Raw genomic sequence first — 41,912 nt, 5'->3', positions numbered from 1 at the left:
AGCCGGATGATGGGAAACTATCACGTCCGGTTTTGCATGGGAGTTCGGGGTAGCGATACCCCGTTCGACCCTACCAAGTGGAATCGGAAGTGTGCTTACTGTGGTAGCGAAAACTTACCATTGCAAGTTGAGCATATTAGCCCACGCGCCAAGGGTGGCACTCATCGTGTTTCCAACCTTTGCTTGGCTTGCGAAAAGTGCAACATCAAAAAAGGGACTCAAGACCTTAAGGATTTTCTTAAGAAAAAGCCCGAAATTATTAAAATAATAATGAGTCAAGCTAAAGTATCGTTGAAAGATGCCGCAGCAGTTAACGCAACCAAGTCCGCTTTGTTCCAAGCTTTAAAAACTACAGCGATTGAACCTATTTATGTAGGGCGGGGTTCTTTAACTAAGTTCAATCGGACTAATCTGAAGTTTCCAAAAGCTCATTGGATCGATGCTGCTTGCTGTGGAGATGTAAGTCAAGGTTTAACTTTAACTATCAACCAACCGTTGCTAATTAAGGCAATGGGTTGGGGTAGCCGTCAAGTCGTACAGACTGATAAATATGGGTTTCCGCGTCCGGGGTATAAACCCAAGAAAAAGGTCAAAGGTTGGAACAGTGGCGATATTGTTTCAGTGATTGATGGAAAGCATCAGGGAGTTAAATGCAAAAGAATTAAAACCACTAGGTTTAAAGGTAATTTTGATATTCGGGTGAACGATAGTGTGATTAGCGTTTCTCGAAATCAACTTAAACCTGTTCATCGCAACGATGGGTACAACTACTCGTTTGCGTGAGATTGTAGGGAAATGTCCGAGAAAACAGTGAGAGTTTTCACAAAAGTCCTAACCCTCTTGGGGGTTGGGATAGGGGTAGGGCGGGGGCGGGTTTGGTCTCATATCATTTCCGGTTACACCGGAATGAGGTTGACGGTTGACGGTTGACTCGATTTTATGATTCTGATGCAACCGGAAACGATATCAAAAGTGTCTGCAGAATGCCACAACAGCCGCTTCAACCCGCCTTTAGCACAAATTTATGATTTTTTTACCAAAGCCCTCTGACAGGCGTCACCGGCTGCGGTGCGGGTGCTGGCAAGGGCGCGGCGCGGCGCGGCGCTGGAGGCGGAGTTGTGGGCTGCACGCTGCGGCGAGGTTCGATCGGACTTTCGGTGGGAGTTGTTTCAGTTGTACGAGTTGTCGATCGCGTCACATCTTCAAGCAGGCTTCGCAGAGTTCCAGCTATACTCTGAACTTTCCCAACAGTGGTGCGAAGGCTGGCAACATCTACGTAAACCTCGTTGAGAGGATACTTTTTCAGGATTTCTAGCAGCGATACCTTACCGTCGTCCCCGGCAGCCAGGATCACCGCTGCCCGCAAAGCTTTCCCGCTTTCTGTGCGGCGCTGAGTCCGAATTGCTTGACCGATGTCGTCAGTGATTTTTTCTCCTGGGGTGCTGTAAACTACCCTCGCCAGATTAGCAGGCTTTAAACCAATTTCTAAACCCATGAACCCCCGCAGCATTTGCGCGTCCATTTTGGAGAACCGGATAATTTGTTGGAGGGTTGGCGTCGTCGTGCCGTTTTTAGCAAAGTCTTCTAAGTCGCTGATATTGATGCCTTGTCTGATCGGGCCAAATGTGAGGACAACTTTTTCGGCCCCTAATGCTCTACTGCTGCTAGATAATATGCTCCCGCTTGCTCCTAAAACTAGGGCAATGCCGATCGATACAAATTTTGTTAATTTCATATTCACCGCTAGATTAAAATTATTTTTTCGAGATTTGTACATTATAGATGGCAGCAGTTATATTCTACAAGGTCGCCCGTCTAATTTGTGCCCGCGTCACACCCACAATCTCGACCGAGACTTTTTCTCGATCGTGACTTTAAAAATAAGTTACCACATCTGCCGAAATCTGTTCGCTTCTATTCCTTCTGCCTTCTACCTTCTACATCTCCAGCCTTCTATATCTGAGTGTCTTCCGCCTTCTACATAAGTGTTTTAGAAAAATTCTAGGAACCGCCCTGACGGGAGGACGTTCTTAATTGCACAAACATAAGGACTCGATTGCTTCTTCTTTGTCTCTTAGGCAACTAAATCCCTCTTCCTTCTTCCCTCCTTCTTCCCTCCTTCTTCCTTCTTCCTTCCATCCGTTACATCCGTTACATCCGTTACATCCGTTACATCCGTTACAAAATCCGTTGCCGAACTTTCTTCCATCCGTTACATCCCGTACATTGCTCGTTGCCGAACTTCCTTCTGCTATATGTTGAAAACCCAGGGCAAATCCAAAAAATCCAAACACAAGCATAGCGAAAAAACAACAGCGCTAAGCAAAAAAGAAGTAGCAGCACAAAAACGCAAAACTTCACAAAAGCGCAATGAATTGGTGCAGGCGATCGCCATAAGCTGCTTAGTCACCGTTGCTCTCAGCATTCCCCTGTTTTTCGTAGCCGGCCCTAAGATTGCTATTGCAGGAGGCGCAGCCGCAGCCATCTTGCTGCTTTCCTACAAATACCCCCGTCAAGCTTTGTGGACTTTTCTAATTTACCTGCCTTTCAGTGGTACAATTACCTACGCAATTGGCGGCGGCAATCCTGCATTTCAAGTAGCCAAAGATGCTTTCTACATACCAGCTCTCATCGCCCTAATTCAAAGCTGCAAAAAGAAACAGTTGCCCCTGTTCATTCCCAAACAAATGCTTTCTACCTTCAGCATCCTGTTGATGATGGCAATGCTGACTTTAATTTTTGTCAACGGGGAGATGCAGCTCAACCCTAGGGGCGGCGACAAACCAATTCTGCAAGGAATTCTCGGCTTAAAAGTATTGATAGGTTACATACCGCTGATTGCTTGTACCTATTATCTGCTCCGCACTAAGAAGGATTTGGTGTTTTTTAGTCGAATGCACATCGTTTTGGCGATCGTTTGCTGCCTTCTAGGTTTGATTCAGTACCTCTTGCTGCAAAGTGGAAAGTGTGCGGGAACCAGAGGCATGATCGGACAAGAATTATATAAAGCAACGCTGGAAGCTAGATGTTTTGTCGGCGGTTCTTTGGTGTTCAGTCCCGAAGTCAAGTTTATCCGCTTGCCCGGAACTTTTGTCGCGCCTTGGCAGTGGGCGTGGTTTTTAATTTCTAATGCTTTTTTAACCTTTGCCTCTGCCTTTTGCGACCCTTCATTCTGGTGGCGAGTGATCGGTTTATTTGGCATGGCATTAGTATTTGCCAATGCAGTTATTTCCGGTCAAAGAGCTGCTTTAGTTATGGTTCCCGTTGCTACGGCAATCCTGCTAGTTCTCACCGGTCAATTAGTTAATTTAAAACGATTTATTCCCATCGGTGCAGGACTGGCGATTCTGCTATTTGTCGGTGCAGCTCTTAACCCGGGAATTATCGAGCAGCAGCGGGAGAGTTTTGTTAACCGCTGGAATGCTGCACCGCCCCAGCAGTTTCTCTTTAATCAGTTCCAGCAGAGCCACAATTTTATCATTGACAGACCTCTCGGTAGAGGTGTGGGACGAGCAACTAATTCAACGCGAATATTTGGTGCTACGCAGCTAATTGAAACTTTCCAACCTAAGTTGATCTACGAACTCGGTTATCCGGGAATGATTGCTTTTCAAATCATGGTTTTACACTTGGCTTTTCTAACTTTTAGAGCTTACCGTTCTGTAAAAGACAAAAGTTTGCGGAGTTACGGAGCTAGTTTTTGGGTGTTTGTTGGATTTATTACGATCAATACTCAATACTATCCGCTGGATGTAGATCCCGTGTCCGTGTATTATTGGGTTTTAGCTGGGGCGATTTTAAAGTTGCCAAAAATTGACAAACAGGTGCAGGATGAAAAACACCAGGAACTTGAGTCAAATGATTTGCCAGTTCACCAGCCATTAAAGGAGAAAAAAATTATTGCATCTTCCCCAATTTGAGAATATTTTTGAGTGTTGAGTTGGGTGGATTCTTTCTTGTTCAGTAACCCGCTTTCGCTCCAAGGCGATCCAAAGATAGCCCGCCCTTCTGGGTTTATCTGTGCTAAAACTCACCCCTACAGCATATTTGGGCTCTTAACTTTACTGCGGTTGCCAAACTGGATGGCTAGCATTCAAATCCTTGTCGTTTGTCAATTTAGTCAATGCCGAACCGTCCCGATTAATTACATACAAGTTGCTTTTGTATCCTTGGATTTCATTAAATATAAAAGCGATTTGCTGGCTGTCAGAAGACCAAGCTAATTCGGAAATTTCCGACGGTTTTAGCCGAGTAGCTAGTTGATTTAGCTGGTTCCCGTCAGCAGTGATTGTGTAGAGTTTTTGATTGTTGAAATCTCCGGCGACGAAAGCAATAAATTTGCCATCCGGGGACCCCGAAATTTCGTCGTAGTTTCGGGGTTTTTGGGTGAGTTTCTTGGCTGTCCCCCGGTTAATGTCGAGCAGGTAAATATCTTGCTGTTCGCCTGATGAATCGCCGGGTTTATTGTAATAGTAAGCAATGCGACTGCTGTCGGGCGACCACAATAGTTTGCCGTTGTAAACCTCATTTTGCGGGTTGTTGGTCAAATTTTTGAGGTTGCTTCCATCGGCATTAATTGTGTAAATTTGCTGTTTGGGATAAGCGCCGAACAGGAAAGCAATTTTTGTGCGATCGGGCGACCAAACAAGTTGACTGCCGCCAGATATATATTCGCCGGGACTTTTAGTTAGTTTGGTCATTTCCGATCCGTCGGCATTCATTTTGTAGATATTTTTATCCTTGACAAATGCTACCTGCTGACCGTCCGGCGAAAGGTAAAATTGTGATGAAATTTCCTTTTTAGGCGGCTCTCCTCCTACTTCCAAATTCCTAACTAATTGAGTTCCTTGGATGCCAGAAGTGTCGCTTGTATAAAGTGATTGACTGCCGGGAGAATCAGAGGTAAAACCGTCGCAAGAACGGGCAAAAACAAGTTTCTGGCTGTTGGAAAACCAAGCTATTTCAAAATGAGCTGCTTTGCAAGCATCCCCAGCAAACTGTTTAGTTAGTCGAGAACCGTCAGCATTGACTGTATAAATGTCGGTATCGCCACTCACGAAAGCCAGTCGCTGACCGTTGGGCGACCAAACTAGGGTATAGCTAACATCTATGTTTGGGGCAAGTTCGCGGCGGGAGGAACCGTCAGCATTGACCCCAAATAAACTTGTTCTAAACTCGCTGCCGCGCATCTGGAGAGCCACAAACGCCAGTCTGCTTGGTTTTTGGGCGGCGGTTGTCGGAGGGCTTTGAAGGCTCAAAAACAAGGCGATTGAGAGTGTTAGGGAGATGAGGCCGATCGCACTTATCGGCCATAATTTATGGAAGCTGAAAAGTTGCAGAATTTGCAACGAGCTTTTCAGGGGCAACCAAGATGCCCAACCCCTACTCCCCGCACTCAACTTAAACTCTTGTGGAACAAGCTTTTGTGGAACGGGCATCTTGCCTGTTCCATATCTCAGGGGGAAATGCAAGTTAAAACGCATTTTATCGATTCCTCTGCTAATTTTCAAAGTGTTTGTCTGTCTATATGCCGCGACAGCCTCAAACTCTGTTTAATTCTGCCAATAATTAGCTCAAACATTTTTTTGCGGGACGGATTCTTGCTGCTGGGCGGCATCCCTAACTCGCAACACATCAAGTTCAAGTCAGTTGCACTCATTGCCAACAACTTTTGCCTCACCTCTTCTTCATTACCCTTCTTAGCTTGTAAACGCAGTTCTTCATAAACTTCTAGAACATTGGCAGCCGATAAATTAGCAGGTTTATTAACATCAGCACCCGTGGGAATATCCGAAGTTTTTGAGCCAGCAGAAATCACTCCCCGCTTGACTTGAGTCTCAAGCCTGGTTAATTTTCGAGCAACGTCCCGCAAGATTTCCTTAAGTTCGCCAATTTCCTCAACTAACCCCCCGCTTGCTTGTTCGGAAGCAGCCAAAATTTCTTTTTTACTCATTTCAGATACTCCTCACACTCGCGCCATAGTTTTTCAAATTCTCTCACTAATTCTCGCGGCAGTTCTCCCTCATTAATCGCCCGTTTTAGCCCGACGCTTTCCCGAATCGTCGATTCTAAAAATCTAACTTCTATGTTATTATCTTTTGATATCTCATCGCAAAGTCTCTTTACTTCTCTCATGTAAAACTGAACTTCATTTGTCAGCAATCCTCCATAGGTTTTAGCTTTATTCATAAAGACTGCTATCTTGGGAAACGGATAAGGCTCAATCCGTTTCTGAAGCGAGTTTAAAACTAAACTCAATCCCCTAGAACCAAAATAATCGGGATTGACGGGAATTAATATTAAGTCGCAGCAAGAGAGTACGCTGTAGGTGAGGAGACTGAAGGAAGGCGAACAGTCAAAAAGCATCAAGTCGTATTTGGGGAGATTGGCAGAGTTGGCGATTTTGCCGATGAATCTGCGGATGAAGTCTTTAACACTTTTCCCCTCAAATCCATCGATATCCAACCAATACAATTCTTCAACTGAAGGGACAAAATGTAACTGTTCGTCAATCTGATAAATGGTGTCGAAACCAACGGGAAATTTAAAATTCTGTCCGGCTTTTTTAAAGACTTCTAGAGCGTCGTAAATTGTAAGTCTATGCTTGAGAGATTGTTCGTACCACTTACCAAACTTATCATCTAAATGACCTGTATTTTCGTTAAGTCCGATCGCCTCTGTGAGCGACATTTGCGGATCTAAGTCTAACATCAAGACTTCTAAGTCGGTTCCTTGGGATATAATATTTCCCAGACTCCAAGTGACGGTGGTCTTTCCGACACCGCCTTTGAAGTTGATTACGGCTATTGATTTAGGACTCATGGCTGGCTTTGTCTAGATTTTGCTCAAATATAAATTAAAACATATTGTGTGACTTAGTTCAGCGTGCGATCGCCCTGATGTTTGATAATTCCCATCCCGCTCCGGGACGGGGATTCTTGAAGAGTCCAAATGCGAACCTTCAAAATAGAATTTCTCATTTTTTGGTAAGATGCGAATTTCTCGGATTTTCTTGTAGTCTAAATTTGACGGCATTGGTAAATAGAATTCACTAACTCCAAACCATAATTCAACCTTGCCATGCCACGATAGTAAAGTTTTGCCATCAGCTCATATAGCAGCAGTTTGGTATAACGATATTATACCAAACCTGGTTTAAATACCCCGTTTACCTCTTAGTCTGCGGAGGCAGACTTCGTTTGTGTAGACGCGGTTTCAACCGCCGAATAATACAGGCTATTTTGATGACATTCGATAGCGCGTCCAAAAACAATACAATACAACCAAAACCAACCATCCCGACACACAGCAAAACCCAGGAAGCGCAACATCAATATTGGGTGAAGACTGGGCGTTAACTTCAATAAATTGATTAACGTAGGGTTGAACAAAATTGTCATAAGCATCTTCTAATGCTTCGCGTTGTTTGATTTTGTCTTTTTGGTCGTTCATAATTCACCTCGTTTTGTGCTTATGAGGTAAATTGTTTTTTTGGGCTTTTGCCCAATCAAGCAAAAACCAAAAATTCTGAAACCTTTGTATAATCGGGGTTAAGCGCTTGGGCAAACCAACTGGTTTGGGCAAACTTGCCCAAGCGACGATGAATTTTATTCAAAAGGTAGCGATGGCACGAAAATACGGGAAAAACGCCACCACAAAAAACAACGTCTTCAAACTGGTTGAGGCGTTACTCGCCCTCGCGGATGGGGAAATTGACGTGCCGGGGGATAAGCTGAAAGCTACCTTCAACGTGGAATGGGTAAAGGAAGATGAGTTGCTGGTATCCGGGAAAATTCAGCAAAAACGCAACAACAAAACCCAAACTGTTGACAAAGGGATCACTAAGGATGATTTATGGACATTGGCGGAATGTTTCGGAAAGGCATTGGAACTTCCTCAACCCAAGGATGAAAAAAATGTCGATAATGCCCAGAGAAGAGGAGATGCAGTACAAGATGTTTTGGACTGTTTGAAAGATTTAGATATACTTGTCCTTAAACCTAGTGTAAGAAATCAAGGGTTTTGGAAATTTCACCTCAAGCTAAAGCATCAAACTGCCGAGAAAAAAGATAATTTAGAAGTAATTGAGGAAAAGTGGAAGGTTAAAATTGGGTCTGTCACAGTAGAGATATCCCATGAAACCCCTAAACCTAAAGAAGAAACCATAAACTGGCAAGAAATCTGCCGCCACAACCTCGCGCTACAAAAAGAACTCACCACCAACCTTTTCACCAACGCCAACGGGATGACACCGCAACTGGATGGTGTTTATGTTCCCTTAGCCCTTGTCGAACGCCAAAAACCCAAACCTCAGCCCAGGAATCAGCAGGAAGAACAGGAAAAAGAAACAGAAAAACTGATGCCCATTGCTGAAGAACGCTTTTTTGAAGATGTGTTGCGACAAGGGAAAAGCGACATCAGTCAAGGGCGAAAAATTGCGATTATTGGCGAACCGGGTGCGGGGAAAACCACGCGGTTGCAGAAGATTGCCGATTGGATTTTAGAGCAAGATTTGGGGTTGCCAGTTTGGATAGATTTAGCTGAATTAGGCGCGCAAAGTATCTGTGAGCATTTGGAAAAAGTGTGGTTGTATGGGTGTCCAGGAGGAGTGACGCGCGGTGATTTAGAAGGGCAAATTAATCGGGTTTGGTTGTTGCTGGATGGTGTGGATGAAATGGCCAACACTCAAGGAATGCAGCAGTTAGCGAAAGATTTGTTAAGGACATGGGTGCAGGCGGCGCGGGTGGTGGTGACTTGTCGGGTGAATGTTTGGGAGGCGGATAAAAATGCTTTTTCGGGGTTTGATGTGTTTCGCAATTTGGAGTTTAATGCGGAACAGGTGACGGAGTATATTCGCCGTTGGTTTGCGGGGATGGGGGATGCTGCGACGGGGGAAAGTTTGGAGGCGGAATTAGCAGAGTCGGAGAATTCCCGTCTGAAGGAGTTGATTCAAAATCCGTTGCGGTTGTGGATGTTGTGTCAAATTTGGAGTTCGAGACAGGGAACTTTACCGGATACTCAGGCTAAATTATATGCAAGTTTTATTAAGTATTTCTATCGCTGGAAAGAGCAGATTATCAAAATCTATGCAAATCTATGTGGCAAAACTGAGAATAAGTGTCAGGAACTTTTATATGAAGGGTTAGGAGAATTAGCAAAAGCTGCAATTGATGGCAAATCGAGTCGTTTTCGCTTGTCCTATCAGTTAGTCAGTCAGTATTTGGGAGATAAAAACGATGAAACGTCTTTATTATCCTTGGCGTTATCTCTGGGATGGTTGAATCGGGTTGGCATCGATTTTGATGAACCGGAAGAATCTGTTTATGGGTTTTATCATGCGACGTTTCAGGAGTATTTTGCGGCGTTGGCGGTGGACGATTGGGATTATTTTTTACCTCGAAATCATGTTAATTTTCCGGTGGTGGGAAAGGAATATCGGATTTTTGAGGCGCAGTGGAAGCAGGTGATTTTGCTGTGGTTGGGGCTGGAGGGTGTGCATCGGAAGCAGAAGGAGGAGTTTATTAACGCGCTAGGATTTGAGGATGGGTGCAATGCTTTTTATGGATATCGAGCATATTTTCTAGCTGCTGCGGGGATAGGTGAGTTTAAAGATTGTTCGCGGGCTGAGGAAATAGTAGCAGCAGTCATTAAGTGGGGTTACGGTTATTTCAATATTGAAAAACAAGAGTGGTGGACATTTGTTAATCCAATAAAAGAGGGAGTAAGAGCAGCACTGTTACAGACAAACTATAGTATAGCTATCAATCAACTAATTGATTTACTAAAAAATACTAAAGATGAGCAAGGTCGTCGGCATCTTGCTGAGGGTTTTGGTGAAATTGCCACAGGAAACCCAGAGGCGATCGCTGCTTTAATCACAATTATCTCAACTACTACTGATGAGCATACCCTTTGGAGAGTCGTTCAGAATTTGGGTAAAATTGCCACAGGAAACCCAGAGGCTATCGCTGCTTTAATCGCACTTATCTCAACTACTAATGATAAGGATATCCGTACCATAGTAGCTGAAAGTTTGGGTGAAATTGCCACAGGAAACCCAGAGGCGATCGCTGCTTTAATCAAAATTCTCTCAACTACTAATGATAAGGATACCCGTACCATAGTAGCTGAAAGTTTGGGTAAAATTGACCCAGGCAACCCAGAGGCTATTGCTGCTTTAACCGCTATTCTCTCAACGACTACTGATGTGTATACTCGTGGGAAAGTCGCTGATATTTTGGGTGAAATTGCCACAGGAAACCTAGAGGCGATCGCTGCTTTAATCGCAATTCTCTCAACGACTACTGATGTGTATACCCTTTGGATAGTCGCTGATATTTTGGGTAAAATTGCCACAGGAAACCCAGAGGTGATCGCTGCTTTACTCGCAATTCTCTCAACTACTAATTTTGAGTATACCCGTTGGCAAGTCGCTTGCAATTTGGGTAAAATTGACCCAGGCAACTCAGAGGCGATCGCCGCTTTAATCGCCATTCTATCAACTACTACTGATGAGAATATTCATTGGAGAGTAACTAAATGTTTAGGTGAAAATGCCACAGGAAACCCAGAGACGATCGCTGCTTTAATCGCCATTCTTTCAGCGGCTAATGATGAGTTTCCTTGGAGAGTCGCTTACGGTTTGGGTAAAATTGACCCAGGCAACCCAGAGGCGATCGCTGCTTTACTCGCAATTCTCTCAACTACTAATGATGAGTATATCCGTTGGAAAGTCGCTTGCTGTTTGGGTGAAATTGACCCACACAACACCGAGGCGAGCGCTGCTTTAACCGCCATTCTTTCAACGACTAATGATGAGTATACTCGTGGGAAAATTGCTTACAATTTGGGTGAAATTGCCACAGGAAACATAGAAGCGATCGCTGCTTTAATCGCCATTCTCTCAAATACTAATTATGAGAATACCCATTGGAAAGTCGCTAAGAGTTTGGGTGAAATTGCCACTGGTAACCCAGAGGCGATTGCTGCTTTAATCGAAATGATTTCAACAACTTATGATGAGTATACTCATGGAAAAATCGCTTACAACTTGGGTGAAATTGCCACAGGAAATACAGAGGCGATCGCTACTTTAATCGAAATGATTTCAACAACTTATGATGAGTATACTCGTGGGAAAATCGCTTACAATTTGGGCGAAATTGCCACAGGAAACACAGAGGCTATCGCTACTTTAATCAAAATTCTCTCAACTACTAATGATGAGTATATCCGTTGGAAAGTCGCTAAGAGTTTGGGTGAAATTGCCACAGGAAACCCAGAGGCGATCGCTGCTTTAATCAAAATTCTCTCAACTACTAATGATCAGTGTATTCGTTGGAAAGTCGTTGAGAGTTTGGGTGAAATTGCCACTGGCAATCCAGAGGCGATCGCTGCTTTAATCAGAATTCTATCAACGAATCATGAGTATACCCGTAGGGATGTCACTCAAAGTTTGAATAAAATTGTGCAAAATGCCCAGATGCCTTCTGTTGTCTCAGCTTTGCAACAATTTCAGTCCGATACAACTTATGAAACCAATTCTGACCTCTACGCAAATAGCTTTAAAATCATCTGGAACTGCGCCCAAAATCTGCCTTACCCAACTTTCTATCAAGCATGGCACCATCAACTCACCACACCCCATCCAGAAGTCCCAGAAACAACAGGAGTCGGTTCTACCCCCTTCACCCAAAGCCTCAATTTATCAGATTTACCCAACATCCTTGATGCCAGACTTGCAGACACACAATTAATCGAATCCGTACAGCTAATTTGCATCGACACCAGCAAATTCATCGACACAGATAACCCCGCCCTCGAAATCTACGAACAATTCCTCGACCAAAACTGTCCCCAACGCCCCAACGGCGAACCCGAAACCCTCCCCCAACTCAAATCCTACTGGAATCAACTCCGCCGCGACAGCGACAAACACCTCATCCTCATCTTCTACCAAGACCCCACATCCCCCGCAGCCCAAGGTTTGAGCCCTACTTTCCTCAATGCGCTTACCCGCTTCGACGGTACAATCTGTCTCATCACCGACACGCCTCACCCACCCCTGCAAACCTTCTCCCCCCATGACCCCGATTTACTTCAAACTATAATGAGTTGGCTACAACACACTATTTTAGAGGCATAAAGCGATCCTCAATTTAATTTAATATCAATAACGTTCGTGAATTGATTTACATTCCCAAAAAAATCCAGGCCCAACCGTCAAAACTTGTTCTGTTGGCATGAACAATTCCCAATATGGAAGTCCAGAATCATCTGGCAAATCTGGCTGTAAAATTAGTTGGTAATCACCCTCAAAAACTAGAGTGAGACTAATATTATGAGCATAAATCACAAAATCAATCAATTCTTTATTTTCCAATTGCTGCAAAAGTTTTTTGACAGCATCTATTTCTACCTCATCTATTTCTAGCTCATCTATATCTACTGGCAAGGAAGAAGTTAAAATGCGATCGCCTTGCTTGAAAACCCAAGGTGTTGCCCTTGTGCCAAATTGCCAACTACCTTTGCATAGATGTGCTAATTTTGGGTGAGTATAGGCAGACATCTCACCGAAATCTAGCCGTAATTCATCCCCATAACTAAATATAACCTGATGACAAATTTCTCCGATAATTGGTTTAATAATGACTGAAATAATTTGCTCTATATTTGGCTTCTGATTAGCAATAGATGTTTGAATAGCCATTTAAATATCCTCTAAAAATTCTTTTGCTTTCTGGCGGAGTTCTTCATAAGTAAAATCGCCTCTACGGTTTAAAGTTCCACCATAACCATTTTTCTTTTCTTCCTCAATGAATAAACCAAAAGCAATCCTTAATTCACCTCCCATCTTAAACTCCTTAGCGATCGCATCAACCTGTTTAATATCGCGTTTTCTACCCATCAATACATAGAACCAGAATTATTCAAAATTTAGCGTATATCGATCTATATCTTTAATCAATAGTTTGAAGTTGACACTAAGGGCTGGCAAAATTGCCAGCCCTAGACTGTTTTTAGCGTTTGACCAACTTCTTAGAAACCTTCCGCAAACGAATAGATTGTGGTGTTACTTCCACCAATTCATCCTGGCCGATGTATTCCAAAGCGCGCTCCAAACTCATATCGACTGGTGCTTGCAATTGCGCCAATTCTTCACCACCAGATGCGCGGTGGTTTGTCAACTGCTTCGACTTGCAAATATTCAGCTCCATGTCATCATCTCGGTTGTTTTCTCCGATAATCATCCCTCTGTAAACCTTGGTTCCGGGGGTAATGAAAAACACGCCGCGGTCTTCAGCATTTTTCAGTGAATAAGTAGTTGCAACTCCTTCTTCAAAGGAAATCAATACTCCGTTGCGACGGGCGACAATTTCTCCACCGAGAGGGCGATAGTCGAGGAAGCTGTGGTTCATAATTCCAGCGCCGCGAGTCAAGCGCATGAACTCGCCTCGGAATCCAATCAAACCGCGAGCGGGGACTGAAAATTCGATTTGGGTGCGACCGGTGCTGCTGACGTGCATATCTTGCATTTCTGCTTTCCGCTGACCGAGGCGTTCGATGCAGCCGCCGACTGCTTCTTCGGGTACGTCTAACACCAAACATTCAAAAGGTTCGCAGGGACGACCGCCGACTTCGCGGAAGATTACTTGCGGTTGAGATACTTGGAATTCGTATCCTTCGCGACGCATATTTTCGATCAGGATTCCGAGGTGGAGTTCGCCACGGCCGGATACGAGGAATTTGTCGGGAGAGTCGGTTTCTTCGACGCGCAAGGCGACGTTGGTTTGGAGTTCTCGCATTAGCCGATCGCGAATTTGCCGAGATGTTACCAAACTACCTTCTTGACCGCAGAACGGCGAATCGTTCACAGAGAAAGTCATCTGCAAAGTCGGTTCGTCTACCTTGATTAAAGGCAGCGCTTGCGGGTCGTTGGGGCAGGTAATTGTCTCGCCAATATACGCATCAGCAAAACCAGCAACGGCGACAAGATTACCAGCAGAAGATTCTGGGATATCAATCCGCTTCAGGCCTTCAAAGCCCATCAATTTGGTAATTTTTGATTTGACAAGCGCGCCACTTTCTGTGATTAAGACTGCTTGTTGACCAATTCTAATCGTGCCGTTGTGGATGCGACCGATGACGATACGACCGACGTATTCTGAGTAATCTAAGGTGGTTACTTGCAGTTGCAGCGGCTTGTTGGGGTCGCCTACGGGGGGCGGTACGTGGTCGAGGATTTCTTCAAACAGGGGCTTCATATCTACCCCTTCGTCTTCGAGGTGTTTTTTGGCGTAACCGCTTAAGCCGGAACCGAAGAGATAGGGAAATTCGCACTGATCGTCGTCAGCACCTAGTTCGAGGAACAGATCCAAAACTTTATCGACGGCTTTGTGGGGGTCTGCTCGCTCGCGATCGATCTTATTCACAAAGACGATCGGGCGCAGTCCTTTTTCTAGGGCTTTTTTGAGCACGAACCGGGTTTGCGGCATCGGGCCTTCGTTTGCGTCTACGATCAGCAAACAACCGTCAACCATGCCGAGCACTCGTTCGACTTCTCCGCCAAAGTCCGCGTGTCCGGGGGTATCGACGATGTTGATCAGGGTTTCTCCGTACCTGACGGCGGTGTTTTTGGAAAGGATGGTAATGCCACGCTCGCGCTCGATGTCGTTGGAGTCCATGACGCAATCTGGGATTTCTTCCCCTTCGCGGAAGATCCCGGACTGTCTGAGGAGAGCGTCCACAAGGGTGGTTTTGCCGTGATCGACGTGAGCAATGATGGCGACGTTGCGAATGGGAAGACTCATAATGCGTCTGGAACGTTAAACGGATCTAACTAAAGATTTCTTAATAATTGTAGCGCATGGAGTCAAGGGGCGATCGAGCGCGGCTGTAAGATTGGAGTGCGATCGTCGCTAGAATCAAGATTATGGAAGCGCAACAAGCGTGAAATTGAGCGTTACACCACGCCTGACGGCAGAGTTTTTTTTGATCGGTGATTTTGAGTTGGCCCAGGTGAACAAGGTTGGATACGGGGCGATCGCCGGTATTAAGATGAGGGTGCAAGTTCGATCGACTTTATGGAAGTACAACCCAGAGATATTCAGCGTTATATCAGACAAAATGGCACAGTTCCCTTTGCAGAATGGTTTACAACCCTGCGGGATGTTAACGCTAAAATTAGGATTGATAAAAGGCTTCAGCGGGTTAGCGGTGGCAACTTAGGAGACTATCGCTCAGTTGGCGCAGGAGTCTGGGAATTAAGGATTGACTATGGCCCGGGCTACCGAATCTACTTTGGACAAGCGGGATCTACGATTGTGCTTATCCTGTGCGGTGGAGATAAAAGCACTCAAGACCAAGACATTGTTAAAGCTCAGGAATACTGGAGAGATTATGAAAGACGCCAAAGTGCCGACGAGTGATAGTTATCATTCTTTTAAAATTTCCAATTTCAAAGACCCACATTATGCTGCTGCTTACCTCTCACTGATATTTGAAGAAGAGGAAGAAGGCGATTTAGAGATGGGAATAATGCGAAAATCGCTTCGAGATGTATTTGAGGCTCTGGGCGAACCAAATATGTCTGCTGAAGATGCTAAATTGCATTTGGAAAAATTAGATATTTTGTTGTCGGGAGAAGGAAGTGCGACAATTTATGCTTTGGCAAGTTGGCTAAATGCTTTGGGATTGAAGTTATCTGTTGTGGTTGATGAAGGGGATAAAGGGGAAGAGAAAGATTCTGTTAGTGCTGCTGAATTGGCGGAAGTTGGTAATATTTGATGAGGCGCTAACTTCCCCAACAGGGCTTTTTAAGTTTTTTTGATTTTAGGGTAGCACTATGTCAGAAACCGAACTCGATTTAGTATCAATAGCCACGAGAGTATTGCAGCTTGAAGAAGAGCAAGTTATTCTGAAAAAATATTTAGCCAAACTTAAGCGACAGTTAGAGGCACAGGAACAGCGATTTAACGATCGCCCTGAACCGCAAATGCTAGAAAGTTTGACTGCTGAAGTTGCGTCCCTGCAACAGCCGTGTGATTTGGGAAATGGCGATATGTCTGTCATTGCTGAGCAGCCCATCGAGCTTGACACCGAGACAGAAAAGCAAAAGTCAGACTTTCAGTATCAGTTAGTATGCGATCGTCCCAACAGTCGCGCTGTGTTGGTGGAAGCCCTATCACTAGCTCAAGAGCGGCTGATTATTGTGTGCCCTTGGCTCAATTGTAACAGCATTAATGATGAATTGCTGCAAAAATTCAGGGATTGTTTGAACCGAGGATGCTTGATAAATATTGGCTGGGGTTATCTGGGCGATCGGCAAAATATCGGCAAAGGATGGCGCTACAATGCTTTAGTAGATTTGCAAGAATTAGCAAGCGAATATCCCGATCAATTTTGTCTCTCTTTATTGGGAACTCACGAAAACTTTTTAGTATGTGATTCTAGTTTTGCCATGTTGGGCAGTCACAATTTGCTGACGAATAGCGACCAAACTGCAGAGAAAGAAGTGGGAATACGCACCAATGATTGCCAAATTGTCAAGCAATTAATTGAGCGATTTGACAGCAGCGAAGTATTAAATGAGGAGGAGATAGAAAGGCGGTTTGTAGCGAGTTCGGATTACTTGGATAGAGCGGATTATTTGGAAGGATTGGCGCCGGATGCTGAAGATATTGCTTTAGAGGATAGCTGGGAGGATGCGGAGGATGAGTCTGAGGAATGTCTGGAACCTGTTGTTGCCGTTGAGGAGTTTTGGGAGCGTTGCACTCAGGGAGAAAGAGATTTTACAGGGATTAATTTATCTGGTGCTGATTTGAGTGGAAAGCGTCTAAATTCTGGTGTTAATTTGAGTAATGCTAATCTGAATAAAGCTAATTTGATTGGTACAACTTGGCAGGCCGTAAATCTTAGTGGGGCAATTTTGAAGGGAGCAGATATGAGGGATGCACGTTTTGATGGCACAAATTTTAGTCAGGCTAATTTATCAATGGCTAATCTCTCGAATACAAATTTATCCAGCACCAATCTGCATCAGGCAAACTTAGTCAACGCCAACCTTTCTCAGGCTAATTTATCCAGTGCGAATCTGCATCAAGCAAACTTGGTAAATGCCAACCTTGCTCAGGCTAGTTTACCTAGTGCCAATCTGGAGCGGGCAAATTTAATATATGCCAACCTCGCTCAGGCTAATTTACAATCAGCTAAACTAGAAAAAGCCAAATTAAGCAAAGCAAGCTTAAGAGGCTCAAAACTAGAAAATGCAAATTTTACTGAAGCAAATTTGAAAGGTGCAAACCTCAGCGGCGCTCAACTCAGCCAAAATTATCAAAAACCAAAATTCACAACTGCCAACCTGGCTGAAGCTAACTTGAGCGGGCTAAACTTAAGGAAAGTAGACTTTAAAAATGCTGATTTGACAAATGCAAATCTGAGTAATTCTAACCTTTTAGAAGCTAACCTCGATCGAGCAAATCTCAAAGGAGTTCAGCTTCAAGGAGCGATTTACAATGAAGCAACTTTATTTCCTACTGATTTCGATCCCGTGAAAGCGGGCGCTTACTTAATTGCTCCTTATGTATCGCTGCCAAATGTCGATCTAACTGGTAGGGACTTGAGCAGTGTTAACTTGATGGGAGCCAATTTACAAGGTGCTAATTTGATTTCTGCACAATTGAATAGTTCTAATTTGAGAGATGCGAATTTGAGTGGGGCCAAACTTCAGGGAGCAAACCTAGAGGGCACAAATTTGAGCCGATCTAATTTAAGACAAGTTAACTTGAACGATGCAAGATTGTCTCAGGCTGATTTAACCACAGCAGACTTAACTGAAGCTGACTTGCGGCAAGCTGATTTATACGGTGCAAAGCTGGGTGGTGCTGATCTAATTTCAGCAGACATCCGTGCAGCAAGATTAGACTATGCAGACTTATCTGGCGCTAACTTAACGGGTGCAAAAATAGGAGGAGCAAACTTGGGAAATGTTAAACTCACTGGTGCAATTATGCCAGATGGAGCTACTCACGAATAAAATTAGTTAAGGGGTTTGCTCAACAAACTCTACTCAACAAGCCTCAATACACTCTTTCACCACACAATAAATATTCCGCAGCCCCTCTACCTGGGATGCTAACAACCCTTGCTTAATCTTACCTACTAATTTGCCCCAGTTGTAGAGTTCTTCCACACTACGAGACTGGCGAAATTTCCCCTCATAAAAATCTACCCAAAATATCGGTGCTTGATGTTGGCTGCTTCTCCAGCGTTTCCGCCACCGAATGCAATCTTGCAGCGTCGGCGGTTCGACTCCTAAAATTGGGGGCATATCTCCGTAGCTGACAAACCGACTAATCCCAACTCCGACAACGTGGATGACGTAAGCCCAGCAGCGAATGTCCCGAATCTGTTCTGGCTTGACTTTCAAGACTTTGGCAACTGCTTCTTTGGTTACAAAGCGAGAGAGTGGATTTATTTGCTTGGCTTCTGAGTTTTGTTTTGGTATCATGGTTGGTGAATCCGACTTTTTTGGGGTGACTCCGACTTTTGTGGGTGAATGCGACTTGATTTTGGGTGAATCCTACTTTTTGTTGGTGAATCCTACTTTTTGTTGGTGAATCCTACTTTTTGTTGGTGAATGCCAAATTGTCGGTCATTTGAATAAATAGCTGTTCGCTCTTCAGTTTTCGAGGCCGGGGGGCGATCGCTATTTATGATGTAAATATTTTAAGGCCAATACTGGCCTATTGTCAAGAAATGGGATTGATTAAGTTGCGGATTCGAGAGCTGGCTGCCGAGAAGGGTTGGACTTTGACAGAGGTTTCTGAGCGATCGGGAGTTCACTACAGCACGCTTAAGAATTATGCTCGTTCGCCCGGGTTAGCAACGGTTGACGTTACTCATTTGCAAAAATTAGCTCGAACTTTTGACCTGTTGATTGAAGATTTGTTTGATGTTGTGGAAGATTAGGCCCCGTCCTGCGGTTGCGGTGGTCGGCGCTTTATATCTCATATATAGTGTGAGGTGAAATTTCACCCTGATGTCAAGAGGCGAATTGGTTAAATTGCGGATCAGAGAGTTTGCTGCTAGGGAAGGCTGGACGCTAAAGGAAGTAGCCGATCGCTCTGGAGTATCCTACAATACTGTTAAAAGTTATGCCCGATCGCCCGGTATGGCAATGGCTGACATCGGTGCTCTGCTAAAATTGGCGCGGACGTTTGATGTGTCGATCGAAGAATTGTTAGATTTTGTGGAACAGTAACAAATTACACTTAAAATAAACCAGCGCTACCAGCGCCAACCAGTTCGGCCTCGCAGGGACGATCGACTGTGGGCCCAAGCAACAAATGCGAGAGTTGGCGGATGGGACGGGGCGAGGTCAGAAAGAGATGATATACTCTCAGCGGCAATTGTAGCTGTTCGATCGCCCATATCGGTCTACAATTTGTAACGTTGAGCCTTATTGAAGTGCAGGAGTGGAGCTGGCTTGGATAACGCTAGTCTGTCAAGAAAACCCGCGCAAGCCTCGGAGCTTGTCGCCGACGAAATTCCAGAAGCAGTGCGAGACCACCCATACCCAGAAGCAGGGCAGAGTCAGTCTAAGAAAAAAGGGCTGATTTGGAAACTGCTAGGGTTGGCCGCACTAGCCTTTGGGGTCAGCATATGGCTGCACCTCAACTTTAACTTGTTCCCAGCCACCAGTCAGGCAGAGCAAACTCAACAAGACTCAGCGCCGACAAGTTCAGCGTCTCCGTCTGTCCCGAGTCCAGCTACCACTCCAAAAGTCCCCGCAATCCCAGAAAACCTGCTGGGACACTTGCCGTACCCAGAAGCACCAGCCAAAGACTTGGTAAGCGTCACCTCCGACGGTAGCGTCAAACTCCGCTCCTCAGCAGCAGCAAAATATCAGGAAATGGTCAACGCCGCTGCAGCATCAGGCATCTATTTCGCTCCCATATCCGGCTTTCGCTCCCTGCAAGACCAACAGCACGTATTTTTTGACGTGAAAGCCGAACGCAGGCAAAACGCCAGCAAGCGAGCCGAAGTCAGCGCTCCTCCAGGTTACAGCGAACACCACACCGGTTATGCGATCGACATCGGCGACGGCAGCGCCCCGGAACACAACCTCAGCCCCAGTTTTGAAAATACCGAAGCATTCAAGTGGTTAGAAGCCAACGCCGTCGCCTTCAGCTTTGAAATGTCCTTCCCCAGAAACAATCGCCAAGGCGTCAGTTACGAGCCTTGGCACTGGCGGTTTGTGGGCGACAAGCAAAGCCTCGAAACTTTCTACAAAGCTCATTCCATGAAAAAGTAGAGGCAAGAAGGAAGAAGGAAGTTCGGCAACGGATTCGCTCGACGGATGTAACGGATGTAACGGATGTCAGTCCGATGTCCGTCAGAAGAAGGAAGAAGGAAGAAGGAAGATTTTCCACATCTCCGGCTTGGCCACTCTCCCACTCTCCCAGTGCCCCACTCTCCCACTCTCCCATTCCCCCACTCCTCCACTCCCCCACTCCCCCCCACTCCGTTGAGCCAAACTCGTGATTGCAATCTATCCAGGCAGCTTTGACCCCATTACCTTCGGTCACGCAGACATTATCGAGCGGGGATCTAAACTGTTCGATCGGGTAATTGTTACCGTAGTCAGAAACCCCAGCAAAACCCCTCTCTTCACCGTAGAGGAACGGATCGAGCAGATCCTGCGCTCTACCCAACACTTGCCAAACGTAGAAGTAGACAGTTTTGAGGGTTTGACAGTAAACTATGCTAAGATTCGACAAGCCAAAGTGCTGCTGCGGGGGCTCCGGGTATTAACAGATTTTGAAATGGAACTCCAGATGGCCCACACCAATAAAACCCTTCTGGGTGAAATTGAAACAGTTTTTTTGGCAACTTCTAACGAGTACAGCTTTTTAAGTAGTAGTGTAGTTAAAGAAATAGCCAAGTTTGGTGGCTCCGTAGATCATCTTGTTCCGAAACACGTCGCCCTAGATATTTACAAATGTTACGCCAGCAGGAACCAACTCGCATCGAACCCGACATTACCGGACGCGGCACTGAGAACGAATCACCTCAGAACACAGCCGTCTTCGGAGATCCCACCCGAACCGCAGGAGTAGACATCCAGCGGGAATTGAACAGGCTTGAGGAAATTGTTCTCGACAGCCCCCGAATTCCTATGACCAGACGCACTCTGGTGGATGAAGAACAGTTGCTCGATCAGTTAGACTTGGTGAGGCTAAATTTGCCGATCGCCTTTCAGGAAGCCGAGACGATCATCCGGCACAAGGACGACTTGCTTCAAGAGGCGGAACTTTACGCTCAGGAAGTGATAGAAGCAGCAGAACAGAGAGCAGCAGAAATTTTAAACGATATGGGCCTGCTCCAGCAGGCGAAGATAGAGGCAGATCAGTTGCGGCAGCAAGTTTTGCTCGACTGCGAGGCAATTCAGCAGGCCACGCTGGCGGAAGTCGAACAAATTCGCTACCAGGCTCAAGAGGAATTGGAAGAGATGAGAGTCAGGGCGATGGCTGAATGCGAGGAAATTCAAAACGGAGCCGATGATTATGCTGACCAAGTGCTCGATAATATCGAGCACAAGTTAAGCGATATGCTGCGCGTGATTCGCAACGGGCGCGAGCAGTTGGATAGTGTTTCTGCGTCGCACATCCATCACAACAACGGTTAGCGAACAGTGAACTCATTGCTTGAACATTTCTAAAAATCTACCTAAATTAGGTAGATTTTTTTTCGCAATAGTCTCTATAGTCTTTATTCCTCAATCCCCGCACTCGGTGACTTATTTTGGCAGACATAAGTTTTGTGAAGATTGGAGCAAGTTTAACATTTTATGCTAGAGTTTGGTAAAAACTGATCAGACAAAAAATTCCTCATTTGATTCCAATTTTTACAATCTAATTGTTACCATGCAAAAAGTTTCTAATCGGTTCGCTGAATTTGATTTGCTCCGAGCTTTAGCGATCGTCAGTGTTGTGATTACTCATGCTGGGTTCTTCGCATTTCGCGATCGCAGAATTTTATTTGTGGCGATCGATACATTTCAACTATTTTGCGTACCTGCATTTTTACTGTTGAGCGGTTTTTTTCTCACCAACAAACTGGAAAATCAAAATAATCCCGCACTGGTAGTCAAAAAAAGACTGTCCAAAATTATACCCCCTTATCTGTTTTGGTCAGTAGCTTTGTACATCTTAAATAATTTGGGAGAAATCCAAAAATTTGATTTACTTTCATTACTCAGAGATATCTTGACTGGTTCAGTGATGCCTCCCTATTACTTCATAGTTGTGATTGTTCAATGCTACGGCTGGTGGTGGCTTCTCGTGAAATTAAGATTTTTAGAGCCCCGAAAAGTTTTGGCTTTGGGCTTAACAATTCAAGCAATTTTTACAATCTTCTTCTACTTAACCGCTTTCCAATACATATCAATACCTCTACCTTTGATGGAGCGCTGGATTTTTAGTTGGATTTTGCCATTTTCAACTGGTCTATTTTTGGGAGGCTCGTATGACAGAATTCAACCCGTTCTCGAACGGAAAAAAATGCCAATTTTAGGGGCAACAATCCTTGTTTATCTAGCGAGCATTTGGGAATATTACCTGATAAGTGGAGTGAATTCGGAGGCATGGTTTCTCCGCTCGTTTTTTAAACTATCTGCTCAAGGATACGCAATTTTGTTCGTATTATCGATCCTCGCATTTTCTAAGAGTATCGCACTTCCCAGTAGAGTATCTGGGTTAGTCAAAATATTGGCTGCTTATTCATTCCCTATATATCTCCTGGATGCGACAGTACTGAAATATGTGTTGTTAGTGTTTTATAAGTTTATTGACCCGGTAAATCCCCTGCTGAAGCTCGGCTTTTTAGTTACGGGGACTTTGTTAGGTTGTTGGGCGATTATTTACCTGTTGGAAAAAGTTTTGCCCAAAAATTACAGGTCGTACATTTTGGGAATTTAATCAAATTTTCGGTTTCAGCGGATGTCTTCATAAAACTGCTTGAGATACCTTGGGGAAACGCCAAAACCCCACAAAAAACCAATCGAAAGATAAATCGCAATAGCTTTAAATTCGCCCCAATTCGCAACTCGACGATCGCTACTTTCCACTACCCGATTGACTAACTTAAGTCTCCCCCGTCGCACTAACTTCAAACACAAATCCGCTTCCTCCATAATTGGCAGCGCAGCATCGAAACCCTCGCATTCCCAAAAATCGGTACGGCGACAAAAAATAACTTGGTCGCCAAACAGCAGGCGCAATCCTTGGAAAAATAAATGAGGTCGAAATAACAGCGGCGCGTAATAAGTTTTCAGGTAATTGTGGAGGGAAAAACCCCATCTTGTTTGCTGCGAACCAGCCATCAGGGAGATAAACCCGCCGCCGGAAATTTCGGCATCGGACAAGGTTTTCTGGATGACGGCTACAATGTCGTCGGGAACTAAAGTATCGGCGTGGAGAAAGCACAGAATTTCACCGGTGGCGACTTGAGCACCTAAGTTCATTTGCAGGGATCGTCCGGCTGTACTGCTAGAAATAACGCGGATGCCGGCGGAAAGTGCGATCGCCGCTGTGTCGTCTTGACTGCCGCCGTCTACCACCAACACTTCCCAAGCGGGAGGATTAAGGATGCTGAGTTGGCGGAGGGTGCGTTGCAGACAAGTCGCTTCGTTGAGGGCTGGGATGATAATAGAAACGCGATCCATCTGGTTGAAATTTATGCCAGAGCTATTATAATAAAAAACTGTGGCGATTCACAACTAACGAGAAAATAGAACTTACGCGCGCGGATTCAGAAACCCGGTGTCTGCCTGCGAAATCGTCACGAAACCTCATAATTTTAACAAAAATTAGGTTGATGGGCGTCCTAGAAAATCAAGCCAAAGTGCAATCGCCATCTATATTTTCCACTAAGCAGGACTGGTAAAATGGTGCAGAAAACAGAAGTAAAAAATGATTTAGAATTTTATGAGGAAAATGCCGATAATTGGTGGGACGAAAATGCTAAAATTTATGCCTTATACCATCTAAACAAACCCAGATTTGAGTTTTTCGACAGACACGCGACTAATTGGCAAGGGCTGAAAACCTTAGATGTCGGGTGCGGCGGCGGCTTTTCTTGCGAGTTTATGGCCGAGAGAGGCGCTATTGTTTCTGGAATAGATCGATCGGAGAAATGTATTGTAGCCGCTCAAAATCACGCAGTTACCAGCGGTTTTGAGATTGACTACAGGCAAGGTTTTGCCGAAAATATGCCCTACGACGACAATACCTTTGATGTTGTAATCTGCGTGGATGTTTTGGAACACGTCGCCGATTACAAAAAAGTTGTGTCGGAGGTTCACAGGATTCTCAAGCCTGGGGGACTGTTCTTTTTTGATACAATTAACCGAACTTTTTCCTCGCAAATTGTGATGATTGGGCTGATGGAAAATATTTTGCAGGAGATTAGGCGGGGCGTTCACGATTGGGAAAAATTTATTACCCCGGAGGAACTATCTGTGGTAATGCAGGATATTGGTTTTGGCAAGATTGAAATTAAAGGTTTTGATATGTTTGGCGAAATTGGCGCTATGTTAGCAGCAATGCACGGGTTTTGGGAAGATTTTACACGCGGAAAGCAGGTGTTTCCTTCGGCGGGTATTTTCAAGCAAGTATCTCAAACTCTAACCTCTAATCTAGCTAACTATATGGATTACAAAAAGTCTGGGTTGTTTAAAATCAAAATTAATGAGGATCGGTCGATTATGTATGTTGGCGTTGGGGCGAAGAATTAGTCAGTTAATTGTTAACTGTTGTCATTAGGGGCGAGTGGAAGACGGATTTTTGCGATCGACAAATCCGGCTAAAACCCGCCTCTATTGCATTTTTTAGGGTACGCACGCAGCGGTACACCTTATCCTCTTGAGTGCAATACACCTATTCCGTAGGGAGACGGCACGACGCCGTATCCTTACTCTATTGCGGGCAATTGAGAATTGCTATATTGGCGATCGCACTACAAACGTATTTTCAAGAAGTAACTGCAAATAATTACCAACTATTTTTTACGTTAAGCCCTGGCGCTGCGCTGTCTGAACATCCAAAAACACCGCCCCGTGTGAATTTGGGGCTGCTTGTGCTGAGTGTAAACCGAGTTTTACAGCCTTGTGTAACAAATCTTAATGTTTGCCTCTTGACAATATATCTAAATTGCATGGTAGCTTATTGAATATAAATTGCAATAAGTGCCGGAAGTTAATAGTACCTGGAGGTCAATCACCGTGACAGCAGCAATAGTTTCCGCGTCAGCCTCGCGAATCAGCGACGGACAACCCGCCGACAGCCAAAAACTGATGAGTTTGGGTAAAAATTCCGAAATACCTGAGCTCGATAACTCCAAAGATGTAACCCTCGCCGTCTTAGAAGGAGGGGGAACTCTCACGGTGTGCGATCGAACAGTCACTTTAAAACCAGGAGTATTTGTGTTTGTACCCGCCGGCATCCCGCGCAGTCTAAAAGTACAAACGACGCTGAATCTGTTACTAATTGACTGCGAAGCAGACCCCGATATGAGCGAGTCCGCTTGGTTGATGAATTTTCAAATTTAACCCAATGAAAAAACAGTGTCCTTGCTGTCTTGACTCCCTAATTTATCAGGTTTGCCACAATCGCGTCTACTGTTTTTGCATGAATTGCAGGCAGGAAATGCCCAATCCTGAATCAAAAAAAATAAATCTCAAACCCTGTCAACTTTCACCTTCGGAGTAACCATGTCGAAATCAATTGGTCTTTTCTACGGAACTACAACTGGCAAAACTGAGTCTGTCGCTGAAATGATTCGGGATGAATTTGGTGGCGATATCGTGACTTTGCACGAGATAGGCAGCATTGAAAATGATGATTTTGCTGAATACGAATGTCTGATTATCGCCTGTCCAACCTGGAATATCGGCGAACTGCAAAGCGACTGGGAAGGCTTTTTCTCAGAACTTGATGATATTGATTTTAGCGGCCAAAAAGTAGCTTATGTGGGAACTGGCGATCAAGATGGCTACCCGGATAATTTTATGGATGCAATGGGCATTCTGGCTGAGAAAATCACGGAACAGGGCGGCGAAACTGTTGGTTATTGGCCGGTAGACGGCTATGATTTTAATGAATCTAAAGCTGTAGTTGATGGGAAATTCTTGGGTCTTGCTATTGATGAAGATAACCAATCCGATCTGACGGAAGCACGGGTAAAATCTTGGGTATCTCACCTCAAGACAGAATTTGGGATCGAGGATTAATGGTGGGCGGGTTTTGCAATTACTCGTTACCAGGATCGGCCTGGTAACGCAGATCGGGGGGCTCTGCCTCCAATTTTACTCCGCGAGGCAAAGCCTTTGGACATCGGTTCCCAAGAAGAGCCTGGGAACCAGTTAAAATTATTAATAGCTCAATTTCCCACTTGAAAGTGATGAGATATACTTCAGATGATGTGCTGTGGCTAAGTGCCAGTCCGAGTTTGCAATTATTCAATCTTTCTCTCCTTAACTACCTAAATCAGTCAGTACCAATACAAATATGGGAATACGAACAAACGCAAGATGAAGCTTGTTCTTTAGATGTCGCCGTTGAGCTACTACATCACTATTTGAAAGCGCGGAATCGCCCAATTCATCTAATCGGTCACAGTACCAGCGGACTAATTGGTTTAATGTATGCCCGCCGCTACCCTCACAAAGTCAGCTCTTTGGGACTCTTAGCTGTCGGCTTGCCATCTGCTATTAATTGGCAAGCTCATTACTATACACATCTTTCTGCTTTTTCCTGGAGTCGCGAACAAATTTTAACTCAAATGGTTGGCGATATGCTGGGAGAACAAAATCAGTATATCAATCAAAGATTTGTATCATATTTTGAAAAAGATTTAGCACTTTCGCCTTCGCCTCACTCGTTATTTAGTACGACCAATTTATCCGATGAGGGGGTAGAAGTACCTTTGTTGTTATGCAGTAGCAAGACAGACTTTGTAGTATCTCCTATTGTCATGCGCCGCTGGCTTAAGTTTCTGAAAAAAGGCGATCGACTTTGGGAATGTCCAGACGGCAGGCATTTCTTTCACCACTTCTATCCAGAACAAGTGGGCGAAAAAATACTGGATTTTTGGCTGTCTCTACACAGTCGGCAAGCAATTTTAACTTTTAAATTTTAGGTCGAAATTGCTATTCCCTGTTCAATTGACAACGAAAATTTATGTGGCCAAGACTAGATTGATGTCGGAAATTTCGGGCCATTTTGGCAGACCTGCTTCTACAGTTTGGCCGCAGTTCCCCCAGTTTATTCCGCCAATTTTAGTTGGTAGGGTTTTGAGGGATGGAGTTTGAGTTATCATCAGTTTCTTTTTGAGATTTTAGAAGAATTGTAAAAATTATTTAACATATATTCAGATGTTTGAGTAAATGGTATGCTAATTTTATTGGATTTGTCAATTAGTTTTTTTGAATGAACCGCAGAGGCTTTCTTGATGCAAAGGAAGGTAATAGTAGATTAAAAAGGAATTATTGGCAACAATTATAAAATATTTTAACATCGGGTTAACAAACTCAGCCTTAGCCGGGGCAGAGGGATACTCAGTATCGATCGAATTTTAATGACTCGCCCCAACTCCTAAAATAGCGATCGAGCAAGCATATATACTTAAATGTTAGGGCGGACAGAGTGGCATCGCCCCTACCGATTCACAATTTATCAAGAATTATGCCAGCAAGTTTTCTGCCAAAATCGATCGCACAACTCACAGAATCTACCTCAATTGCCTTAGCCCAAAGCATTCAACGGGAGGCAATTACAACTCCCCTATCTTCGGGGCCAATTGCCACAACCTACGTGCGGCAAGGCAGCGGCAACACACCGATTTTGCTACTTCACGGCTTCGACAGTTCCTTGTTTGAATTCCGCCGCCTCTTGCCGCTGCTGGCTGCCGAAAATGAAACTTGGGCGGTTGATTTGTTGGGTTTCGGCTTTACAGAAAGATCGGCGGGTTTGGCATTCAGCGCGAGGGCAATTGAAAGTCACCTTTACTATTTTTGGAAAACGCTAATTTCGCAGCCTGTAATCTTAGTCGGTGCTTCAATGGGAGGTGCAGCCGCAATTGATTTTACTCTCAATTATCCCGAAGCTGTGAAACAATTAGTGTTAATAGATAGCGCAGGTTTTGCCATCAGTTCTAATAAGGGAAAGTTTTTAATTCCTCCTTTAGGATATCTGGCAACTTCATTTTTACGCAATCCCAAAATTCGCCAGCGAATTAGCGTCAATGCTTATTTCGATAAAAATTTGGCTTCTCTAGACGCTCAAACTTGTGCTGCTTTGCACTTGGAAATGCCCAACTGGAATCAAGCTTTAATTGCGTTTACCAAAAGCGGCGGTTACGGTGGTTTTGGGGAAAAATTATCGCAAATTCAGCAGCAGACGCTGATTTTGTGGGGAAAACAAGACCGGATTTTGGGGACGGCGGATGCGGAAAAGTTTGCAAGGGCGATCGCAAATTCTCAACTAATTTGGATACCCGACTGCGGGCACGTTCCCCACTTAGAAAAGCCCCAGATTACCGCGCAGCATATTTTAGAATTCATCACAAAAAGCGGACTCACGCAAAAAAATTAAACCTAGGGTGCGCTGCGGCGCACCTTACATATATGTTTTCCCTGGCACATTTGGTATAGTTTGAGGTCAAATAGACAGGTTTCAAACTTTCGGCAAATACTTTTGTACTATCGTCCATCCTGTCAGCAACACAGTCAGAAACCCCCCAAACAAGGCCACATTAGTGCCGATGTGGAGGGGACGCGCCCAAGGATGTTTAGGGCCAATTTGCAGCCCGCTTCCAACAGAAACCAACACCAAAGCCACAACAGCTAACCCCGCCGGTAAATGAGCCGAGTGACCCAAATTGCCGTAGTATCCTAGGGTACCGACTACACCAATTCCCAGCAGTAAAATTACCAAAGTCGCCATCCCCGCACCAGTGGCTAAATGAAAGGGACGCAGCCATTTTGGGCGCGGTTGTTTGGTACTCCTAGCGGCAAACATCCACGTTCCAGTAACGGCCAGCAACAGGTAAGCCAACAGGGAAACACCCATTGACCAAGCCGCTATTTTCCACAACCACAAGAAAGAAGGCAGATTCATCGGTTGCATCCCTAATTAGGATTTTCCACAAAAGGTTTCTTTCCGATTTTACCTGCACTTGAAAGCAAAAATGAATTATTTTGAGAGAAAGTGCGATCGGACTATCCACAGATTGCATCAGTCTTACCTTGAAGTCAAGCCCACTTTCTCCGATACTCAGCTTAATTTACGCTAGAGATTTGTGGCTCACCTTTTTAGGAGCCACCTTTCCATTCTAGCTGGCTGCTTTTGCTCTCCATGAAAGGCATTTTATAAAACCCTAATTTTTGTTCTAAGATTAATCGGAAAAAAGGCAGACCTTCAATCAAATATCTTTTCCACAACCTTCTCGGTTCACTTAACAGTCGGTACGCCCATTCTATGCCGACTTCGCTCATCCATTTGGGGGCTCTGGCTTTGCAACCAGCTTCAAAATCAATGGTTGCACCTACGGCTAAGAAAATTTTGACGTGTGTTAATTGGCTCCTGTATTTAACCAGCCACTTCTCTTGCTTGGGCGCTCCCACTCCTATAGCCAGAACTGTCGCTCCTGATTTATTGATCGCATCAATTATTGTTTCACATTCTTCCTCATTTTTTTCAAAGCCAAAAGAAGGAGAAAGTGCTTCAACCACTATTTCTCTACCAATTTTTTGGTTAATTTTTTCCTGGGCTTTCCTAGCAATACCTTCAGCAGCTCCTAGCAAAAATATTTTAATCTTCTCGTTATCTTTGTGATACCTATAAAATGCAGGAAACAAATCAGAACCCGAAATCTTTTCTTTGAGAGGAGTACCCAAAAACTTGGAGGCATACATCAATATTTGACTGTCGCAGACTCTATAAGTAGATGTATTGTAAGCTTCATAGAAGTCGCGGTCATACTGCAACTTAATCAAGTGGTCTACATTGGGTGTAAATACGACACCACCTTCGCAGTCGAGTTTCTCAAACAACTCTGTTATGGACAAGTTATCTATCGAGACATTCAATAAATTAACTGTTTTCATGTATTATTCCCTTCCCGCTTTATATTAAACTACAACTCAAACTATTATAACCCACAATACAGGCTCGTGTTTTCACTACTGGGGCGCTTCAGTGAATATACTTTTCTAAGTATATCCTCGTACACCCTACCTGTCCAGTCAGGATTTTTAAAGATTGTGTAAAGAATCAGCTCGTTTTAGAAAAAGTGTATAAAGCCAATTTTTAAGTTGACAACTCGCAACACAGTTTTAATAAAAAAGCCATCCCGTGCTAATACTTGTTGAAGCACGGCCAATGAATGTAAAAAAGAGTGTATGAGATTAAAATTTTAACCGAGTGACAAATATCTCGCAACTTCCGAACTTGATTTCATGCAAAAATGGTAGATTTGGTAGTTTTTGTCTCCAGGGAATGCAAGATAGTTTCAAGCTTCAAGTGAAGCGGCTCGCCTTCATGAAAATCATCCTGATTTTTGGTGAACCAGCGACTGTCTTCTTGGTGGCGAAGTGGTTTTCTTGGTCTTAAGACTTTCTGGAGCTTTTAAGACCAGACCCGATATTCCTCCAGCAATCATCGCAAAAATCGGGTTAGTCATAGCGTTCAAAACACAGTCAAACACGTACATAGTTAAGGCTACTACTAGGGCGGCTGCGGGTGCTACTTTGGGATTAGACCAGGTTCTGGCGGGATACTTGGACAGGCAAAAGACGATAACAGGAAGTAACAAAGAAGAAAATAAACTAGCTAAACCGACTGCACCGTTGGTGCCAAATGCAATAATCCATAAGCTGTCGGTGACCGAGATATCATTACCGTACCCGTCGTACACGCGGTTTCCGCCGGAATCGCCCCAGCCAAAAAGAAAGCTTTGCCGCGCTTTTTCCCCCAAAATCTCTTCCATGTCAAATCTAAACTTCAGAGAGGCGGCTCGTTCTTCGCCAAATATTTGAGTGATGAAGTCAATCACGTCTTTGCTAGAAAATTGACCCGATGCAGCTAGGTACAGATAAAACACTATATATCCAATTATGAATAGTAGGGGCAAAGAGGTGCGAAACCACTTGGCAGAGAATAATACGATCAACGCGAATACAAATAAACTGTAGGCGCCAGTCGAACGGCACAGGAAAAAAGCGATAGTTAATATAATTGCTAAAGTCTTGATGTTACGCCCCATAAACTTTTTGAGCGTCCCAGTTTGCCAAAGCCAAACTGCAATTAAGGCGGCTGTCATCATCCACAGGCCCACCATCAAACCGTGCTGCATAAATACTACCGGTCTCCACCCCCCCAAACGCCTTGCTTGACCCCAGTCCTCAAAGGCATTTACGCCGTAAACCATTTGGTGCAGAATTGGGCCCCTCACCCCTTCAATTAAAGTAAAAGGCATGTAGGCCAACCCACCTGCAAAAATCCCGATCGCCAATTGTCGCAGCCCGTCTAAACTACCCACATACAAGCGTCCTAAAAAATAAGGCAGACCCCAAGCAACGATTTGGTTGAAAGTCGGAGAAATCGGGCTGCCACCATTACTAACTTGTGAAACAATTGGGCACAAACACCAAATTACCATTGGCACGTCCAGCCAACCGGGCTTAAAAGATGTGAGGCGCGCAGTATCGTAGATAAGAGTCCCCAGCAAAATGCCATAGCAAGCTGCAGAGATTTTGGTATACGCTGGCAATATGGGGATGGGATAAGAAGCTTGTGGCAAAAAAAGCCACGCTGCTACAAAACTTATAATTACCGCCCGCTGAGCCGGAAACCTCACAAACAGGTAAAAAACGAGTGGAATAAAGCCGAACATAGCAAGTGGGATTAATGCAACCATAGGTCTTTTTTGGCAGTAAAATTGTAGAAAGACAACTCAAATTGCCCGATAAAAAAATTCTCGCTTAAACGATCGCCCAACCCCAATCTTTTCAATCAACCTCAATTTTACGTCTTGTTCGTTAATTGTGCTTGACGTTCCAAAGCAGTGTATAGTGCCGCCTCGAAGAGATTAGTTGCATCCTCCCAAGAATAATTTATTACCGTCTCCAAAGCAGTCTCGGACATTGCGCGCCATTCGGCATCAGGCAAGTGACAAATCTGCTCGATCGCTTTTGCCATATCCTCTGGGTCTTCTGGCTTGACAAGTATGCCACCCCCGCCAGCAAGTAGTTCCGGAGCCGCACCAGCAGGAGTGCCGATGACTGGAGTGCCGCAAGCCATAGCTTCTAAAATTGGCAAGCCGAAGCCTTCGGAGCTGCTGGCAAACAGCCAAGCATCGCATTTGCTGTAAAATTCTTTTAGTTGGTCTTGAGTAGGTGCTTTATTATACTCAGTACCCGGGGGCAGAAAATTGGGAGGAGGAGTATCGCCGGAACCAAAGGCAACTAAACGAAGGTTAGGAATTTTTTCAGCAGCTATAGAGAAAGCTTTCAGGGCCAGAGCGCAGCCTTTCCAAGGAGTTGTAGTATAGTACATCCCGACTGTGGGAACTAATTGCTTGCCTCGCGGCTGCTTCGCTCGCGACTGGGGGTCGTAAAACTGTTTGGTGTCCACGCTGGGAGGGACGAGAGATACAGACAAATCGCCGTATTTATTCCGAGCTATGTCGGCCAGCCACTGGGCCACAGCGATTTTGTGCATCGGCAGCAGCCAAGTTGCCTCTACTCGACCTTTTGGTAGGTAGTCAAAAGCCTCATAATGTTGGAGAAAATATACTTTCGTTCCTTTGCTGGGAGAGAGTTTTGCCACCCACTCGGCAGTTTCCCACCAAGTAGCCATGACAATATCGGCATCAGGTACGTCCACATCGGTAATTGGGCGGTTGGTTTCGAGAACTCGACTTTCGACCTCCACTTTATCAAAGTGAGACTTTGGTGTCTTGGGAGGGGACTCCCAACTCCTACCCCTCAGCAACGAGCGCAATTGTTGGATCAAAGCCGGTTGCCACGGGGGTTGAGAGACGATAAATATTTTGTGTCCTCGCTTTTGCAGCAGTTCTGTGTAAATAGATAACACCCTCATGCCACCTGTAAGACCAAGGGTAGGAAGGACAAAAGTAATTTTCATGAGTAGATGCTGAAGATTGATACTGGTTAAAACTCCTCCATAACAAAAACTTCGCACTTACCAGCCTCTGTTTGCCTTTTGTGGGGGGTGCGGCTTTCTGCAGGAGGGATCGTCACTTGATAGTCAAGCCGATCTTACTTTGTCGTCAGGGACTTTTCCCAATTACAAATGGGCAGATGTTTGACGACAAGACAAGTTTAACCGGTAACGGAGCCAGCCTTAAAACCTCCGTTGCCCTCTGGTTCAGATTTTGGCAGATCAATTTATAACCAGTATTCCCTCGTCGCTGCAGTCAGAATTCGTCTCTAGACTGCTGGGTAGAAAACAGGATATGGGCGATTTTAGTTTTGGCAGAAGCACCCCACCAAACGATATTGAGTTTCTGCTGAGAATCCCGCCCCACAGCGAGTGGCTAGCGCCGAATTTCAAATGGCTGGAGTTAGCAAACCGGAATTGGTGGGTTTGCCACTACTGGGTCGGCATAGGGAGAAAAGGAATCTATGTTAACCTCGCGCTGCTTAGATTTGTCTACAGCAACTTTCAATGCCGCTTCAAAATGAGCCGCGGCATCATCCCAAGTATAATTGTTCACCTTGGCATAGGCGGCTTCGGACATGGCTTGCCACTTGGAATTTGGCATCTGACAGATACGCTCTATGGCTTTTGCCATTTCTTCGGGATCTTCTGGTCTTACAAGTATGCCAGTACCGCCGCTCAAAATTTCAGGAGCAGCGCCTGCGGGGGTACTGATGACGGGAGTGCGACACGCCATCGCTTCGATAATGGGCAAGCCGAAGCCTTCTGAGCGGCTCGCCAGCAGCCAAGCATCGCATTTGCTGTAATAGTCTTTGATTTTGTCTTGGTCGGGTTGAATTACATACTCGGCATTGGCCGGTAAGGGCAATTCCGAGGAGGGGGCTCCTGTACCGAAGGCAACCAAACGCAGGTTGGGGATCTTTTCGGCTGCTAGGGAAAAAGCTTTGAGGGCGATGTCGGTTCCTTTCCAGTAGATTGTAGAGTACATTAGGCCAACTGTAGGAACCGATTGTTTGTTGCGAGGACAGGCGTAAAATTGCTTGGTGTCCACGGTAGGAGGAGCTAAGGAAACTTGGTCATCGCCATATTTAGTCCAAGCTAGGTTAACTAACCACTGAGAGATCGTAATTTTGTGCATGGGCAGCATCCAGGTTGCTTCTACTCTTCCTTGAGGTAGATAGTCAAAAACTTCGTGGTGCTGGATAAAATAAGCTTTGGCTCCTTTGCTGGGAGAGAGTTTGGCTACCCACTCGGCGGTTTCCCACCAGGTTGCAACTACTACGTCAGCATCAGGTACATCTTTGTCTTCTACCGGGCGGTAGTGATCGGTAATTTTCTGTTCTACACCTAAGTTATCGAAAAATGAGGGTTCGTTTTCAGGTGGGGAAATCCAACCGCGTCCCCGCAGCAGCGACTTGACTTGCTGGCGCATACTCGGTTGGGGGTGGGGTACAGAGATGACGAACACGGAGTGTCCTCGCTTTCTCAAACGTTCTGCGAAAATAGATATTACTCGTATTCCACCAGTCAGAGACAGAGTAGGAAGAACAAAGGTGATTTTCATTTTTAAGTCCCGCTGAAGACTCCGACTCGCTTACGACGCTGCTACCAGCGCTGATTTTAGAGTCCTAAAGGAAAGAGGGGCGGGTGAATATTAATTACCGCTTTCCTGGTGTTTACATATAATCCAACCGAGTGACTGTTCGCAACACCCCAACATCTATCTGCCAAAACTTCACTGTCATTGGATTGATAATAACGATTGATGCGATCGCGAAACAGTTCCTATAGGGATAAGTGACCGATCGGCGAAAGTTCCTCCCGAAGATGGATACCTCATCAAATAGGAGCTTTTTTCGCGACAAACACCAAGCTAGACAACACCCTCTATTAAACATAACATCATTTACTATCCAACGAACAGGGATGTACGGGAAACCGAATATCAGCCCACTTTTAATGTGGGGATTAAGGTAGCATTAACAACAATAGGCAGGATATTGACATCGCCTTTGACCAAATTTTATACTGCATTCAAGAGGGAAATTCTTACCTTGAGAATGGTGATTTTCCCATCGCTATAACACATCTAAATATCGATCGGTGGCTGTGATTTTTTGGTAACGCTACTGTCGGTATTGCGTGACATAATATCCTATTTGGTCAAGATTCAGAGATGGTGGTTTTCTCAGATACCTGCAGGGGCGCGATCGCCCGAATCAGCGTCTGGGACGCGCGAAAGAGGGGAGAAACCCTGTTTTTCAAGCGATATCCCTCGCCCTCACTTGTCGTATGTTCCTGAAAAAACCTGGTTGATGCGTCCACTGTTTGAAAAAATAGGTTGCCCAATCGTGCTACAGAACATAGAGTTTCACCGATATAAATTTAATTAGCTGCCTGAGTTTTAAATGTGTTAATAAAAGGCGATCGCCTGAAAAAGTTGCCACAAGAGACTGCTACTGCGGGGCAGAGTATATGTAGCGTTCCTGCCAATTCCAGTCTAAGTAATAACCGTAACAAAACTTCAGCAGCAAATTATCAAATGACCCTATAAAGATCAAAGGAATACTCAAGGTTGATCGCCCTATATCCTGCAAACCTTAACTCCTAAGCAGTAGCAGCAGCTTCGTGGTATGTATCAAACGATTTCGCCTACAAAAAATTGGATGTTATGAAAGCATAATTTTTCCTAAGTTGGCAATTCCAGATGACAATCGGTGCGATCTTGGGGGCCGGGCCGCCGATGCTTGTAGCGATATGTTGGCCAGTTTTCATGCAGCTAAAATTATGCGATCGCAAGCAAAACAAAACCTAGAATTTAAAGCAGATGCCTTAACGGAAAGCATCTGCCGGTGGGAAGATATGAACGTTCGATTATTGCACAGCATCAGTCAATAGCCGAGTTAGGATATTCCGGCTGCTGAAGAATGGATTAGTTTCACAGTCAGCGATACTGGAATTGGAATCAAGCCAGAGCAAATTGAGAGAGTATTTCAAGCTTTTAGGCAAGCGGACGAGTCTATTACTCGCCGATACGGCGGTACGGGTTTGGGATTGGCAATCGCCCAGAAATTCTGTCAGATGATGCGGGGAGATATTAGTCGGGAGAACGAGTTGGGAAAAGTGTCAATTTTTACTGTATAATTGCCGACGATAGTCGCTGAAAAAGCAGCTAGTTAAAGAGGATTTGCCAACCAATAATTGCCAAGGCCAAATCTGCGATCGCGTGGCTGATATAACTCGACCAAAGCGAACGGTAAGTCAGATAAGAGTGCGACCAAATTATCCCGGCGGCGAAGACAGCTAAGGAGCCTAAGAGCACAGCCTGCCAGTCGCTGTAAGCTGCTATTACAAAAATGTGGTGGAGCGTGAAAAATAGCGAACTCAGAAATATTGCTTTTGTGCTCGGTATGAGAATCTCGCACTTGTTGCAGACAAACCACCGCCAAGTAAATTCTTCAATCAGCGAGTTAACTAGCACAAAATATGCTTCAACAATTAAGTAAATATTAGCGCTGCTAATACCTAATTGGTACGATTTTTCTTTAGCAACTACAGGATCGATCCAGTGCTGACCAAAAAGGCTATAGATACCCAGAATTACCGCAAACATGAATATTCCCCAAATAGATCCAGCCAGCAATTCTTGGCGCTTGGGCAGGGATAAACGCAGCTTTTTGCGATCGACAAAAACAGACCACGCGATCGGAAAAACCAACAACCAAACTTGACAAAAGACTGACAGTGTTTGTCCCCAGCTTCCAGGGGTAATATACAAGGCTGCTATGATACCAATACTAGCCGCAGGGACAAGCAGTGTTAGAGCCAATAGTGCTGTTTTGCGATCGCCCATATCCAGCATTTTGCACGATTTATTTGAAAATTGGATTAATATCAAAGGTAAAAAATTTGTGGCGGCGGACAGGTGATACCACTTTCAAAAAAAAATGCAACTGTAGGCCCGCGATCCAAACCCTTATGCAGTCAGTCATTCCCAATTCTTTAATCTAAAATATAAAATGGTAGGAGTTTTGTGCCGCTTATAAAAGTGGCGCGCCTTTGTGGCAACTAAAAATTGGTAAAATGGCGATCGCACGGACGATCCTACTAACCCGGAATTACTCTAAATCTACTCAGTTGTCTGCTTTCTGAAATCCGAGCGATCGTTCTATTTCATGTTCAGCACCATTTTGCAGCCAATCAAGGGGTTTTTCTGCTATTTGGGCGGGATTTACCCATATAATATCTTTAAGCGGAGCGACATCTACTGCTACTTTAGCAAAACTTTGTCTCACTTTGTTATCAAGTGAAATTACTGTGCGATCGGTAGCGATCGCAGCTTCCACCAACCGCAAATCTTTAACCATTACTTCCCGCTCTTTATCGCTCTCGGCTATTGCTTCTACTTGACACCACAAATCATTATCTACCGCGATATCGCAGGGACATAATTTCTTCTTGGCCACCATCCGGCGCAGCCATATACGAGCAGATTTTGATTGATGTTTGTTCCACTCATCTCTAATATCTGGAGTCATCACAACTCGGTGAGAAAGATCCAAGACAGCTTCGAGAAAATCCCGACAGTAAACCGATATGGGATAAATTGCATCTTCTCCACCAGCAGCACGCGCAACAGAAGCATCTATTACCAGGCGTTTAGAAACTTTATCTGCCATGTTAACGCTTCCACAAAACAGCTTCTGCTGCATCCAAATAGCGGTTTTCTAGATGCAAAGAAACATCGCCCAAATCTTCAGGCCAATCTCCAAAAGCTCCCGTCTCGTCTAAATCGGCACTGCTGACTTCTGTAACACCATCGTCGCGCCGTTTAAACCAGTGAAGTTTTACTAAATCCGGTAATATTTTACCCTCGGCAACTAATGATTGAACTGCTAAAAGCAGCAATTCGCTGTGAGTTTCTATAACTACTCGCACACCTCTATTTGCAGAATCAACTAAGATTTGTGCTAAAGCAACTTGAGCGCGAGGATGCAAGTGAATTTCCGGCTGTTCTAGGTAAACTAATTGTCCTGGTTCTGCTACAAGCAAGGCAACTAAAACAGGCAACGTTTGCGATACTCCCAAGCCAACATCAGCAATACTAACAGTATCGCTTGCACTCCCGCTGCGGGATAAACGACCTACTCGCAGTTCAATTTGTACGTCATTAATCTGTCTGGCTTCAACTTTCCAGTTAAGTCCTAAGAACTCTAAAGCTTGACCCAACTCGCTCAGTCGATCGTCTTTTGTTTCTTGCCAGTAATTAACTATACTAGCAAGATAATTTTCAAAAAGGCCCGGAAATTCACTGCTAACTCCTGCGGTATTGTAGGTGCGTTCTGGATTGCCTCTCAACCCCGGAACGTGGACTATGCGGCGAATATGTTTGGAGAAATTTGCCGAATAGGGTGAATCAAACAGACTGTCGCCAAATTGCAAATCTAAAAAACATCGGACATTACTCACGCTCACTCCTGCCGATTTTATCTCGATATTATCATACAATAAATTGTAATATTGAGCATAATATTCGGGAAGAATTTTCACCAATTCTTGATGCTGCATTCCGGGAAATATAGTAATAGTCTCACCACTGTTATAATTAGGAATACAGTAAGTCGCTCTAAAAACTTTAATTCCGTGCTTTGGCTGCTTTCTAAATAAGTTGATCAAAAAATTATCGTTATCTATATTCAGCCTGACAGAAAACTCATCCCTGTATTTTTCGGGAGACAGTTTAGACAATATCTGTTCTGCTGATGTAAATTTAACATTAGGCCCGTCAAGTTTCAAACCACCGGGGTCGTAAGGGGCTTCTAGCGTTTGCTTCATCAGCAATAGCGGCTGCATAATGCTAGACTTACCAGAACTGTTGGCACCGGCTAGAATTGTCAGCGATCGCACTTCAATCTGGCACTCTTCGTAAATAGACTTGTAGCCACAGACTGCAATTTGAGTAATTCCCTGTACAGGCTCTTCGTTCTCGGTTTCAAAGAAAGTGGATTGAGTCATAATATTATGTTGGTATTTGTGGCTCTAAATACCATAATATAATCTAATCCCTAGTAGCTGTGTATTTTGGCTGAATGACGATCGCAATTGACTTTGGAACTAGCAACACCGTCGTCGCTCGCTGGAATCAAGTCCTCCAGCAGCCCGAAACTTTAAAATTACCGGGATTGTCGGCAATCTCGGCTCAAAATCCGCCCCTAATTCCCAGTTTACTCTACGTTGAGGACGCTGCTCAAAGTAAAGTCATACTCGGTCAGCAAGTCCGCGACAAAGGCCGGGATTTGAGTGGAGATTCTCGGTTTTTTCGCAATTTTAAGCGGGGAATTGGCACTTCAGTTCAGGGTTTCGTGCCGGAACTTGACGGGAAACTTATTACTTTTGAACAAGTAGGTGAGTGGTATTTAAGCCAAATTGTAAACTCAATTCGCGAAGTGCCTTTGCCGATCGACTCTTTGATTTTTACAGTGCCGGTAGATAGTTTTGAAGCTTACCGCCATTGGTTGGGCAAAGTGTCTCAATCTCTGCAAGTAGAACAGGTGCGGATGTTGGACGAACCTACGGCGGCTGCTTTGGGTTACGGTTTAGCCGATCGCGAAAATCTGTTAGTCATTGATTTCGGAGGCGGCACACTCGATCTTTCTTTGGTGCGTTTGGACGCTTCATCCAACAAAAAGCCCCTCGGTTTTATTCTTAAGTGGGGCGAAAAGCTATTAGCTGAATCTTCAGCGCAAAAAACAAAAGTTGCCCGTGTTTTGGCTAAAGCCGGACAAAATTTAGGCGGTTCTGATATTGATAATTGGCTGGTTGACTATTTTGTTCAAACAAAAGGGCTGGCAAAATCTCCGATTACAACGAGATTGGCAGAACGGTTAAAGATTCAGTTGTCTTTAGTGAATCAGGCAGTTGAGGTTTATTTTGATGACGAAAATTTTGAGAGTTACGAATTAGAATTAGACCGATCTCGTTTTGAATTTATCCTCGGTGAACATCAGTTTTTTGACAAACTGGACGAGTGCATGAATCAAGTATTGCAGCAAGCGCGGCGCCAAGGCTTAGAAATTGGCGACATCGACGCAGTTTTGCTAGTTGGCGGTACTGTACAAATTCCCGCTGTGCAGCGTTGGGTGCAGCAATATTTCGATCCAGCAAAAATTCGCTGCGACAAACCCTTTGAGGCGATCGCCCAAGGTGCTCTGCAACTGAGTCAAGGCATAGAAATCAAAGATTTTCTCTATCACAGTTACGGAATTCGTTACTGGAACCGCCGCGACAATTGCCACAGTTGGCACAGTTTAATTAAATCCGGCCAGTCTTATCCGATGAGCGAACCCGTAGAATTAGTCTTGGGAGCTTCTTTAGAAAGTCAGCCAAGTATAGAATTAATTATCGGCGAATTGGGAGCGGAAACTGGCGGGACGGAGATATATTTTGACGGCGACAGACTAATTACTCGCCAACTCGCGGGCCAAACATCGGTACAGCCCCTAAATGATAAAGATGGAGCACGCAGCATCGCGCAATTGACGCCGCCTGGGTATCCGGGGAGCGATCGCATCAAAATCTTCTTCCGCGTTGACGAACAGCGCTTTTTGCGAATTACCGTGGAAGATTTGCTGACAAATCAAACATTGTTAGAGGATAAACCCGTGGTGCAGCTAAGTTAGGAAGAGGTTTTACAGGTAAGGTGCGCTTCGGCGCACCCTAGTGATTGCGTTCAAAACAAAGTGTTAGAAGCAGATGAACTACAAACTAGAATGTCCACTCTCTCCTGAACTAGAAAAGTATCGCGACAGAATCGAAGCTACCATTAAACCTTACATCGAAATTCAAACCCAGAATAATGATGAAGTTAATTGGTGGCAGAGTAAATTTGGGGGATTGCCCTATTTACCTAAAGGCTTTGAATATCCCAAAACTTGTGACGGTAAATATTTATTTTTGCTAGCGCAACTCAACTTTGATGAAATACCGCCTTTAGATGGTTTTCCCGATCGGGGTATCTTACAGTTCTATATAGCTGACGATGACCTATATGGTTTAAATTTGGACAATTCTGCCAATGCAGATAATCATACAATCGAAGACCAATTCAAAATAATCTATTTTCCTCACCCAGACTTCCGAGTTGAAAACATCATTACCAATTATGATTTTTTGCCGGAACCAGAATATTTTCCTGTTCAGGGCTGTTACGGCTTGCAATTTACTAAAAAATATGCGCCGATTAGTACCAATGACTACCAATTTACAGAACTTTTAGGCTCGGAAATTGAAGAGTTATTTATGAACTCTGAAATAGAGGATGAGTACCTAGAAATATCGCAAGCCGTCGGTCATAAAATAGGTGGTTATCCTGATTTTACGCAAGAGGATGTAAGAAAATATAGTAGTAACCCCGATCACAAACAAAAGCTAGACATTCTTCTATTGCAAATGGATACCGATTGCAATGAGAGAGTAGATATCATGTGGGGAGACACTGGTATAGGTAACTTTTTTATTGATGAATCAGCACTCAGAGAATTAGATTTTACTGAGGTTTTATATAATTGGGATTGTGCTTGAAGGCAGTATTGAAGTAAGGATCGCGAATTAAATAACTTACAATTTTAATTGTTATTGTGGGATGGGCGTCCCGCCCGTCCAAAAAGGACG

Annotated in this window: 42 protein-coding genes; 21 read left to right on the top strand and 21 right to left on the bottom strand. The window is 44.5% G+C overall.

All coding sequences use genetic code 11. From position 1 onward, the window contains the following. The first annotated feature begins 6 nt into the window (after nucleotides 1-6). The gene (locus QT992_RS25285) at nucleotides 7-783 is read left to right on the top strand and encodes an HNH endonuclease (protein WP_333339271.1); all 777 of its coding nucleotides are present in this window, start codon (nucleotides 7-9) and stop codon (nucleotides 781-783) included. Between the two features lie 250 nt (nucleotides 784-1,033). Here QT992_RS25285 and QT992_RS25280 read toward each other — a convergent pair whose 3' ends face one another. Both QT992_RS25280 and QT992_RS25275 read right to left on the bottom strand, forming a co-directional pair. Beyond that, nucleotides 1,034-1,735, bottom strand: coding sequence for an alpha/beta hydrolase (locus tag QT992_RS25280; RefSeq protein WP_333339268.1), 702 nt, complete (start codon nucleotides 1,733-1,735; stop codon nucleotides 1,034-1,036). Nucleotides 1,736-2,074: 339 nt separating this feature from the next. Further along, entirely contained in the window at nucleotides 2,075-2,209 is a 135-nt protein-coding gene (locus QT992_RS25275; RefSeq protein WP_333339264.1) for a hypothetical protein, read from the bottom strand. A 46-nt stretch (nucleotides 2,210-2,255) separates the two neighbouring features. Between QT992_RS25275 and hpsL the strand changes: the two genes are divergently transcribed. Then, on the top strand, nucleotides 2,256-3,920 hold the full coding sequence (hpsL, locus tag QT992_RS25270; RefSeq protein ID WP_333318098.1) for a hormogonium polysaccharide biosynthesis protein HpsL: 1,665 nt from the start codon (nucleotides 2,256-2,258) through the stop codon (nucleotides 3,918-3,920). Between the two features lie 141 nt (nucleotides 3,921-4,061). On the opposite strand, the gene QT992_RS25265 is transcribed toward hpsL, so the two are convergent. The 4 genes from QT992_RS25265 to QT992_RS25250 all read right to left on the bottom strand — a co-directional run bounded on the left by QT992_RS25265 (nucleotide 4,062) and on the right by QT992_RS25250 (nucleotide 7,452). After that, a complete protein-coding gene (locus QT992_RS25265; RefSeq protein ID WP_333339260.1) occupies nucleotides 4,062-5,438 on the bottom strand; it encodes a DPP IV N-terminal domain-containing protein in 1,377 nt (458 codons plus the stop codon). Between the two features lie 68 nt (nucleotides 5,439-5,506). Next, nucleotides 5,507-5,953, bottom strand: coding sequence for a hypothetical protein (locus QT992_RS25260; RefSeq protein WP_333318095.1), 447 nt, complete (start codon nucleotides 5,951-5,953; stop codon nucleotides 5,507-5,509). After that, nucleotides 5,950-6,822, bottom strand: coding sequence for a ParA family protein (locus QT992_RS25255; RefSeq protein ID WP_172192852.1), 873 nt, complete (start codon nucleotides 6,820-6,822; stop codon nucleotides 5,950-5,952). The genes QT992_RS25260 and QT992_RS25255 overlap by 4 nt, the downstream gene beginning before the upstream one ends. Nucleotides 6,823-7,236: 414 nt before the next feature. Beyond that, nucleotides 7,237-7,452 carry a hypothetical protein gene (locus QT992_RS25250; RefSeq protein ID WP_333152498.1) on the bottom strand — a complete coding sequence of 72 codons (216 nt, stop codon included), beginning with the start codon at nucleotides 7,450-7,452 and terminating at the stop codon, nucleotides 7,237-7,239. 106 nt (nucleotides 7,453-7,558) lie between these two features. On the opposite strand from QT992_RS25250, the gene QT992_RS25245 reads away from it, so the two are divergent. Continuing rightward, nucleotides 7,559-12,145 (top strand): HEAT repeat domain-containing protein, encoded by a 4,587-nt coding sequence (locus QT992_RS25245; RefSeq protein WP_333339255.1) that lies wholly within the window; start codon nucleotides 7,559-7,561, stop codon nucleotides 12,143-12,145. Nucleotides 12,146-12,169: 24 nt separating this feature from the next. Here the strand turns inward: QT992_RS25245 and QT992_RS25240 are convergent, their stop codons facing one another. From QT992_RS25240 to QT992_RS25225, 4 genes are all read right to left on the bottom strand, one after another. Next, entirely contained in the window at nucleotides 12,170-12,709 is a 540-nt protein-coding gene (locus tag QT992_RS25240; RefSeq protein WP_333339252.1) for a hypothetical protein, read from the bottom strand. Further along, the gene (locus QT992_RS25235) at nucleotides 12,710-12,907 is read right to left on the bottom strand and encodes a hypothetical protein (protein WP_333152503.1); all 198 of its coding nucleotides are present in this window, start codon (nucleotides 12,905-12,907) and stop codon (nucleotides 12,710-12,712) included. It abuts the gene before it with no gap. Nucleotides 12,908-13,019: 112 nt separating this feature from the next. After that, entirely contained in the window at nucleotides 13,020-14,810 is a 1,791-nt protein-coding gene (gene typA / locus QT992_RS25230) for a translational GTPase TypA (protein ID WP_333168526.1), read from the bottom strand. Between the two features lie 40 nt (nucleotides 14,811-14,850). Next, on the bottom strand, nucleotides 14,851-15,069 hold the full coding sequence (locus QT992_RS25225; RefSeq protein WP_333339249.1) for a hypothetical protein: 219 nt from the start codon (nucleotides 15,067-15,069) through the stop codon (nucleotides 14,851-14,853). Between the two features lie 14 nt (nucleotides 15,070-15,083). Between QT992_RS25225 and QT992_RS25220 the strand changes: the two genes are divergently transcribed. Genes QT992_RS25220 through QT992_RS25210 form a run of 3 tightly spaced genes read left to right on the top strand, consistent with a single transcriptional unit; the run spans nucleotide 15,084 to nucleotide 18,034 of the window. After that, nucleotides 15,084-15,428 (top strand): type II toxin-antitoxin system RelE/ParE family toxin, encoded by a 345-nt coding sequence (locus tag QT992_RS25220; RefSeq protein WP_333247874.1) that lies wholly within the window; start codon nucleotides 15,084-15,086, stop codon nucleotides 15,426-15,428. Further along, nucleotides 15,400-15,786 (top strand): transcriptional regulator, encoded by a 387-nt coding sequence (locus QT992_RS25215; protein ID WP_333339246.1) that lies wholly within the window; start codon nucleotides 15,400-15,402, stop codon nucleotides 15,784-15,786. The genes QT992_RS25220 and QT992_RS25215 overlap by 29 nt, the downstream gene beginning before the upstream one ends. A gap of 58 nt (nucleotides 15,787-15,844) precedes the next feature. Then, a complete protein-coding gene (locus QT992_RS25210) occupies nucleotides 15,845-18,034 on the top strand; it encodes a pentapeptide repeat-containing protein (protein WP_333339244.1) in 2,190 nt (729 codons plus the stop codon). A 33-nt stretch (nucleotides 18,035-18,067) separates the two neighbouring features. On the opposite strand, the gene QT992_RS25205 is transcribed toward QT992_RS25210, so the two are convergent. Next, on the bottom strand, nucleotides 18,068-18,508 hold the full coding sequence (locus QT992_RS25205; protein ID WP_333318082.1) for a hypothetical protein: 441 nt from the start codon (nucleotides 18,506-18,508) through the stop codon (nucleotides 18,068-18,070). 248 nt (nucleotides 18,509-18,756) lie between these two features. Between QT992_RS25205 and QT992_RS25200 the strand changes: the two genes are divergently transcribed. The 6 genes from QT992_RS25200 to QT992_RS25175 all read left to right on the top strand — a co-directional run bounded on the left by QT992_RS25200 (nucleotide 18,757) and on the right by QT992_RS25175 (nucleotide 22,979). Continuing rightward, a complete protein-coding gene (locus QT992_RS25200; RefSeq protein WP_333055443.1) occupies nucleotides 18,757-18,969 on the top strand; it encodes a helix-turn-helix transcriptional regulator in 213 nt (70 codons plus the stop codon). 70 nt (nucleotides 18,970-19,039) lie between these two features. Then, a complete protein-coding gene (locus tag QT992_RS25195) occupies nucleotides 19,040-19,261 on the top strand; it encodes a helix-turn-helix transcriptional regulator (RefSeq protein WP_333102590.1) in 222 nt (73 codons plus the stop codon). Nucleotides 19,262-19,486: 225 nt separating this feature from the next. Continuing rightward, nucleotides 19,487-20,314: a M15 family metallopeptidase gene (locus QT992_RS25190; protein WP_333318080.1), complete on the top strand. Its 828-nt coding sequence runs from the start codon at nucleotides 19,487-19,489 to the stop codon at nucleotides 20,312-20,314. Between the two features lie 226 nt (nucleotides 20,315-20,540). Next, a complete protein-coding gene (gene coaD / locus QT992_RS25185) occupies nucleotides 20,541-21,119 on the top strand; it encodes a pantetheine-phosphate adenylyltransferase (RefSeq protein ID WP_333318078.1) in 579 nt (192 codons plus the stop codon). Further along, a complete protein-coding gene (locus QT992_RS25180) occupies nucleotides 21,002-21,688 on the top strand; it encodes a DivIVA domain-containing protein (protein ID WP_333318076.1) in 687 nt (228 codons plus the stop codon). Before coaD ends, QT992_RS25180 begins: the two co-directional genes overlap by 118 nt. Nucleotides 21,689-21,926: 238 nt before the next feature. Next, entirely contained in the window at nucleotides 21,927-22,979 is a 1,053-nt protein-coding gene (locus tag QT992_RS25175) for an acyltransferase (RefSeq protein WP_333339239.1), read from the top strand. Nucleotides 22,980-22,993: 14 nt separating this feature from the next. On the opposite strand, the gene QT992_RS25170 is transcribed toward QT992_RS25175, so the two are convergent. Next, nucleotides 22,994-23,725 carry a TIGR04283 family arsenosugar biosynthesis glycosyltransferase gene (locus tag QT992_RS25170; protein ID WP_333339236.1) on the bottom strand — a complete coding sequence of 244 codons (732 nt, stop codon included), beginning with the start codon at nucleotides 23,723-23,725 and terminating at the stop codon, nucleotides 22,994-22,996. A gap of 222 nt (nucleotides 23,726-23,947) precedes the next feature. Between QT992_RS25170 and ubiG the strand changes: the two genes are divergently transcribed. From ubiG to QT992_RS25150, 4 genes are all read left to right on the top strand, one after another. Then, on the top strand, nucleotides 23,948-24,796 hold the full coding sequence (gene ubiG / locus QT992_RS25165; protein ID WP_333318070.1) for a bifunctional 2-polyprenyl-6-hydroxyphenol methylase/3-demethylubiquinol 3-O-methyltransferase UbiG: 849 nt from the start codon (nucleotides 23,948-23,950) through the stop codon (nucleotides 24,794-24,796). Between the two features lie 486 nt (nucleotides 24,797-25,282). Further along, nucleotides 25,283-25,609: a cupin domain-containing protein gene (locus QT992_RS25160; RefSeq protein ID WP_333318068.1), complete on the top strand. Its 327-nt coding sequence runs from the start codon at nucleotides 25,283-25,285 to the stop codon at nucleotides 25,607-25,609. A gap of 162 nt (nucleotides 25,610-25,771) precedes the next feature. Next, the gene (gene fldA, locus QT992_RS25155) at nucleotides 25,772-26,290 is read left to right on the top strand and encodes a flavodoxin FldA (protein ID WP_333339232.1); all 519 of its coding nucleotides are present in this window, start codon (nucleotides 25,772-25,774) and stop codon (nucleotides 26,288-26,290) included. Nucleotides 26,291-26,460: 170 nt separating this feature from the next. Then, a complete protein-coding gene (locus tag QT992_RS25150; RefSeq protein WP_333339229.1) occupies nucleotides 26,461-27,198 on the top strand; it encodes an alpha/beta hydrolase in 738 nt (245 codons plus the stop codon). 39 nt (nucleotides 27,199-27,237) lie between these two features. Here the strand turns inward: QT992_RS25150 and QT992_RS25145 are convergent, their stop codons facing one another. After that, on the bottom strand, nucleotides 27,238-27,378 hold the full coding sequence (locus QT992_RS25145; protein ID WP_333339226.1) for a hypothetical protein: 141 nt from the start codon (nucleotides 27,376-27,378) through the stop codon (nucleotides 27,238-27,240). Nucleotides 27,379-27,743: 365 nt separating this feature from the next. On the opposite strand from QT992_RS25145, the gene QT992_RS25140 reads away from it, so the two are divergent. Beyond that, nucleotides 27,744-28,652: an alpha/beta hydrolase gene (locus QT992_RS25140; protein WP_333318061.1), complete on the top strand. Its 909-nt coding sequence runs from the start codon at nucleotides 27,744-27,746 to the stop codon at nucleotides 28,650-28,652. 81 nt (nucleotides 28,653-28,733) lie between these two features. Here the strand turns inward: QT992_RS25140 and QT992_RS25135 are convergent, their stop codons facing one another. The 5 genes from QT992_RS25135 to QT992_RS25115 form a co-directional block, all read right to left on the bottom strand. After that, nucleotides 28,734-29,177: a DUF4079 domain-containing protein gene (locus QT992_RS25135; protein WP_333288570.1), complete on the bottom strand. Its 444-nt coding sequence runs from the start codon at nucleotides 29,175-29,177 to the stop codon at nucleotides 28,734-28,736. A 194-nt stretch (nucleotides 29,178-29,371) separates the two neighbouring features. Further along, a complete protein-coding gene (locus QT992_RS25130) occupies nucleotides 29,372-30,166 on the bottom strand; it encodes a WecB/TagA/CpsF family glycosyltransferase (protein ID WP_333318059.1) in 795 nt (264 codons plus the stop codon). Nucleotides 30,167-30,606: 440 nt separating this feature from the next. After that, nucleotides 30,607-31,977: an O-antigen ligase domain-containing protein gene (locus QT992_RS25125; protein ID WP_333339223.1), complete on the bottom strand. Its 1,371-nt coding sequence runs from the start codon at nucleotides 31,975-31,977 to the stop codon at nucleotides 30,607-30,609. A gap of 107 nt (nucleotides 31,978-32,084) precedes the next feature. Continuing rightward, nucleotides 32,085-33,206, bottom strand: a complete 1,122-nt coding sequence (locus QT992_RS25120; protein WP_333318056.1) for a glycosyltransferase family 4 protein — start codon at nucleotides 33,204-33,206, stop codon at nucleotides 32,085-32,087. Nucleotides 33,207-33,645: 439 nt separating this feature from the next. After that, nucleotides 33,646-34,806 carry a glycosyltransferase family 4 protein gene (locus QT992_RS25115; protein WP_333318054.1) on the bottom strand — a complete coding sequence of 387 codons (1,161 nt, stop codon included), beginning with the start codon at nucleotides 34,804-34,806 and terminating at the stop codon, nucleotides 33,646-33,648. 1,064 nt (nucleotides 34,807-35,870) lie between these two features. On the opposite strand from QT992_RS25115, the gene QT992_RS25110 reads away from it, so the two are divergent. Next, a complete protein-coding gene (locus QT992_RS25110; RefSeq protein ID WP_333378006.1) occupies nucleotides 35,871-36,140 on the top strand; it encodes a hypothetical protein in 270 nt (89 codons plus the stop codon). A 12-nt stretch (nucleotides 36,141-36,152) separates the two neighbouring features. Then, entirely contained in the window at nucleotides 36,153-36,386 is a 234-nt protein-coding gene (locus tag QT992_RS25105) for an ATP-binding protein (RefSeq protein WP_333318106.1), read from the top strand. Nucleotides 36,387-36,414: 28 nt separating this feature from the next. Here QT992_RS25105 and QT992_RS25100 read toward each other — a convergent pair whose 3' ends face one another. From QT992_RS25100 to QT992_RS25090, 3 genes are all read right to left on the bottom strand, one after another. Then, nucleotides 36,415-37,095 (bottom strand): CPBP family intramembrane glutamic endopeptidase, encoded by a 681-nt coding sequence (locus QT992_RS25100; protein WP_333318050.1) that lies wholly within the window; start codon nucleotides 37,093-37,095, stop codon nucleotides 36,415-36,417. A 280-nt stretch (nucleotides 37,096-37,375) separates the two neighbouring features. Further along, on the bottom strand, nucleotides 37,376-37,921 hold the full coding sequence (locus tag QT992_RS25095; RefSeq protein ID WP_333339215.1) for a hypothetical protein: 546 nt from the start codon (nucleotides 37,919-37,921) through the stop codon (nucleotides 37,376-37,378). Between the two features lies 1 nt (nucleotide 37,922). After that, complete coding sequence (locus QT992_RS25090; RefSeq protein WP_333339212.1) at nucleotides 37,923-39,257, bottom strand: AAA family ATPase; 1,335 nt, start codon at nucleotides 39,255-39,257, stop codon at nucleotides 37,923-37,925. 74 nt (nucleotides 39,258-39,331) lie between these two features. Here QT992_RS25090 and QT992_RS25085 point away from each other — a divergent pair, with 74 nt between their 5' ends. Both QT992_RS25085 and QT992_RS25080 read left to right on the top strand, forming a co-directional pair. Continuing rightward, nucleotides 39,332-40,921 (top strand): Hsp70 family protein, encoded by a 1,590-nt coding sequence (locus QT992_RS25085; protein WP_333339210.1) that lies wholly within the window; start codon nucleotides 39,332-39,334, stop codon nucleotides 40,919-40,921. Nucleotides 40,922-40,994: 73 nt separating this feature from the next. Then, entirely contained in the window at nucleotides 40,995-41,822 is an 828-nt protein-coding gene (locus QT992_RS25080) for a DUF1963 domain-containing protein (protein ID WP_333339207.1), read from the top strand. The last annotated feature ends 90 nt before the right edge of the window (nucleotides 41,823-41,912 follow it).

Origin of the sequence: Microcoleus sp. T3_D1, assembly GCF_036700405.1 — a bacterium.
Classification (GTDB): domain Bacteria; phylum Cyanobacteriota; class Cyanobacteriia; order Cyanobacteriales; family Microcoleaceae; genus Microcoleus.
The sequence above is the reverse complement of the archived record's forward strand: the minus strand, read 5'-3'. Positions and strand labels throughout refer to the sequence as shown.

Bases quoted from the DNA above. Each gene is read 5' to 3' on its own strand.
- QT992_RS25285 (WP_333339271.1), top strand. From the start codon at position 7: ATGATGGGAAACTATCACGTCCGGTTTTGCATGGGAGTTCGGGGTAGC.
- QT992_RS25280 (WP_333339268.1), bottom strand. From the start codon at position 1,735: ATGAAATTAACAAAATTTGTATCGATCGGCATTGCCCTAGTTTTAGGA.
- QT992_RS25275 (WP_333339264.1), bottom strand. From the start codon at position 2,209: ATGGAAGAAAGTTCGGCAACGGATTTTGTAACGGATGTAACGGATGTA.
- hpsL (WP_333318098.1), top strand. From the start codon at position 2,256: ATGTTGAAAACCCAGGGCAAATCCAAAAAATCCAAACACAAGCATAGC.
- QT992_RS25265 (WP_333339260.1), bottom strand. From the start codon at position 5,438: ATGCCCGTTCCACAAAAGCTTGTTCCACAAGAGTTTAAGTTGAGTGCG.
- QT992_RS25260 (WP_333318095.1), bottom strand. From the start codon at position 5,953: ATGAGTAAAAAAGAAATTTTGGCTGCTTCCGAACAAGCAAGCGGGGGG.
- QT992_RS25255 (WP_172192852.1), bottom strand. From the start codon at position 6,822: ATGAGTCCTAAATCAATAGCCGTAATCAACTTCAAAGGCGGTGTCGGA.
- QT992_RS25250 (WP_333152498.1), bottom strand. From the start codon at position 7,452: ATGAACGACCAAAAAGACAAAATCAAACAACGCGAAGCATTAGAAGAT.
- QT992_RS25240 (WP_333339252.1), bottom strand. From the start codon at position 12,709: ATGGCTATTCAAACATCTATTGCTAATCAGAAGCCAAATATAGAGCAA.
- QT992_RS25235 (WP_333152503.1), bottom strand. From the start codon at position 12,907: ATGGGTAGAAAACGCGATATTAAACAGGTTGATGCGATCGCTAAGGAG.
- typA (WP_333168526.1), bottom strand. From the start codon at position 14,810: ATGAGTCTTCCCATTCGCAACGTCGCCATCATTGCTCACGTCGATCAC.
- QT992_RS25220 (WP_333247874.1), top strand. From the start codon at position 15,084: ATGGAAGTACAACCCAGAGATATTCAGCGTTATATCAGACAAAATGGC.
- QT992_RS25215 (WP_333339246.1), top strand. From the start codon at position 15,400: ATGAAAGACGCCAAAGTGCCGACGAGTGATAGTTATCATTCTTTTAAA.
- QT992_RS25210 (WP_333339244.1), top strand. From the start codon at position 15,845: ATGTCAGAAACCGAACTCGATTTAGTATCAATAGCCACGAGAGTATTG.
- QT992_RS25205 (WP_333318082.1), bottom strand. From the start codon at position 18,508: ATGATACCAAAACAAAACTCAGAAGCCAAGCAAATAAATCCACTCTCT.
- QT992_RS25200 (WP_333055443.1), top strand. From the start codon at position 18,757: ATGGGATTGATTAAGTTGCGGATTCGAGAGCTGGCTGCCGAGAAGGGT.
- QT992_RS25195 (WP_333102590.1), top strand. From the start codon at position 19,040: ATGTCAAGAGGCGAATTGGTTAAATTGCGGATCAGAGAGTTTGCTGCT.
- QT992_RS25180 (WP_333318076.1), top strand. From the start codon at position 21,002: ATGTTACGCCAGCAGGAACCAACTCGCATCGAACCCGACATTACCGGA.
- QT992_RS25175 (WP_333339239.1), top strand. From the start codon at position 21,927: ATGCAAAAAGTTTCTAATCGGTTCGCTGAATTTGATTTGCTCCGAGCT.
- QT992_RS25170 (WP_333339236.1), bottom strand. From the start codon at position 23,725: ATGGATCGCGTTTCTATTATCATCCCAGCCCTCAACGAAGCGACTTGT.
- ubiG (WP_333318070.1), top strand. From the start codon at position 23,948: ATGGTGCAGAAAACAGAAGTAAAAAATGATTTAGAATTTTATGAGGAA.
- fldA (WP_333339232.1), top strand. From the start codon at position 25,772: ATGTCGAAATCAATTGGTCTTTTCTACGGAACTACAACTGGCAAAACT.
- QT992_RS25150 (WP_333339229.1), top strand. From the start codon at position 26,461: ATGAGATATACTTCAGATGATGTGCTGTGGCTAAGTGCCAGTCCGAGT.
- QT992_RS25145 (WP_333339226.1), bottom strand. From the start codon at position 27,378: ATGATAACTCAAACTCCATCCCTCAAAACCCTACCAACTAAAATTGGC.
- QT992_RS25140 (WP_333318061.1), top strand. From the start codon at position 27,744: ATGCCAGCAAGTTTTCTGCCAAAATCGATCGCACAACTCACAGAATCT.
- QT992_RS25135 (WP_333288570.1), bottom strand. From the start codon at position 29,177: ATGAATCTGCCTTCTTTCTTGTGGTTGTGGAAAATAGCGGCTTGGTCA.
- QT992_RS25130 (WP_333318059.1), bottom strand. From the start codon at position 30,166: ATGAAAACAGTTAATTTATTGAATGTCTCGATAGATAACTTGTCCATA.
- QT992_RS25125 (WP_333339223.1), bottom strand. From the start codon at position 31,977: ATGGTTGCATTAATCCCACTTGCTATGTTCGGCTTTATTCCACTCGTT.
- QT992_RS25120 (WP_333318056.1), bottom strand. From the start codon at position 33,206: ATGAAAATTACTTTTGTCCTTCCTACCCTTGGTCTTACAGGTGGCATG.
- QT992_RS25115 (WP_333318054.1), bottom strand. From the start codon at position 34,806: ATGAAAATCACCTTTGTTCTTCCTACTCTGTCTCTGACTGGTGGAATA.
- QT992_RS25100 (WP_333318050.1), bottom strand. From the start codon at position 37,095: ATGGGCGATCGCAAAACAGCACTATTGGCTCTAACACTGCTTGTCCCT.
- QT992_RS25095 (WP_333339215.1), bottom strand. From the start codon at position 37,921: ATGGCAGATAAAGTTTCTAAACGCCTGGTAATAGATGCTTCTGTTGCG.
- QT992_RS25090 (WP_333339212.1), bottom strand. From the start codon at position 39,257: ATGACTCAATCCACTTTCTTTGAAACCGAGAACGAAGAGCCTGTACAG.
- QT992_RS25085 (WP_333339210.1), top strand. From the start codon at position 39,332: ATGACGATCGCAATTGACTTTGGAACTAGCAACACCGTCGTCGCTCGC.
- QT992_RS25080 (WP_333339207.1), top strand. From the start codon at position 40,995: ATGAACTACAAACTAGAATGTCCACTCTCTCCTGAACTAGAAAAGTAT.